50 protein-coding genes and 3 tRNA genes (1 of these 53 running past the window's edge) are annotated in these 57,671 nt (G+C 45.7%); 6 read left to right on the top strand and 47 right to left on the bottom strand.

Going from position 1 to position 57,671, the window contains the following annotated elements; translation table 11 throughout:
* From ABIN22_RS03820 to ABIN22_RS03785, 8 genes are all read right to left on the bottom strand, one after another.
* On the bottom strand, positions 1-1,862 hold the 5' portion of the coding sequence (locus ABIN22_RS03820) for an NlpC/P60 family protein (RefSeq protein WP_346906707.1). Its footprint begins 256 nt before the window's first position; the window shows 1,862 of its 2,118 coding nt (coding positions 1-1,862); its start codon is at positions 1,860-1,862; the stop codon falls past the left edge of the window.
* Between the two features lie 90 nt (positions 1,863-1,952).
* A complete protein-coding gene (locus ABIN22_RS03815; protein WP_346906705.1) occupies positions 1,953-2,363 on the bottom strand; it encodes a YbaN family protein in 411 nt (136 codons plus the stop codon).
* A 212-nt stretch (positions 2,364-2,575) separates the two neighbouring features.
* Positions 2,576-2,647, bottom strand: a tRNA-Asn gene (locus ABIN22_RS03810).
* A gap of 36 nt (positions 2,648-2,683) precedes the next feature.
* Positions 2,684-2,756 (bottom strand) — tRNA-Ala (locus ABIN22_RS03805).
* Positions 2,757-2,877: 121 nt separating this feature from the next.
* Positions 2,878-3,930 (bottom strand): sulfate/molybdate ABC transporter ATP-binding protein, encoded by a 1,053-nt coding sequence (locus ABIN22_RS03800; protein ID WP_346906703.1) that lies wholly within the window; start codon positions 3,928-3,930, stop codon positions 2,878-2,880.
* Between the two features lie 19 nt (positions 3,931-3,949).
* Positions 3,950-4,654: a molybdate ABC transporter permease subunit gene (modB, locus tag ABIN22_RS03795; RefSeq protein WP_109730659.1), complete on the bottom strand. Its 705-nt coding sequence runs from the start codon at positions 4,652-4,654 to the stop codon at positions 3,950-3,952.
* A 36-nt stretch (positions 4,655-4,690) separates the two neighbouring features.
* The gene (gene modA / locus ABIN22_RS03790; RefSeq protein WP_118619833.1) at positions 4,691-5,605 is read right to left on the bottom strand and encodes a molybdate ABC transporter substrate-binding protein; all 915 of its coding nucleotides are present in this window, start codon (positions 5,603-5,605) and stop codon (positions 4,691-4,693) included.
* A 144-nt stretch (positions 5,606-5,749) separates the two neighbouring features.
* Positions 5,750-6,694 carry an NTP transferase domain-containing protein gene (locus ABIN22_RS03785; protein WP_109730661.1) on the bottom strand — a complete coding sequence of 315 codons (945 nt, stop codon included), beginning with the start codon at positions 6,692-6,694 and terminating at the stop codon, positions 5,750-5,752.
* Between the two features lie 414 nt (positions 6,695-7,108).
* On the opposite strand from ABIN22_RS03785, the gene ABIN22_RS03780 reads away from it, so the two are divergent.
* Positions 7,109-7,981 carry an Rpn family recombination-promoting nuclease/putative transposase gene (locus tag ABIN22_RS03780; protein WP_346906700.1) on the top strand — a complete coding sequence of 291 codons (873 nt, stop codon included), beginning with the start codon at positions 7,109-7,111 and terminating at the stop codon, positions 7,979-7,981.
* A gap of 52 nt (positions 7,982-8,033) precedes the next feature.
* Here the strand turns inward: ABIN22_RS03780 and ABIN22_RS03775 are convergent, their stop codons facing one another.
* From ABIN22_RS03775 to ABIN22_RS03715, 13 genes are all read right to left on the bottom strand, one after another.
* On the bottom strand, positions 8,034-8,948 hold the full coding sequence (locus tag ABIN22_RS03775; protein ID WP_346906699.1) for a sugar phosphate isomerase/epimerase family protein: 915 nt from the start codon (positions 8,946-8,948) through the stop codon (positions 8,034-8,036).
* A gap of 16 nt (positions 8,949-8,964) precedes the next feature.
* On the bottom strand, positions 8,965-9,921 hold the full coding sequence (locus ABIN22_RS03770; protein WP_346906697.1) for a flavodoxin family protein: 957 nt from the start codon (positions 9,919-9,921) through the stop codon (positions 8,965-8,967).
* Between the two features lie 11 nt (positions 9,922-9,932).
* Complete coding sequence (locus ABIN22_RS03765) at positions 9,933-10,325, bottom strand: C-glycoside deglycosidase beta subunit domain-containing protein (RefSeq protein ID WP_109730672.1); 393 nt, start codon at positions 10,323-10,325, stop codon at positions 9,933-9,935.
* Between the two features lie 10 nt (positions 10,326-10,335).
* Complete coding sequence (locus ABIN22_RS03760) at positions 10,336-11,337, bottom strand: sugar phosphate isomerase/epimerase family protein (protein WP_346906695.1); 1,002 nt, start codon at positions 11,335-11,337, stop codon at positions 10,336-10,338.
* Positions 11,338-11,354: 17 nt separating this feature from the next.
* Positions 11,355-12,425 carry a Gfo/Idh/MocA family protein gene (locus ABIN22_RS03755; protein ID WP_346906693.1) on the bottom strand — a complete coding sequence of 357 codons (1,071 nt, stop codon included), beginning with the start codon at positions 12,423-12,425 and terminating at the stop codon, positions 11,355-11,357.
* Between the two features lie 27 nt (positions 12,426-12,452).
* Positions 12,453-13,568, bottom strand: a complete 1,116-nt coding sequence (locus tag ABIN22_RS03750) for a Gfo/Idh/MocA family protein (protein WP_346906691.1) — start codon at positions 13,566-13,568, stop codon at positions 12,453-12,455.
* A gap of 34 nt (positions 13,569-13,602) precedes the next feature.
* Positions 13,603-14,967: an MFS transporter gene (locus tag ABIN22_RS03745; protein WP_346906689.1), complete on the bottom strand. Its 1,365-nt coding sequence runs from the start codon at positions 14,965-14,967 to the stop codon at positions 13,603-13,605.
* Between the two features lie 211 nt (positions 14,968-15,178).
* Positions 15,179-17,584: a GH39 family glycosyl hydrolase gene (locus tag ABIN22_RS03740; protein WP_346906687.1), complete on the bottom strand. Its 2,406-nt coding sequence runs from the start codon at positions 17,582-17,584 to the stop codon at positions 15,179-15,181.
* A gap of 146 nt (positions 17,585-17,730) precedes the next feature.
* Positions 17,731-17,802 (bottom strand) — tRNA-Asn (locus ABIN22_RS03735).
* A gap of 65 nt (positions 17,803-17,867) precedes the next feature.
* On the bottom strand, positions 17,868-18,686 hold the full coding sequence (locus ABIN22_RS03730; RefSeq protein ID WP_346906685.1) for a CvpA family protein: 819 nt from the start codon (positions 18,684-18,686) through the stop codon (positions 17,868-17,870).
* Between the two features lie 8 nt (positions 18,687-18,694).
* A complete protein-coding gene (locus ABIN22_RS03725) occupies positions 18,695-19,888 on the bottom strand; it encodes a DUF5711 family protein (protein WP_346906683.1) in 1,194 nt (397 codons plus the stop codon).
* A 181-nt stretch (positions 19,889-20,069) separates the two neighbouring features.
* Positions 20,070-21,269, bottom strand: a complete 1,200-nt coding sequence (locus ABIN22_RS03720; RefSeq protein WP_346906681.1) for a LysM peptidoglycan-binding domain-containing protein — start codon at positions 21,267-21,269, stop codon at positions 20,070-20,072.
* A 102-nt stretch (positions 21,270-21,371) separates the two neighbouring features.
* Positions 21,372-21,905, bottom strand: a complete 534-nt coding sequence (locus tag ABIN22_RS03715) for a hypothetical protein (RefSeq protein ID WP_346906679.1) — start codon at positions 21,903-21,905, stop codon at positions 21,372-21,374.
* Between the two features lie 270 nt (positions 21,906-22,175).
* Between ABIN22_RS03715 and ABIN22_RS03710 the strand changes: the two genes are divergently transcribed.
* Complete coding sequence (locus ABIN22_RS03710) at positions 22,176-22,688, top strand: HD domain-containing protein (protein ID WP_109730687.1); 513 nt, start codon at positions 22,176-22,178, stop codon at positions 22,686-22,688.
* A gap of 107 nt (positions 22,689-22,795) precedes the next feature.
* On the opposite strand, the gene ABIN22_RS03705 is transcribed toward ABIN22_RS03710, so the two are convergent.
* The 8 genes from ABIN22_RS03705 to ABIN22_RS03670 form a co-directional block, all read right to left on the bottom strand.
* Entirely contained in the window at positions 22,796-23,734 is a 939-nt protein-coding gene (locus tag ABIN22_RS03705; RefSeq protein ID WP_109730688.1) for a transketolase family protein, read from the bottom strand.
* Positions 23,722-24,558 (bottom strand): transketolase, encoded by an 837-nt coding sequence (locus ABIN22_RS03700; protein ID WP_346906676.1) that lies wholly within the window; start codon positions 24,556-24,558, stop codon positions 23,722-23,724. Before ABIN22_RS03700 ends, ABIN22_RS03705 begins: the two co-directional genes overlap by 13 nt.
* Positions 24,559-24,632: 74 nt before the next feature.
* Entirely contained in the window at positions 24,633-25,286 is a 654-nt protein-coding gene (gene fsa, locus ABIN22_RS03695) for a fructose-6-phosphate aldolase (RefSeq protein ID WP_109730690.1), read from the bottom strand.
* 255 nt (positions 25,287-25,541) lie between these two features.
* Positions 25,542-26,642: a LacI family DNA-binding transcriptional regulator gene (locus ABIN22_RS03690; protein WP_109730691.1), complete on the bottom strand. Its 1,101-nt coding sequence runs from the start codon at positions 26,640-26,642 to the stop codon at positions 25,542-25,544.
* A 64-nt stretch (positions 26,643-26,706) separates the two neighbouring features.
* Positions 26,707-27,303 (bottom strand): recombination mediator RecR, encoded by a 597-nt coding sequence (gene recR, locus ABIN22_RS03685; RefSeq protein WP_109730692.1) that lies wholly within the window; start codon positions 27,301-27,303, stop codon positions 26,707-26,709.
* A gap of 110 nt (positions 27,304-27,413) precedes the next feature.
* Entirely contained in the window at positions 27,414-27,767 is a 354-nt protein-coding gene (locus tag ABIN22_RS03680; RefSeq protein WP_109730693.1) for a YbaB/EbfC family nucleoid-associated protein, read from the bottom strand.
* 3 nt (positions 27,768-27,770) lie between these two features.
* Positions 27,771-29,345, bottom strand: coding sequence for a DNA polymerase III subunit gamma/tau (gene dnaX, locus ABIN22_RS03675; protein ID WP_346906673.1), 1,575 nt, complete (start codon positions 29,343-29,345; stop codon positions 27,771-27,773).
* A gap of 29 nt (positions 29,346-29,374) precedes the next feature.
* Entirely contained in the window at positions 29,375-30,457 is a 1,083-nt protein-coding gene (locus ABIN22_RS03670) for a 6-phosphofructokinase (protein WP_109730695.1), read from the bottom strand.
* A gap of 343 nt (positions 30,458-30,800) precedes the next feature.
* Between ABIN22_RS03670 and ABIN22_RS03665 the strand changes: the two genes are divergently transcribed.
* Both ABIN22_RS03665 and glgD read left to right on the top strand, forming a co-directional pair.
* The gene (locus ABIN22_RS03665) at positions 30,801-31,940 is read left to right on the top strand and encodes a glucose-1-phosphate adenylyltransferase (protein WP_346906671.1); all 1,140 of its coding nucleotides are present in this window, start codon (positions 30,801-30,803) and stop codon (positions 31,938-31,940) included.
* A gap of 1 nt (position 31,941) precedes the next feature.
* A complete protein-coding gene (gene glgD / locus ABIN22_RS03660) occupies positions 31,942-33,057 on the top strand; it encodes a glucose-1-phosphate adenylyltransferase subunit GlgD (RefSeq protein WP_109730697.1) in 1,116 nt (371 codons plus the stop codon).
* A 394-nt stretch (positions 33,058-33,451) separates the two neighbouring features.
* Here glgD and ABIN22_RS03655 read toward each other — a convergent pair whose 3' ends face one another.
* From ABIN22_RS03655 to ABIN22_RS03620, 8 genes are all read right to left on the bottom strand, one after another.
* Complete coding sequence (locus ABIN22_RS03655) at positions 33,452-35,416, bottom strand: PTS sucrose transporter subunit IIABC (RefSeq protein WP_346906669.1); 1,965 nt, start codon at positions 35,414-35,416, stop codon at positions 33,452-33,454.
* 15 nt (positions 35,417-35,431) lie between these two features.
* Positions 35,432-37,162: a glycoside hydrolase family 13 protein gene (locus tag ABIN22_RS03650; RefSeq protein WP_346906667.1), complete on the bottom strand. Its 1,731-nt coding sequence runs from the start codon at positions 37,160-37,162 to the stop codon at positions 35,432-35,434.
* A gap of 30 nt (positions 37,163-37,192) precedes the next feature.
* Positions 37,193-38,065, bottom strand: a complete 873-nt coding sequence (locus tag ABIN22_RS03645; protein WP_346906665.1) for a Cof-type HAD-IIB family hydrolase — start codon at positions 38,063-38,065, stop codon at positions 37,193-37,195.
* A gap of 156 nt (positions 38,066-38,221) precedes the next feature.
* Complete coding sequence (locus ABIN22_RS03640) at positions 38,222-38,974, bottom strand: MurR/RpiR family transcriptional regulator (RefSeq protein WP_109730701.1); 753 nt, start codon at positions 38,972-38,974, stop codon at positions 38,222-38,224.
* Positions 38,964-39,719, bottom strand: coding sequence for a MurR/RpiR family transcriptional regulator (locus tag ABIN22_RS03635; protein ID WP_346906662.1), 756 nt, complete (start codon positions 39,717-39,719; stop codon positions 38,964-38,966). The genes ABIN22_RS03640 and ABIN22_RS03635 overlap by 11 nt, the downstream gene beginning before the upstream one ends.
* 3 nt (positions 39,720-39,722) lie before the next feature.
* Complete coding sequence (locus ABIN22_RS03630) at positions 39,723-40,484, bottom strand: ABC transporter ATP-binding protein (protein WP_109730703.1); 762 nt, start codon at positions 40,482-40,484, stop codon at positions 39,723-39,725.
* On the bottom strand, positions 40,472-43,186 hold the full coding sequence (locus ABIN22_RS03625; RefSeq protein ID WP_346906660.1) for an ABC transporter permease: 2,715 nt from the start codon (positions 43,184-43,186) through the stop codon (positions 40,472-40,474). The genes ABIN22_RS03630 and ABIN22_RS03625 overlap by 13 nt, the downstream gene beginning before the upstream one ends.
* 122 nt (positions 43,187-43,308) lie before the next feature.
* On the bottom strand, positions 43,309-44,709 hold the full coding sequence (locus ABIN22_RS03620; protein ID WP_346906658.1) for a subtype B tannase: 1,401 nt from the start codon (positions 44,707-44,709) through the stop codon (positions 43,309-43,311).
* Between the two features lie 335 nt (positions 44,710-45,044).
* Here ABIN22_RS03620 and ABIN22_RS03615 point away from each other — a divergent pair, with 335 nt between their 5' ends.
* Together ABIN22_RS03615 and ABIN22_RS03610 are read left to right on the top strand one after the other, a co-directional pair.
* Entirely contained in the window at positions 45,045-46,307 is a 1,263-nt protein-coding gene (locus tag ABIN22_RS03615) for a DUF1015 domain-containing protein (RefSeq protein WP_346906656.1), read from the top strand.
* A 17-nt stretch (positions 46,308-46,324) separates the two neighbouring features.
* A complete protein-coding gene (locus tag ABIN22_RS03610) occupies positions 46,325-47,188 on the top strand; it encodes a methionyl aminopeptidase (protein ID WP_346906654.1) in 864 nt (287 codons plus the stop codon).
* 33 nt (positions 47,189-47,221) lie between these two features.
* Here the strand turns inward: ABIN22_RS03610 and alsK are convergent, their stop codons facing one another.
* The 10 genes from alsK to ABIN22_RS03560 all read right to left on the bottom strand — a co-directional run bounded on the left by alsK (position 47,222) and on the right by ABIN22_RS03560 (position 57,451).
* The gene (gene alsK, locus ABIN22_RS03605; RefSeq protein ID WP_346906652.1) at positions 47,222-48,142 is read right to left on the bottom strand and encodes an allose kinase; all 921 of its coding nucleotides are present in this window, start codon (positions 48,140-48,142) and stop codon (positions 47,222-47,224) included.
* A 72-nt stretch (positions 48,143-48,214) separates the two neighbouring features.
* Positions 48,215-49,381, bottom strand: coding sequence for an ROK family protein (locus ABIN22_RS03600; RefSeq protein WP_118619769.1), 1,167 nt, complete (start codon positions 49,379-49,381; stop codon positions 48,215-48,217).
* A 46-nt stretch (positions 49,382-49,427) separates the two neighbouring features.
* Positions 49,428-50,723, bottom strand: a complete 1,296-nt coding sequence (locus ABIN22_RS03595) for an aminotransferase family protein (RefSeq protein ID WP_118619767.1) — start codon at positions 50,721-50,723, stop codon at positions 49,428-49,430.
* Between the two features lie 26 nt (positions 50,724-50,749).
* The gene (nagB, locus tag ABIN22_RS03590) at positions 50,750-51,475 is read right to left on the bottom strand and encodes a glucosamine-6-phosphate deaminase (protein ID WP_109730721.1); all 726 of its coding nucleotides are present in this window, start codon (positions 51,473-51,475) and stop codon (positions 50,750-50,752) included.
* Between the two features lie 14 nt (positions 51,476-51,489).
* On the bottom strand, positions 51,490-52,527 hold the full coding sequence (locus ABIN22_RS03585) for an iron-containing alcohol dehydrogenase (RefSeq protein ID WP_118619763.1): 1,038 nt from the start codon (positions 52,525-52,527) through the stop codon (positions 51,490-51,492).
* 89 nt (positions 52,528-52,616) lie between these two features.
* Positions 52,617-54,092, bottom strand: a complete 1,476-nt coding sequence (locus ABIN22_RS03580) for an MFS transporter (protein WP_118619761.1) — start codon at positions 54,090-54,092, stop codon at positions 52,617-52,619.
* Between the two features lie 53 nt (positions 54,093-54,145).
* Positions 54,146-55,183 carry an iron-containing alcohol dehydrogenase gene (locus ABIN22_RS03575; RefSeq protein WP_346906649.1) on the bottom strand — a complete coding sequence of 346 codons (1,038 nt, stop codon included), beginning with the start codon at positions 55,181-55,183 and terminating at the stop codon, positions 54,146-54,148.
* 235 nt (positions 55,184-55,418) lie between these two features.
* Positions 55,419-56,015: a TIGR04100 family radical SAM protein gene (locus ABIN22_RS03570; protein WP_346906647.1), complete on the bottom strand. Its 597-nt coding sequence runs from the start codon at positions 56,013-56,015 to the stop codon at positions 55,419-55,421.
* Between the two features lie 29 nt (positions 56,016-56,044).
* Positions 56,045-56,566 carry a TIGR04002 family protein gene (locus ABIN22_RS03565; RefSeq protein ID WP_346906645.1) on the bottom strand — a complete coding sequence of 174 codons (522 nt, stop codon included), beginning with the start codon at positions 56,564-56,566 and terminating at the stop codon, positions 56,045-56,047.
* 18 nt (positions 56,567-56,584) lie between these two features.
* Entirely contained in the window at positions 56,585-57,451 is an 867-nt protein-coding gene (locus tag ABIN22_RS03560; protein ID WP_346906643.1) for a pyridoxamine kinase, read from the bottom strand.
* Positions 57,452-57,671 lie beyond the last annotated feature (220 nt).

Here is a 57,671-nt window from a genome sequence, read left to right as displayed (position 1 = left end):
TAATAAGTCAGCTCAAAATTACCGAGGTCCTCACCGTACATATCATCCGTGGCATTTACCTCCCCGATGCTGCCTGCATATGCGTAACTACTGTCATCCAGTACACGTGTCGCCCAGACTGCCTCGTTTTTATCCACACTGCCTTGTACGATCCCATAATCAGTTCCCATCGCTTCGACTGTCCTGCTGTCTCCGGCATAAATTACTACGTGGTGGATATGTCCGTCCTTTGCATAGAAAATCAAATCACCGGGCTTTGCATCCCCGACCGGAATCTTCGTTCCGTACTGTGCCTGGTCCTCAGCCACTCTCGGAAGGTCATAACCATACTGCTTATAGATGCTCTGTACAAATCCGGAACAGTCCGCCCCTTCTGTCAGGCTGGTCCCGCCCCAGATATAGGGATTGCCAATAAACTGTGAGGCATACTCTACCAGAGACTCTCTCACTTCCGCTCCCGGTACGCCCGACTTCACGGAAGTCAGCGTATAATAACATGCCTGATTGTTCTCCGGTTCAATAATCTCACTCGCAGTCGGGAAACTATCCTCCCCACTTTTTTCGATCTGCCTGTCCACATCTTTTCCGGTCTTCAGATATCTCTTGTTTACGAATCCCCTGACATCGCCTGATTCTACATATACCCACTCCTCATTCTCATCGGCGAGGATATAGCACAGACTGTCCGCTTTTAGTGTTCCGACAATACGGGAATTCATTCCTTTGCCTTCTCTCACATTCAAAAGGCCGATTGTGGTCAGCGCATATTTCTTGTCCACCACTGTCCTATTCACAGTCGCATGTGTATGTAAAAATGCCTCATTCTCACCCTGAGGAACAAGTTCCTTTGCAAGAGTGACGACAGTCTCAATTCCGGTATACTCTTTTTTCTCTTTCTCAGCCTTTTCCTTTGCCTGATTCTGGAATTCCTTCAAAAGCTTCTGTGCATCATCACCACGCAGAACCTCATCCGCTTTCACAAATCCCCTGACAGTACCTGACTCCACATACAGCCAGCCGCCTTTTTCCTCCTGAAGGACATATAAAAGCCCGTCCTTGTTAAGAGAACCTACAGCACGTGCATCTGCTGTCATCTCTTCCCTGACATTCACGGATGTACGGGCAAATGCATATCGTCTTGCCACTGTCCAGAGCCGGAAATCCTTCTTTACATTTGGAATCCGTATGATCTGCTGTCCGGCTATCAGTGCTGCATTTGTAGACGGCTTATTCGCATCTTCCGCCTCCTGCTTCTTACTGTCATCTTCTTTTTTGTCCTCTGTTCCTTCAGCATCTGACGGTTTCTCTGACTGAGCCGGATCTTCCGGTGAAATAGAATCATCCGGTGTGCTTCCGCCTTCGTTTACAGAACCATCCTGATTCTGATTTTCATCGCCTGAGCTGCTGCCGTTCTGGCCGTCACCTTTCCCTTCTTCGACAGAACCGGAACCGTCGCCCTTACCGCCTTCGTCTTTATCTCCCGGAGTACTGCCCTCCGGCTTCTCTGGCTCTCCTTCGCTGCCCGTGCTGCCCTGTTCCTTCTCATCTTCACGTTCGCCGGTTACCGGATCGACTTTTATCTTTGTCTCTTTATCGAGCAGATATCCGGTCTCCTCATCCAGGTAAACAGAACCATCCTCCAGCATGGCAAGGACCTCTTCTGAAATATCGACCATCGTCTCTGTACCGTCAATTGTCAAAGCCTGCTTTGGAAGTTCTGCCTTACCACTTTCCTCTGCCTGCGCCTGACCCGCTGTCTGTCCGCCTGATATATCCGCTGCCAGTACAGGTGCTGCCTGTACCGTAATCATGCCAGCTGATAATACTGCTGCCAGAACTCTCTTGTATTCTTTTGCCTTCATCCTAATTAATTCCTCCCGCCGTTCTAAACCGGAATCTTTCCTGCGTAATCTTCCGTATGATCTCTATCCTTTTATTGTACTCCCGGCGGTTTATAATTGCAATCTTATTTCTCGATCTGATTCCGGTTTTATAGTCTTCACCCGCAGGAAAAAATACAGTACATGGCATATCCAGACAACCACCAGGCAGATTCTTCCGGCAGGGACATTACTCATCATAATAAATCCGACCGCCATGACAGCCGTCACCGTCCCTATGATAGAAAACTTTGTTTTCATTGTCATCGCTTTCTGCTTAACAAAGCTCTCCAGATGCTTCTGATACAGTTTTGTCTGCAGAAACCAACTGTGCAGACGTTTCGAACTTTTTGCAAAACAGAACACCGTCGCCATATAAAAAGGCACTGTAGGCAGAATCGGCAGGACTATGCCGACCGTCCCCAGAGCGAGTGTCAGAAATCCTAAAATGATCCAGAAAATTTTTAGTGGGTTCTTCTTCATAAATGATCCTCCTTCATATGCCATCTTAAAAATGACCTGTACCCCAATCCATTTTACAGATTGGTTAGTTTTGCCTAACATTGTATATTAATAATACTATATTTTGAAAAAAATAAAACAGATATAATTGAGAATTTTTCTCATAATATCTGTTTTTTCTATATAATACAAAAACATCCCATAAACTTAATGTCTATGAGATGCTTCTTAAGCTCCCCGAGTTGGGTTCGAACCAACGACCCTTCGGTTAACAGCCGAATGCTCTACCACTGAGCTATCGAGGATTATATGAATTTGATTTGTTCCAAACTGGAACGAAATGGAGAATACGAGATTCGAACTCGTGACCTCCTGCTTGCAAGGCAGGCGCTCTCCCAACTGAGCTAATCCCCCGAAAAGTGTATTGCTTTTAACAACTTTTATAAAATATCATATTATACGAATTATGTCAATATATTTTCAAATATTTCTTTTATTTTTTCCCCTGGGAATTGAAATGTCTGCTGAAAGGCCTTTACCCTTTCAGCAGCAGTATTTTATCCTCCGGTATCTCCAGATAATCCGGCAGGCCCTTTTCGTCAAGCCTGTCCCACCATTCTCTCTGCACAAACCAGCATATTTCCTCCATATCCCCGCTGCAGCCTTTTAGAAAATACTTCCTCTCAAACTGAAGCTCAGCCATACTGCCCAGTTTCACAGGAAGGCTGTTTACAGTCGGTTTCCCCCAAACAGGTATGAATTCATGGGCTCTAAATCCGATGCAGCATATATCTTCCGGGACCTTTCTTTTCAGTTTAAGGCGTATCCCCCAGTCCGGGACTTCGAGTGTCTTATCATCCAGACGGTTTACATTGGTGATATTCTTGCATCCGGTCAGCCGTGCGGCTTCCTTCCACTGCGGATCCGCAAAAATCTCCTTTGTTTTGCCGAAACAGATTACTTTCCCGGCATCCATGATGAGAAGTTCCTCACAGAACCGGTATATCTCATCTCTGCTGTGTGAAACAAGTATGACTGTACCTTTGTAATCCTCCAGCATTTCAATCATTTCCTGCTGGAGCCGGTCCTTCAGGAACACATCCAACGCCGAAAACGGTTCGTCCAGAAGGATCACCCCCGGTTCATATGCCATGATTCTGGCTAACGCGACACGCTGCTGCTGGCCCCCGGACAGTTCCCCCGGAAGTCGGTCCTCCAGACCTTCCAATTGGAACTTCTTAAGCATCTCACAGACCCTTTTACTTTTTTCCTGCTTCGTCCCCCTCAGCCCTGCTGCGATATTGGATTTTACAGTCATCGTAGGAAACAAGGCATAATTCTGGAACAGATATCCGACTTTCCTGTTCTGGGGCTTTAAATTTACTTTATGTGCCGAGTCAAACAGTACCTTATCATCAATCACTATCTTCCCCGTATCCGGCTTTACAATCCCCGCTATACTCTTTAGCGTCATGCTTTTCCCACAGCCTGAGGCACCCAGTATCCCGATCCGTCGGCTCTCACTCTTTAAGTTCATACTGAGTGTAAAATTCCCCAGTTTTTCCTGAAATGTTATGTCAACAGCCATTGCTTAACTTCTCCCGTCCCTACCAGCGCTTTATGTGCTTCATATTTTTACCGCTTAACAAGTTCATCAGAAATATGATCCCAAATGCAATCAGCATCACGATGACAACCCAGACGCCTGCAGTGAGGTAATTTCCGTCCTGTATGACCATCGCTATTCTCTGGGATATCGTCCCCGTCTTGCCCGGTATGTTTCCGGCAAGCATGGAGGTAGCCCCGTACTCGCCCATCGCCCTCGCAAATGTCAGGATCGTCCCCGACATGATGCCTGGTCCCGCGGACGGAACGGCCACCTTCCAGAAGATCGCGGTCTCACTCATCCCCAGCGTCCTCGCCGCATAGATCAGGTTTACGTCGATCTGCTCAAATGCAGCCCGTGCATTGCGGTACATCAGTGGGAAAGCAATCACTGTCGCGGCAATTATACAGCCGGTCCACGTCTGCACAATCTTGAGGTCAAAGGTCTCAAATAAAAAAATGCCAAGCGGTCTTCTCCGGCTGAACAGCAAAAGAAGGAAGAAACCTGCCACCGTCGGAGGCAGGACCATAGGCAGTGTCAGAATCCCGTCTGCTACCGCCTTCATCTTCGGCCCCGCCTTCAGTACTTTTCTGGCCGCATAGATTCCCAGGAAGAATGAAATAATCGTCGCAACTACTCCTGTCTTCAGAGATATGTACAACGGACTCCAGTCGAGTTCCTTTATGATTTCTATAATCTCATCCATTTCCGTTTCCTCCCGGGATTAAATATTTCTTTTCTTCTATCTCTCTACATCCGTATCAAAATAATAGGACTCAAACACTGTTTTTGCCTCGTCGGACAGTATAAATTTATAAAAATCTTCCGCCGCTTTTGCCTGCAGGTCGTCTGCCTCGTCATTCACTACCTGGCATACCGGGTAGATTACATTTCCTGTTAAATCATAGCTGACTGTCTCCAGAATGTCCAGTTCATCTTCGAAGCCATAGGTATCTGAATAGTAGGTTGTTCCAACCTCACAGGAGCCTTCCACAACCGCAGAAAGAACTTTGCTTACGTTATCCTGTTCGCTGATTTCAACACCGCCGAGAGCTTCAGATATCTGTTCTGTTGTAATTGTATCGGGTTCGTCTGTCTTTTCTAATATACCGAGGTTGATCAGTGCCTGTCTTGTATATTTACCTACAGGCACACTTCCTCCTGCAAGGGCAATACTCTGTGCATCCTTCAAATTCTCAAGTCCTGTCACCTTTGTTTTGCTGTCCTTCAGCGTCACAACAACGACCTGGTTGTTTAATACATTGGCCCTCGTCCCCTCTTTTACGAGTCCGTCGCCCTCCAGTGTGTCCATCTGCTTCTGTGCCGCAGAAAAGAAGATATCACATTCATAGCCTTCCTGAATCTGGGTCAGGAGTGTTCCTGAGCTGTCTGCATTAAAAGTAATCTTTACATTTGGCTGCTTCTCATGATACATATCTGCAAGTTCTGTCATTACCGTATTCAGGCTGGCTGCTATGAACACCTGTATTTCTGTCTCATCCAGCTGGTCTGCACCCGCATCTTTTTTCTCGTCCTGAACCTCATCTTCCTGTTTTACATCATCTTTCTTTGCGTCAGAGCCAGAACCTCCTGAACACCCGGCCAGGCTGAATACCAGCATCGCCGCCATCATTGCTGCTAAAATACGCTTTTTCATAATCCTTCTCTCCTTTTATATATTTTTTCAAACCGTTCTATTTTTAAAAACAGTACGGTTTGAAAGAAAAACGGATTATAAATCCGTGTTTCTTCTTCCACATGTCAGACAGGCTTTGAAAATTTTGCCTGCCCTCCTGACTATCTAATCCCGGAATCCTTTTCCGAAATACTTCTGATAGACCTCATCCGTATATGCCTGAACCTCCGAAACCATATCCCGGTAATTCTCCACCAGTTTCTTTCCTTCTTTTGTCAGCCTCGAGCCGCCGCCACCCTGCCCGCCTGTCCAGCGTTCTGTCAGCGGGAACCCCAGCTGGCGTTCTGCCTCTTTAATGATCCTGCTGCCCTTACTGTAGGAAAGCCCCATCTGAAGACAGGCCTCCTGAAGTGACCCCGTCTGTCCGAGCAGTTCCATCAGCTGGTAAATCCCCGGACCAAAGAATGCCTTGTTAGCCATCAGTTTAACCTGGGCCTTCGGCCTGACCGGATATCCTTCCCCCCTGCCGTAATTCCATTCCAGAAGTTCCTGATACTCATCCTTTGTATCTATATCCCGACAGACACCTTCATCCTCAACCTCCACATCCGTAACCGGTATCTGGGAGGCTCTGACCGCCCCCATGAGCCCGCCACCGCCATCATATTTCATCAAAGATTCTGCCACATCCCTGTGCATAATAATCGGGTGCCCGTGCTTTCCGTGATAAATAGTCCGCACAATCTTTCCATCGATCATCAGCACCTGCCGCATCGTCTCCGGCTTGATCGCAGGTATATCCGCGGGCATAATCAGAATCCGTTCACATTCTCCTGCAATCTTGCGTACTCCCAGAACCACCGAGTCAAACATTTCCGTCGTCTCATATCGTTCGTTTTTCACAAACTGAACGCCCGTATAAAAAAGATGCTCTTGCAGTTCCCGGGCCCGGTACCCTGTCACAACGACAACAGGATCGACTCCCAGCTTCTTAAGCATCGTCACAATATGAATGGCAATCGTAGAATCCCCGAAAGGAAGCATGGGCTTAAAATCTTTCATCCTCAATGACTGTCCGGCGGCAACAATAACCGCACCAGTCTTCTTCATGCACCCACCTCCATTGTATGTCAGTTTCGTTTTACAATAAAATCCTCCAAACATGATACTATTATATTAGATATTCTCAGAATAGGCAAGTAATGTCTGGTATTTATCTCCAATTTCAATTTTGTCAAATTGCCTAATTGCTCTTTCCCTTATCTAGTGATATACTCTCGTCAGAAACTTCGAAAGGTATTCACCTTTCATTTTTCAATCGGCAGTTCGCCGGTTTACCCAATTAATTACTTATTAGAACCGCAGAAAACAATGAATCCTCTACATTTTTAAGGTACTTCTGTCTTTAACATATCCATATATCATGATATGATAATAATAAATCAGAATAACTCCTTACATGTGTACCATTCGTTTTCTGCACAGGAAAGGAGATTTCATTTTATGACCAAAGACAACTTTATTATGTTACCCACTGTAGACTTTTGTTTCAAGGAACTGATGCAGAACCCCAAAGTCAGGAAAGGCTTTATTTCTGCATTGCTGAACCTGTCGCCGGAGGAAGTCGAAGATACGGTACTTCTGCCCACGCTACTTTCGAGGGACTCGGCTGATGACAAATTAGGAATCATGGATGTACGGGTACTGCTTAAAAACGGGACGCAGATGAACATGGAAATGCAGGTCAAATACTTTGAATACTGGGATGAACGCGCCTTGTTCTACTTAAGTAAGATGTTTGACAGCCAGATCCGTAAAGGTGAGTCCTATGAAAAGCTGCAGAAGTGTATCCATGTAAGTATTTTAGACTTCATCCATTTTCCGAATGACAACAAGTGTTACCGCAGGATTCATTTCCGGGATGATCAGACATCACAACTGTATTCCGATAAAATGGAACTTCAGATACTGGAGCTGAAAAAACTGCCTCCTGAGGTTAAGACCGGAGAAGATGTTCTTGCATGGATGAGGTTCTTCAGCAGCAAAAGCAAGGAGGAATTTCAGAATATGGCTAAAACAAACGAATATCTCGATGAAGCATACAATACATTGCTCAATCTGAGTGCTGACGAGAAGAAACGGCTGGAATATGAAGCAAGGGAAAAGGCATTGAAGGATTATAATACCCAGATCAGCAGTGCTGAAAAAAGAGGACTTAAGGCTGGAGAAGAGATGGGCCGCAAGGCTGGTGTAGAAATCGGGAAAAAATTGGGAGAACAGGAAGGTGAACGCCGTACCCGACAGGTCTTCAAACTATTCATGCAGGGTAAATCACCAGAAGAAATTGCCGGCCTTTGTAATATCAGTATAGATAAAGTGAAGCAAATATTGGAATAAAAAAATCCGATGCTGTAGTCTGATCATACAGCATCGGATTTTCCACTTCAGATTAAATCACATAGTTTCTCAAGTATTTTGCACTCAGTACAACTGCCTTCTTTGCCTCCTCGATACTTCCTTCAAACGCCTTATCTTCTACTTCGATACAAGTATATCCATTGTATCCGATGTCGGTAAGGGCGGATACATATCTGCCCCAGTCCACATCCCCGAGTCCCGGAAGTTTGGGTGACATGTATTCCAGCGGCGCCGCCATGATTCCTACATCGGCGAGCCTGTCTTCATATACCTTGATATCTTTGTAGTGTACGTGGAAGATCTTGTCTTTAAACTCATACAATGGCTTAATATAGTCAATTCTCTGCCATACAAAATGAGACGGGTCATAATTTATGCCCAGATTCGGACTGTCAAGAATCTCAAAAACCTTCCTCCAGTTTGCCGGTGAGGTCATCAGGTTTTGTCCCCCCGGCCATTCATCTTCGGTGAATAGCATCGGGCAGTTTTCAATAGCGATCTTAACGCCTTTCTCCTCTGCGTATTTCACAATCGGGGGCCATACCGCCTTCACAATTTCCAGATTTTCCGTGACTGTCTTTTGTGGGTCCCTCCCTATAAAAGTAGTAACCATATTCACATCCAGCATTGCAGATGCGTCTATCAGCTTATAGAGGTGTGCTATATAAGCCTCCCTCTTCTCCTGATCTGGCTCCAGTGTATTCGGATAGTATGCAAGAGAAGAGATTTCAACGCCCCTTTCTTTACAATACTCATTGATGTATTTCGCCTTTTCCTGATTCAGACCGGCCACATCGATATGGCTGACTCCTGCATAACGCCTTGATGCGCCCCCTTGCGGCCAGCATGCAACTTCCAGACATTCCAGATGGTTCTCTGCCGCAAAGTCAACAACCTCTTCAAAACGCATTCCCTCACATATTGCTGTGATAAATCCCAATTTCATGCTGTGACCTCCTATTTTACTTTAAATAATTCTGATATTGTTCTTTTAGTTCCTTCAGATTTGGTATTTGTCCGGGGCCGACTGCTTTTGTCTTAATCTCCGTAGAATGTTCCAGCTTACCGTCCCATCTTAATCTTGATCGTTTCTGTTCTTCCTCACTGAATGTAGCACAGATTTTTCCGTTTTCTATTGACAGGTCCCCATATATGCCGCAGACCGGGCACTCTATAGAGGTATGGTCTTTCGATACTGTCAGCATGCTGCAGTGGCAGACCGGGCAGATTCCTTTCTCTTCTCCGCGCCATTTGATACGTTCCTCCTCGGTCTCTGCATCCAGAGCGGCGGCAATATTGTATCCGATGCTTCTGGCACGTTCCATCTCTGAATCATTTCCAAGTACGTGTTCATAAGCCATAGCCCCAAAATACTGATGCATGTCTATCACATCGATCCCCATAGACATAGTAAATTCATACATAGTAGGCAGCATAAAAGAAAGCCAGTTTTCTGTCATGGCGCCTCCCACGGAAAGCAAGGCCCCGACACGCTTTTTAAAGCTTCTTTCATCCGGGAGCTGATCCACGGGCTTTCCGGCTTTTATGCCCTCATCAAATGTTGCTTTTCTGAAGGTGATGTCATGGGATGGTCCGATCCTGTCGCAGACTGTTTTAAATCTTCCCGTAGGTGATAATACATAAGTCGGGCTTCCTACAATCACTGCATCGCTTTCCATAAGTGCCTCATCAATGATATACATATCGTCTTTCAGAGGACAGCCGCCTTTCCCGCGTCCCGTTGTCATTCCCACAACACAGGAGATACATCCAGTACACGCTTTGATATCAAGGTCGTCCGCGCGGATAAACAGCACCTCATGTCCCGCCTTTTCACACTCCATCAGTGCTGCTTTTATCATAACGTCTGTGTTGCCCATCTTTCTTCCGAAGGAAATTCCTAATACCTTTTTCTTCATCTTTTGTCCACCTACGCAATCTCTACTTCACGTTCCATCGTGCCAACAATCGGCACCGGAATATATGCGGTTCTCGTAGATACTGTCAGTTCCACCTTGTGGGTTCCCTTCGACAGGCCGTTTTCCTTCAGAACCCGTATATAAAGCGGTTCGCCGTACTCCCATTTGTATGATGTTACTGTCTGCATTTCATCTAAAGTAAACCAGTCTTCCTGATCAACGCTGCAGCGGATTTGTTCCCGCAGAATCTCTGTCCCGTCCAGCTTCACTTTTACATCGTTCACCATAGATAAAGGAATGGCACGGTAATATGTAATATGGGTCTGCAGTTCGAACCCGGTAATCTGATTGTCAGCCGTGATATTTTTGCATGTTCCTTTTATAAATACATTATTATCAAACATCGTTTATCCCCTATCCTTCCATTTCCTGAATATATCTGCGAAGCATTTCCTGATGTGCGGCAACCTGTTCTTTTTCAACCATAGGATGCCCCGGGAGAATCCAGCGGTTTCCTTCATATTCAGTTGACACATACCCGTCATAATCATGGTCATGAAGATACTGAAGCAGCCCTTTATAATCAACAGAGTATTCCTCACCATCAGCCATCTCCCACAGCTTAAAGTGGAAATGCCTGATATATTTCATGTATTTGTCCAGTGTTTCATACGGCGTATTCTCGTAACCGTCAGCCAGCATAATATACGGCATATCCTTTTCTGTGGCAATTGCCGCGAGCTCCGGCTTCATATTATGCTGTTCATCAAATGCATGGGTACCGTCCAGTCCCTTGTCAAACAGGCCATTAAAATATTCTACAACCTTTGGATTCGTTCCCAGTACCTTTACATTATAGTCGTTATAAACTCTTGGAATCCTGTGGCAGAAGATGCCGGCATCTACAACGAGCCCGCAGTACGGGGAATCCACTCGGATCATTTCCTCAATAAAGCCTCTTGTCTCCGGAATTCCGAAGCTCATGCCTGCATGTATCTCAAGGGCAAATGCAACATCATATTTCTCTGCATACGGAAGCAGCGGCTCGATTACAAATGCAGGCACCATAGATACTAAACGGATCAAATGAAATCCCATGCGGTGTGCAAGTTTTATTTCATCAATAAGAATGTCTATACACTCCCTTTTTGTTAAGGTCCGGTTGTTGTACAAATTTGTATTTAAAAACACATCTGAACAGACTGGTTTTATTTTATAGGTTTCCATCAGGTAATCCCAGTGCTTCAGAGATTCCTCAGACGGATGTGGTGTGTTGTGGATCATCTGGTCCGGAAGTAGTTCCAGACCCTCAACTTTATGCTCTGCCAGATACTTCATGATGTCTTCCAGAGTCATCCTCTTATTCATATATTCATCCTGAAGGCTGTACAGGCTTACGCATGTTTTAATTGCCATATTATCTCCTCTTTTCTCTATTCAAAATCTACGGACTTCCCGGTTTTTGCGGATTCTCTGACTGCATCCATAACTGCCAGAACTCTCCGTGTCTCGGGGATTTTCACAAGGAAATCCTCTTCCCCATAATATGCTTTTTTGTAATTTTCAAAATAATCTCTGTGGCAGGTATTCACCTTCGGCACGTCTTCTGTTACGATTTTTCCCGGTGCAGGCGGTCCGAAGGAACGTGTAGGACCTGCAGCCGTCATTGTCCTGGAGCCGCTTACGTTCGTAAGAAGCTCTGTTGTCCTGACAATCCTCCCTTCCGGTTCAAATCCGTCCACATAGGCAGTTCCCTTGTTTCCGCCCATAATCCAGTGCCGTTCGAACCACTTATCCTGCGGTTTGTCAGCTAATAGATAGGTTCCCAGTTCAACTTCCGCCATCACTTGATTATCAAACCTGAGCAGGATTTTAAAATAATCATCCACTTCAAAATTAATGACATTTCTCACATCCGCATAGATGGATGTGATTTTTGCTTCCGGCATCATGAAGAGTATCTGGTCGATCAAATGTACTCCCCAGTCATAAAGCATGCCTCCGCCTTCGCTTATGTAAACATGCCAGTCATGCATATTTCCATTGAATCCATAGAGACTGTTTTTCATCATATAAACGTCCCCGAGAGCCTTTTGGTCAAAGATTTCTTTCATGATTCTGAAGTCCTGATCCAGACGCCTCTGATGGTGGACCGTAAATTTCACTCCGCACTCATTTGTCACACGGACCATGTCATCCAGCTCCTCCAGAGACATCGCCACCGGCTTCTCACATATGATATCTTTTCCTGCCCTTGCAGCCTGTATAACCAGATCATGATGTTGGTTGTTATTTGCCGCAATCAGTACAACGTCCACTTCCGGGTCTGCCAAAAGCGCCTCGTTGCTTTCGTATCTTTTTAACCCTTCCTTAACATCATCCAATTGTTTCGGATCCCTGTCAGAAAACCCGATCAAACGAATGCCTTCCATCTGGCTGAGCATTGTCTCATGCTCATGTCCCATAAAACCGTGACCAATCACTGCGATTCTGATATCTTCCATTTCTTCCTCCCGTTGAAACCTCAATCTTTAATCCAATTTGATTTCCCGACCTGACTCTGCCGCTTTATAGATCGTGTCCAGAATCTGGGTAACAACAAATGCCTGCTGCGGTTTTACAAGCGGTTCCTTATCTTCGATAATTGCCTCCAGCCACTGTTTACATTCCAGCACTTCCGGGGAACCGCCGCCATTTCCTTCAAAAAATGCAATGGCACCTGCATCTGAAATATGTTCTTCTGTTAAAATTCCACCAGTTGTCTCATTGAATACAAGATCATATCCTTCCTGGCTCATTCCTCCGATCATCTCTGCTCCCGCCTTCGTTCCGCAAAGAGTGGCAGCTGCTTCTCTTGAATCCTTTACATTCAATGCCCATGCAGACTCAAGGAAGATCGCTGCACCGTTTTTCATCTTGATATAACCGAACGCTGAATCTTCTACCTCATAAGTCTTTGGGTCCCACGGTCCGAACATATTGCCTTCTGTTGCTTCCGGAAGATGGCCCAGTTTTTCAAAAACAGATCCTGTAATGGATGCGGGCTCATAATTATCCATGCACCATAATGTGATATCCAGTGCATGCGTTCCAATATCGATCAGCGGACCGCCGCCCTGCTTTGACTTGTCCGGGAACACACCCCATGTAGGTACGGCTCTCCTTCTGACTGCATGTGCTTTTGCAAAATAGATTTCTCCAAGTTTCCCTTCTTCACAGGCCCTCTTAAGTGCCCGTGCGTCTGTACGGAAACGGTTTTGATATCCAATTGTAAATTTCTTTCCGGATTTCTCCCATGCATCCATCATTTTCTGTGCATCTTCTGTTGTCGCAGCCATCGGCTTCTCGCAAAGTACATGTTTCCCAGCGTTAAAAGCTGCTACTGTAACCGGGCAGTGTGAGTTATTTGGTGTGCATACATGCACCACGTCAATCTCTTCATCTTTCAGCATTTCGTTATAGTCTGTATAGACTTTTGCATCAGGCGTGCCGAATTTCTCAGCACCTGCCTTTGCACGTTCTTCAATAATGTCACAAAAAGCTACGATTTCGCACTTATCACTCTGTGATGTAAGCGCCGGGAAATGTTTTTGATTTGCGATTCCTCCGCACCCTGCGACTGCCACCTGTAATTTTCCGTTCTTCATCTTCATATCCTCCTGATTATTTATTTGTTTTAATTTATTGATTTTGATTTTTTTCTTTTAATTTCTGACGGATATCATCTGCATCTTTGTCACTCATGTTCCATAAAAAACATGCGGCTGCAGCCACTATGAAAAGAATTGCCGGGATCAGGTTTACCACTGTATTAATTCCCTTCAATGCTGATACAGTCTGCTCTGCGTTTGCCACATAACCGAAAGCCGCAAGAAGAAGCACTCCGATCGAACCGCCAAGTGCATTCCCGATCTTTGTCGCCAGCCCATATGTTGCATATGCTGTCCCGTCTGTCCGCACCCCGGTCTTTAACTCCATATAATCTACAGAGTCTGACACCATCGATAACGTCATTGGGAAACCGACATTAAACAGGCCAAATATCCAGCACCCTGCCAGAACCATTGTCATATTATCAAACGGTGCAAAATAAATGACTAAAAGTCCGACAGCCTGAATCAGCATAGATCCCATCAGGACGTTTCTTTTTCCAAATTTTTTCGCCGCCATCGGAACAAAGAAGGAACCGATTACAGCGCCAATAGAAGGAATCGTCATGATAAGGGCAATCATTGTGAAGGAGCCAAGGCAGTAGATCACATAAAACGCACACACTGCAATACGTCCCATGAATGCCGTCATCTGAAGTGTCATGATCAACATGACAATCATCAGGTATTTATTTTTGACCAGATTATTGATCGTTGTTTTAAAGGAAAATTTTTGTATTTCCCCAATCGGCTGCACATTTTCTTTTGCAGTGAAGAACACGATTAAAAATAGTGGGATGGCTATGATTCCATAGATAACGGCTACCATCATATATCCATGTCCGTTTGCAACTTCTGCCCCTAAACCTGAGAATTTCAGTGCAAGACCTGCGGAACAGGCATTTACGATAATCATTCCAAGATTCATACCGATGTTTCTGGATGTATTAATTGTATTTCTCTGTGCCGCATCTTCTGTCATAACACCTGCCAGTGCCGCATAAGGAATATTGGTCAGTGTATACAGCATTCCCGCTATGATATATGTTGCCGCTGCCCATATAATCCCTGCCACACTGGAACCGCCGAACGGATTTGTAAATGTCAGGACACCGAACAATGCCAGAAACGGACATCCAAATGCTATGTACGGGCGGAACCTCCCGAATCTGGAGCGTGTCCGTTCTGCAATTGCCCCCATCATTGGATCATTAACAGCATCCCATATACGGGCGCCCATCATAATTACTGACACAATGGCCGGAGCAAGGCCGACAACATCTGTGTAAAACAATGTTAAATAAGAACCAACAAAAGTCCATACGAACTGTGATGCCAGATCTCCAAAACCGTAGCATATGACTGCTGCTTTTGAAGCCCTCTTTTGATTTTCCATAATATTTTCTCCATTCACTATTAGTAGTCACATTAGAATTGTAAGACGTCTTCCCGAATTCATTTTGTAAAATAAGTATATCCTGAGAAAACATAATTCGCTTTTATGCTGTTCCAATATACTTGTCTATATTTGCAGCCTGCAATAAAAAAAGAAACCAGTGCAACAATCGTAGTATGATTATTGCACCGATTTCTCTTTTCTTGTTTTTCTAGTAATCCTTATAAATATGGAACAAGGCAATTTCATGGGGCTGCAGTTCAGAAACAAATTCAAGCTCTCCTTGTCCGGAATATACCCTTTCCATGCTAAGATGGGGTGTACATATATTTCTCAGGTACTTCAAGTCACTCCCTGAAAGCTCTGCCTCGCAATTAAAACGGAGCCATTCTGTAAGAATGCACCCATACTGATTATTCAGCAGATGTTTTTTTACAATATATTTCTGGTCTGATGCCACGTTTTTAAGTCTGAAGGAGACCTCTAATATCTTATTATCTTCAAAAATGGCGTCTAAATTCCTAATATCCAGATCATCCTCATCTTTCATATAATAATTGGCGCTGTACCACTTAAAGTTAAAGCACACAATATAATAGTCGCCATGTTCATTTGCCGTCACAATATAATTGGGCCCCGATGAGACAAATAAAGGTCCCAGCTGGTTGAGGAAGTCGATTGCATAATAGGCTGGTTTTCTTACCCCGTCTTTTGTAAGAAGCCCCACCCCTCCCTGTATTATATTTACAGAATCATAATAAGTACTGATCCAGTCTGACCCCATCCAGAAACAGGCCGTATCCACCCTCCCCCACATGGCGGCTGTCATTTTCATAATAAATGCAGCCCTGAAACAGCTGTCGTTCAAATAATTCCGATTGGAAAGGGCATTACTCCACTCTGTAATACACAGCTTCCTGTCTGCAACCTTGCATTCCTGCATGATATTTTTCACAATGTCGATCTGTTCAGAAAGGAAATCAAAATCAGTAATCCTCTGGGCGTAATTGACGTCCTGTTCATCGCTGAGTGACTGGTACGGGAACAAAATCATTGTTACAAAATCTGGAACACAATTCTCCTGACGGCATTGATTCAGGTAGGTCCTGAATATCTCTTCCTTCTTATCTATAATGATACTTGGTCCGCCGATCCGGGCCCCCGGCGCAGCTTCCTTAACTTGAAAATACCAGCTTTTATAATACTCGAAAAATTCTGCCGCGTCATAACCACTTTTCTGATGCTCCACATCAAACGTATATTCATAAAGCCAGCTGCTGATTTCGTCAAGGCCAAACCTTTTTGCAATATGCCACATAAAGCTTCTGACGATGTTTTCCCATTCCGCCTTTGTCTGATACTCCATCGCCTCTTCTTCATAGAACAGCATCTCTTTCCCGTTTTTCACCGCACATTCCGGCCTGCTGCCGAAATCAAGGTATGGTTTCATACCGTGGGACACCAGAAATTCCAGAATTGTGTCAATACTGTCAAAATTGTAATTACCTCTTCTCGAATCCTGCCGTATCTTTAATCTGGTGGAAAACAGATTCCATATGCGTACATATTTAAAATGAAGATTCTCTACCAAATACAGTGTATGGTACTGCAGGTTAGCCAGTGTCAGGTTATAAGCAGAACCGATATTAATAACCGTATTCCAGAATGGCCGGCTGGCCTTTGCATTCTGAATATCATTTTCTATCGTAATACCGTTGGTGCCTTGATTTGACTGTTCCGTATTCACCAGTTTTTCCAGCTTGCGTTTTACTTTTTCTTCCAATAATGCGCTATCCTTTGTTTCTGAGACAGCATGGGGCTTATTTTTCTTTCTGTACTGTGAGGGCGGCATCCCGAAATTTTCCTGAAAAACCTTGCTGAATACAGATGGATTCGAAAACCCGTTGTCGACTGCAATCTTTGTCAGCGGTTCATCCGAATACAGCAGATCATTGAGTGCATAATGCAGCCGGACACTAGAAACATATTCTGCAAAATACACCCCTGTCTCTTTCTTAAAAAACCGGGATAAGGAAGATGGGGATAAATATAACTTTTCTGCAAGGGTATTCAGGCTCAGCTGGTGCTGGTAGTTCATATTAATATAGTTAATCACTATTTGCAGACGCTCACTCGGGTCCTTAATAGATTCCTGCCTCCCAACCTGATACTGAACGAGGAATTTTTCTATCAGGCAGTCTAAAAGTTCATATTTCAGGCTATATATCATACAGTCCGTGCGGTGCTGGTTTTCAAGTGCATGATATACAATCTTATTCAGTATTTCCCGCAGTTTCGGATACGGCCTCGCTGTATCGGCGGAAGTATTGCAGATAAAAGTGAAACATTCATTCTGCATAACATCCGCCAGGACAAGATAGGATATTTTTATTGTAAACGCAATGGTATTATCACCGCAGTCAAACTGGTGCACAGTCCCCGCATTCACAAGTACGATCCCGTCCTTTCCAAAGGTATACGCTTTATCCGCAACAGATACCCTTGCTTCCCCTTCCAGAACATATAAAATTATAAGCTCCGGAACGGATGCCTTTTTTCCTCTTCTGTTCTGGATCAGCTCCACTTCTATCCCGTCAAATTTCCACTTTTTTATCATCTGCCATCGCCCTTTGCATAAATCTTCTTTCATTTTATCATATACATTCGGTTCTTTCTACTTAAAAGAAGATGGCAGGGCTTAACAATTGTATTCATTTATAGACAAAAAAACCTGCAAACTATAAGTCTGCAAGTTTTTAGACACTCCCCGAGTTGGGTTTGAACCAACGACCCTTCGGTTAACAGCCGAATGCTCTACCACTGAGCTATCGAGGATTATGAAGCTCCCTCAAGGAGCCTTTTTCTATTATATGCTGTTTTTATTATTTTATTCCATCTATTTAAAACTTCAGCAGTTTCTGAAGCAATATATTTTTATCATACAAAAATGTCAGGATCTGACTGCTCTCGATCATATCAAAGCACTGCTTTCCAACAGCGCTGGTATAGACGAGTGTCAGGATCAGGAAACCAATCCATACAATTAAGAGCGCTATAAAAACGCCCAGCAGTGCCCCCGCAAAACGGTTCAGGAGTCCTACAACCGGGAGTTCCCCGATGATATCCACCGCGGCCATCAACGCTTTTACGATGATGACGGCAAGCAGAAATGTAACCAGAAATGATATGATTTTGATTACCATTCTGGAGATATAGGATGCTACATATTCCGGGAAACTGGCCACGCTCAGTTCATTATAAATGGCTGAATTATTATTTTCCAGAATTGTATTCTTCATAAAAGTGGGGAGCGTGGATTCTTCAATCATCTTAATCTGGATGTCCTTCGGAATCTCCCCTATGACTTTCAGGACATCCTGCGCCGTGATCCCCAGACGGTCCCAGTCCAGGTCATTCAAACCGGCCAGCTGATCATCGCTTAAGCCTGCCAGCGGTGTCCCGCTTAAATCAACCTTTGCCAGCTCCTGAGTGGAAATCTCCGGCATAAAGGCTTCTATACATTTAGTCTCTATCATATCGTCGATCGGCATATACTTTGTCAGTGCCTGTGCCACATAGGGGTTCAGCACAATCATAAGCACAATCGTAAGCACAGTAGAAAGGAGAGAGAGCCCTATCCGGAAAAAGCCCCTCACGAATCCAACTACTATGCAGATCAGAAATATCACTCCGACAATTATTAATAACCAGTTATTCATATTTTCTCCTATTTCGTCAAATAAACTATTCTCAGTTCATTGGCGCTTATCACCAGGTATCTGTTCACCCCTCTGGAAGGAATGACTTCCAGCGCTTCCGCCTTCAGGTCCCCTTTGAATCTCAGGACACCATTTTTCGTAATGATGCAGCATTTGGAACCGGCAAACATGATAATCTCATCTTTTACCATTTTTATATTGCTGTATTCTCCGGTAAACGCCTTGTTCATGATCTGTTTGCCAGACTTGTTGTAAAGCCGGGCCTCGTATCCTGATTTTCCTTTATTGAGGAGGACGAAGCCGATATATTTATCCGTGTGGAACACACTTTTAATTTCCTGATTCAGTTTTACTTCCTTTTTCTTCTGAGGCGCATCTTTGCCTTCATATACGATGAAGGAGCTGTCGCTGACTGCTACGGATGTGGCGTCATCCATAAAGTACACCTCCGGGATAATCTTCCCGTCATATTCTTCCATACTTACCTGATTGTCCGTCTTAGCTTTTCCTGCCTCCCCGAAATTATAGAATGCAACTCTGGACTTGAGTGCACCGTCTTTCGTGAACAAGTAGGATACTGCCAGCGTCGTGCCATCCCGTGACATGTCCAGCGCTAAGGGATAACCTGTGCTGTTAACAGTAACCTGATGTTCCACCAGAATATTTCCCGTGGCATCGTAAGATACAATCATCGGTGAGCTTTCATTTTTCAAAATAACACTTACAATTCCCTGATCCGATACTGACATCTTTTCTATCGGAAGAGTCGTCTCTATCTCACCTTTTAGACCTTCCTCTGTGAATACGAGGATTGAATTCCCGCCGCTGTCCGCGACGGCGAATGTGTTTTCATTTACATCAATGGCAGGATTCTGCATCTGACACGGCTGAATCCACTGTTCTTCGTTCTTTTTGTTAAGGAATACCACTCCGTCCCGACTATAACGGACGATTCCGTCTGAAAACTGGGCATATCTGTTCGTATCGGATGTCTCATCCTCATAATTCGCCGCCTCACGGACTTTCGTGTAAGACTGGTTTTTTACGAGCAGATATGTACCGCCTATTATCATAATTGCCAGAATAATCGTGATGCCCCACTTTTTAGCCCTAGCCCGCTTTCGCTTTCTGGCTGCTTTTTTTAGCTTCTCCAAATTCGCAGGCTCGGCGAGCTTTATATTTGGATTTTTCTTTTGCTTCATCTTGTTCCCCTTATTGCCGTCAATTCGTCTTATCCAAGGATTATACCATAAATACTAAACTCGTTAAGTATTTAGGTATGCATTTACACTAAGCTCGGCAAAACCTCGCTAAGTGTAAATAGTATATCATAAATACTAAACTCGCGAAAGACTCATGAGGAATTTAAGGATATGTTAAGGATTATGGCAGGACCAGCTTCTGTCCCACATAGATCAGGTTGCCGTTGGTCAGCCCGTTCATTTTGCATATTGCATCCACATGGCTGATATCGCCATACATCTTCTTGCTTATAATAGCCAGTGTGTCACCCTGCTCGACGATATAGACACCGTCGCTTCCATTTGCCCCCGCCTCTTTCGAATCCTCTTTGCCGGAATCTGCGTCCTGGGAGTCTGCATTTCCGGCATCGGCATTCTTATTATCGGCGGCATCCGGCTTGTCCACATCCTGCGTGCCGGCATCACCGGCTGAGCCATCTGGGACGTTCTTGTCCTCCTCTTCGGCGGCCTGTCCACTGTCACCCTCTCCTATCTGCTTACCGGCGGCTTCCCCCGTAACGGCAGTTACAGATCCATTTGTCTCCTTCGCCTCTACCGACTGTGTATCGGCCGATGAGTTGTTCGTTATCTTGTTCAGGGCCGTCTGTACGGATTTCATTTTATCAAAGTTGTTCAGGGTCGTAACCCCCATAATGATCACAATCAGTACAAGGCACGCACTGACTGCATACATCAGACGGTTTGTCCTTTTATGCTGCTGTTGTTCCTCGCGGGTTCTAACCAGACTGCGAAAGTCCTTTGCAGCACGATCTTCCACAGTTTCCGAGGGACTCACCCCATTCTTCTTTCTAGTCGAGATCATATAGTTCTGCATGCAAGGGTTCTTCTCATAATATGTATAGTGCCCGCCTATCTCCATCAGGTCATTAAACTTCTGGACGTAGTATACCTCGTCCTTCTCCACGGGATCCTTCATGATCAAGACCGTATTTTTTTTCGGGAACGATTTTTTATGCAGCTTCACCATATTGTGCTCCGGCGATAAAGGTACCCCCGAATGGGCAACAAACCATCCCAGCATCTCCCCGTCCTCGAAGTACTGCTTGCAGTCCTCGTACGCTTTCTTCCATGTATCATCATCAATCTCGTAATCATTGCCCGACACTTTCAACTCGTGCATCTGGATCGCTCCATATATGTATACATACTCCTCCTCATCCGATTTCTGCATATCTCCTATAAGAAATGCTCCTATTGGGTTCTCCCCCGCTTTTTCGCACAACTGGGCGAAAAATGTATCTACATAATCTTCTACATAAATCTTCGGGCTGTCACTAACATTCCCGATCTGACGCACATTTTTAGGAATTTGTCTCTCCATAACACTCACCTCTGAATAAAATTTTTCTAAAGCATAGCATAACGAAAAGGCTGAATTTATCGGTTGATGTCAGGTGCGTTCGACAAAAATACCGCATAGGGGTCAGACCCTTTTGCAGTCCGTTTTCAGAATATTCTCAATTTTTCTCTCAGAAATCCCCGTTTCCCGTTTGCAGGTCCTTAAAAAGTCCTCTTTTAACTGCCCAATTGTTAATATTGTCTGAACCTCTTCAATCCGGTGATCAAACATGTATTTTTCTACAAGAATCTTAACACGTTCATAGTTGTGAATGCATTCATCTTCAACGGTGTCGAGAAATGACTTCTGCTCGAACAGTCGGTGAAAATGCCAGAACTCTTCTGAAGTCTGAAAGCGTGTCCCTATTCTCTCATATGAAGTCTCTCCTATTAATTCTGAAGTCCCTGCAAAATATTCCTGTGCACTGCTGAATTCGTAGTCAAAAGACTCTCTTACAAGACCGATTTTGACCGGATTGTTATGGATATATCTCAGGCAGCACCAGTAATATTCCTCTGTATCCACGCAGTCACTATAGTAACGGCCCTGAAACACGTGTCCAGTCCTGTCGTATTTGGCATTATACAGTTCTGCATATGTCGAATTTAAATGCTGCATAAATTTAGGCAGTATGATTTTGCTTGTTTTAATTTGTTTTTGTGAATCATGGTCCCGAAACGGAACGGATATCCTGGCAGGCATTTTGCTTCACCAGGTTCATATACTGCAAAAATTGAACTGCGAAAGTTCACGAATCTAAAGAAATGCAGTAATAGATATTAAGAGAATATCATATTTTTCTTAATTTTGCTATAGAAAAATTGAAACCAGTTACCCCTGGTGTTATGATAATGTTACTGTTAATATAAAAAATCAGAGGTGACATTTATGTTGTTTAAAAATAAATTACTCACAAACCTGCGGCGGGAAGCATCCGAAAAAAGGGAGGACCTCCGCAGGGACTGGGGAGAAGATTTTTACGAATGTATCAGGGATATTGCAGAACACCCTGTTGTGCTCCGCATGAAACTATATCCGCATCACGGGCGCACGAATTGCTACCAGCATTGTCTGCATGTTGCTTACTATAACTATGTATGGTGCCGCTTTTTTCATCTGGATGCAGATTCCGCCGCCCGCGGCGGTATGCTCCATGATTTGTTCCTATATGACTGGCACACACATACCGCCAGAACCGGGGACCATTTCCACGGAATGACGCATCCGGCCTGCGCTTATAAGAATGCCAGAAAGTTCTTCAAACTGAACCGGGTTGAAGAAGATATCATAAGGAAGCACATGTGGCCGGTCACACTTTTCCACTTCCCTCGCACAAAAGAGGGCTGGATTGCCACATTAACCGATAAGTACTGTGGAACTTTGGAAACAAGCCAGCGATAGTACATTAACCAAAAAGACAGTATCCCAGCTTAATAGTTGAGATACTGTCTTTCTAAATTGTCAGTATATTCTGAATACGGACCGCAAAAGGGTCTGACCCCTTTGAACTACAAGAAACTTTTTACTTTCTCATAGATTGAATCTGCATCTAATCCATACTTTTTAACCAATTCTACTGCAGGTCCTGATTCTCCGTAAGTGTCATTGATTCCGATCTTCATTACCTGTGTCGGAGCCTTTGCAGAGAGCACATCGCATACTGCGCTTCCGAGCCCGCCGATGATGGAGTGTTCTTCAACTGTAACGACTTTCCCTGTCTCTTTTGCTGCTGCAACTACTAATTCTTCATCGAGAGGCTTAATTGTATGAATATTGATAACTTTCGCGTCTACTCCGTCAGCTGCAAGTTTTTCTGCCGCTTCCAGACAATTCGCTACCGGAAGTCCCGTAGCGATAATAGTAATGTCTTTTCCTTCGCGGAGTACAACACCTTTGCCAAGCTCGAATTTGTATTCCGGCTTATCATTGATAACCGGCACTGCAAGTCTTCCAAAACGCATGTATACAGGTCCTGCGTGCTCGTAAGCTGCCTGTACGGCTGCCTTTGCCTCAATATCATCGGAAGGATTGATTACAACCATACCAGGGATGGTTCTCATCAGGGCAATGTCTTCATTACACTGGTGTGTTGCACCGTCCTCACCTACAGAGATTCCTGCATGTGTGGCACCGATTTTCACGTTCAGCTTCGGGTATCCGATGGAGTTACGTACCTGCTCGAAAGCACGGCCTGCCGCAAACATTGCAAATGAACTTGCAAACGGTACTTTTCCGGCTGCCGCGAGTCCTGCTGCCACGCCCATCATATTGCACTCAGCGATGCCGCAGTCGATATGTCTTTCCGGAAATGCTTTCTTGAATACACCTGTCTTTGTAGCTGCTGCAAGATCGGCATCCAGTACTACAACTTCGTCATGTGCTTTTCCTAATTCGGCTAAAGCATTACCATAGCTTTCTCTTGTTGCAATTTTCTTTACATCTGACATAATGCTTCACCTACTTTCTCTAAATCTTTCATAGCAACTTCATACTGCTCATCATTCGGAGCCGCACCATGCCATGAAGCCTGATTCTCCATATAAGAAACGCCTTTGCCTTTAACAGTTTTTGCAATAATTGCCGTAGGCTGGCCCTTCACAGTCCTAGCTTCTTTAAAAGCAGCATCAATCTGGTCAAAATCATTTCCATCGATATTAATTACATGGAAATTGAATGCCTCAAACTTCTTATCGATCGGATATGGTGAATTAACCTCTGTTATTGCACCGTCAATCTGAAGGTTATTATTATCTACGATCACAACCAGATTGTCCAGTTTCCTGTGTGCGGCAAGCATGGAAGCCTCCCATACCTGTCCCTCCTGGATCTCCCCGTCTCCGAGCAGAGTATAGACTCTGTAGTCATCCCCAGACAGTTCTGCTGCAAGTGCCATTCCGACAGCCGCAGAAATTCCCTGTCCCAGAGAACCTGATGACATATCTACACCCGGAATATGCTTCATGTCCGGATGCCCCTGAAGGTAAGAACCTGTATGGCGCAACGTCTTCAGGTCTTCTACCGGAAAATATCCTCTATTCGCCAATGTGGAATAAAGTCCCGGCGCTGTATGGCCTTTAGACAGTACGAATCTGTCGCGGTCAGCCTTCTTAGGGTCCTTAGGATCGATGTTCATTTCTTCAAAATAAAGGTATGTGAAAATATCTGCTGCAGACAGTGATCCGCCCGGATGTCCGGATTTCGCACTGTGGACTGCTGTCACGATGCCCTTGCGGACTTCGTTGGCAGTTTTCATTAATTCTAACTTGTTCATTGGAATTCCTCCTAAATTTTATGTTTAAAACAGACTTTTTCAGAGGGGTCTGACCCCTTTGAAAATCTTCGAAATTATTCGCCGAATACCGCCTTATAATCTGCCTGGAATTTTGCGATTCCTGCATCTGTCAGCGGATGGTGTGTCATCTGCTCGATTACGTTGTAAGGTACTGTTGCGATATCAGCCCCTGCAAGTGCACAGTCTGTTACGTGGATCGGGTTACGAACGCTTGCTGCGATGATTTCTGTCTCAAGCCCTGCTACTGCGAAAATCTCTGCGATCTCTGCAATCAGGTCTGTTCCGCGAACGGAGATGTCGTCCAGACGTCCCAGGAATGGTGATACATATGTTGCGCCTGCTCTTGCTGCAAGAAGTGCCTGGTTTGCAGAGAAGATCAGTGTTACATTTGTCTTGATTCCCTCAGCTGTAAGGGCTTTGCATGCTTTTAACCCTTCTACTGTCATAGGAATCTTAACTACCATGTTAGGGTGGATTTTCGCAATTTCTCTTCCCTCTGCGATCATTCCTTCTGCATCCGTTGTTGTAGCCTTTACTTCACCGCTGATCGGTCCGTCTACGATAGAAGCAATCTCTGCGATGACTTCTTCAAAAACACGTCCTTCTTTTGCAATCAGTGACGGATTTGTTGTAACTCCGCAGATCACTCCCATGTCATTTGCTTTCTTAATATCCTCTACTTTGGCTGTGTCGATAAAAAATTTCATTGTTCGTTCCTCCTTGAACTAGAATCCCTTTGTTTTCTATCCTTGATTATAGTCGTTGTAGTGAAGACGGTCAATAGGACGAAAAATTATTAATAATTTTATCCTATTAATATCTTCAAATTATTAGTCAAGAAACATGAAAAACTTTTCTCAACAATTGCAGTAATACGATATAACTCCTCCATTTTTCGGCTTATCCATTGTTCCAAAATTCATCCTAGCGCAGGATTATTAATAATAATTTTATACAATAAATTAATTTTTCTTTTTTCTGGTCCTTGGATAGGATGTGGTCCCTCTCGAGACAAGTCTCGGTTCATACTCAACATGGTAGATGCTGACAGGCTCCATTTCTGAATACTGCCTGTCCCTCGTCTTAATCTTTTTCATGATAATATCACAGGCATCGCGGCCCTTATATATCACGAAATGTTCGATCGTTGTCAGGGATATTTTCTGCATTTTTGCGAAAAGGGTATTATCACATCCCATCACGGACATGTCACCCGGAACTCTGTATTTCTCATCATAGAGGGCATCCAGAATTCCAAATGCAATCATATCATTCAGCCCTACAATTGCTGTCAGCTCCTTATCCTCCGCCAAAAGCTCCTTCGTCAGATCGTAGCCAATCCGGTATTCAGAATCAATCCCCGGAATATCCCGGTCGATCTCTTCGTTTGCCGCCTTAATCACCACATTGTCACCGAGTCCGGCTTCCTTAAATTCTTTCAAAAAACCTTCCACCCTCTTGGAACGCTGTTTCTGACGCACAGTCAGAGGTGGAGCGATATAGGCCACATGCCTGTGCCCCAGATCCAGCAGGTGGCGCGCCATAATACGTCCAAGCTTCGAGTTGTCCAGCTCCACGGCATCTACATCAAGCTTCTCATTCTGGTTATTAATTACCGTGAACGGAATCTTTCGCGACAGCTCCTCCACAACGGGCATAAAACAACGGCTGGGATTGCACGTGTAAATGACCCCCTGGGGATTCAGGGAAGGCATCATTTTCAGATACCGTTCCTCCAGTTCTAGATTTCTCTGTGTATTGCAGACAAACAGACCGAACCCCTGCTCTGTAGCCCGGGATTCAATACCCTGGAGAAGCATTACATAATACGGGTTCGTCAGGTTCGGGCAAAATACAACGAGAAGCTTTTCCCGCTTATTTTCCTTTTGCTTTTTCCGCTTCGGCAGTTCATAGCCCAGTTCCTTTGCCGCAGCCTCCACCTTCCGGATTACGTCCTTCGAAAAGGAAACATTATACTTCTTATTCAGCACCATAGAAACTGTCGCCTGAGAAACCCCGGCCTTTCGCGCCACATCCGAAGATGTTACTTTTTTCTTATACATCATCCCACATCCTTAAGTTCTGGTACATGCACAGTTTACCGTTCGGGCATTATGAAGCCCCTGCCTACAACTGGGTTCTGCCTTCCAAGGCCCTCAAAAGAGTTACTTCATCAATATATTCCAGATCTCCCCCGACCGGCACCCCACTGGCAATCCGGCTTACCTTGATACCTGTAGGCTTGATCAGCTTGCTGATATACATCGCCGTCGTCTCCCCTTCCAGACTGGAATTTGTGGCAATGATCACCTCGTCCACATCACCCTGGAGGCGCTCCATCAGCTCTTTCAGCCGGATGTCTCCGGGTCCGATTCCCAGCATCGGGGAAATCGCGCCGTGCAGCACATGATAGACGCCGTTATATTTCCCGGTCTTCTCATAGGCCGCCAGATCTCTCGGCGTCTCAACCACCATAATCGTCTTCTGGTCTCTGTCCGGGTTATTACAGATCGGACAAAGTTCCCTGTCCGTCAGCGTACAGCACTGGGAACAGTATCTTACATTATTACGTGCATCCAGAAGACACTTCGCAAGATTCTCCACCTGCTCCTTTGGCATATTAATAATATGAAAGGCAAGCCTCTGCGCAGACTTCGCCCCGATCCCGGGAAGCCTCGAAAACTCCTCGATCAGCCTGCTGATTTGATTACTATAATAATCCATCTGGTATTCACTCCTGTTTTCTCTTTATGTTCCAAAAAGCAAATTCACTCAAAAGGGTCAGACCCTTCTGCAAAGGGGTCTGACCCTTTTGAGCTCCGTTGTCAGAATATTTAGAACATTCCAGGCATTCCGCCGCCCATTCCGCCTGTCAGCTTATTCATTGCCGCCCCGGATACTTCGTCAACCTGGCGCAGTGCTTCGTTCGTGGCCGCCACGATCAGGTCCTCCAGCATCTCGATATCTTCGGGATCAACAACTTCTTCCTGAAGTTTCACCTTTAAGACCTCACGCTTACCGGAAATCGTCACCTCGACTGCACCGCCGCCTGCTGTTGCCGTAAATTCTTTTGTCTCAAGCTCTTTTGCCTGTTCTTCCATCTGGCGCTGCATCTTCTGCGCCTGTTTCATCAGATTTGCCATATTGCCAGGCATTCCGCCGCCTGGAAATCCGCCTCTTTTTGCCATGATTTAATCCTCCACTATAATTTCCATATTAATTTTCTTCTCAATGTCCACAAATGTATCTTCAAAGTGGCGTCCCTCTTCCACATGCCGGACTTCCACTTCAACCTTTTTCCCGATCCGGTTCTCAATCAGACTTTCCAGTTCCTGCCGGTGGTCTTCCCTGCCGACAACCTCCGCCTCCATTGCTCCGGGCATGACGATCATCAGCCGGTTATCCCCGCCGAGGCTTAACCTTGCCTTCTTTAGGAATGTCCGGATCATCCCGGATGCCTCATCTGCAATGGGTCTGAAGTTCTTCACAACCTCTTTCACATCATCCGGTATGGCATTCGGAAGCTCAGGTTTCGGGGCCGTTTTTCCCGAAGCCGCAGCATTGTCGCCGTTTACATAAACCACCTTTTCCTGCACGGCCGACGCAGGAATTCCCTGCTCCAGCTTCTCTTCAACTGCACGTATGCGGTCCAGAAGACTGTCCTGATCCACCTCCATCGCCGGAGTACACAGCTTAATCAGTGCCACCTCCAGAAGAACTCTCTTCTGCGAAGCGTACTTGAGCTGCCCTGATAGCTCAGAAAAAATACGGATATGCCGAAGCAGCATGTCGGTCTCGATCATCCCGGCCTCTTCTTTCAGCTGCTGCATATTCTCCGTAGATACATCCAACACATCCTCTATATTATCAGAAGTTTTCATCAGAAGCAAGTTCCTCAGATACCATGTGAAATCAACCGAAAGCTGTGTCAGTTCCCTTCCCAGCATCACGAGTTCCTCCACAGTATCCAGTACCTTCGGCACATCACGCCTGATGATATTGCGCAGAAGCTGGCTGAAGACATCCGTATCAACGGCTCCCAGTACTTCCAGTACATGATCATAGGTCAGCTTCTGTCCCATGTAAAAAGCAATACACTGGTCCAAAAGACTCAGCGCATCCCTCATGGAACCGTCCGCCGCCTTGGCCACATAGCGTATAGCCTTATCCTCGACCTCCACCTGCTCCTCGATCATTAATTCCTTCAGTCTGTCAGAAATCGTCTCGATACTGATCCGTCTAAAATCATAATGCTGGCATCGCGACAATATCGTAATCGGTATCTTATGCACCTCCGTTGTAGCCAGTATAAAAATAACATACTCCGGCGGCTCCTCAAGTGTCTTCAAAAGCGCATTAAAAGCACCTATGGAAAGCATATGCACCTCGTCAATAATATAGACTTTATACTTCCCTTCCGTCGGCCGGTATGCTACTTCATCACGAATCTCACGGATATTGTCCACACCGTTGTTGGATGCGGCATCGATCTCGATCACGTTCATGGACGTTCCCGCAGCAATAGACCTGCACATCGCACACTCCCCGCAGGGGCTGCCGTCCACCGGATGTTCACAGTTCACCGCCCTGGCAAATATCTTCGCCACCGTAGTTTTCCCGGTCCCCCGGGTCCCACAGAACAGGTAAGCATGCCCGATACGGTCTGCCTTGATCTGATTCTGCAGTGTTGTAATAATATGGTCCTGCCCTTTTACGTCTGAAAACTCAGTCGGGCGGAACTTTCTGTATAATGCCGTATACGACATGAATCACACCTCTGTTCTCTTATTTCACTCTATTGTATTTTATCGCCAAAGCTGATGCCCGTCAGCCTTGCCTCTTTGATAAGGCTGCATTCGGGATCAACAAATTTCAGCTTTCCGGCTACATCCTGAAGCGGCACCTTCGTTGTCTCACCATTTCTCATAGCAACCATATATCCAAAATCCTCATTTAAAATCAGTTCTGCAGCCGCAGCACCAACCCTCGTGGAAAATACCCTGTCGTAAGGGCACGGGGAACCGCCTCTCTGCGTATGTCCCGGAACCGTAATGCGGACCTCTTTATCTGTCTTCTTCTGAATCTGCTCGGACAGTTCATAGGCAATCGAAGGATACTTCCTTTTCTCTAATTTTTCTTTATATTCCTTCTTCTTCAGTTTCGCGTCTTCCTTGGAAATAGCCCCCTCTGCAACCGCAAGTATGGTAAACGGCTTTCCGGCCTCGCTCCGCTTCTGGATCACATCGGCAATAACATCTATATCATAAGGAATCTCAGGAAGCAGTATAATATCGGCCCCTCCTGCGATCCCCGCATGGAGCGTGACATGGCCGACCTTGTGTCCCATAACTTCTATAATAAATACACGGCTGTGTGAAGTTGCTGTCGTGTGGATCCTGTCAATCGTATCTGTAGCAATATCCACAGCGCTCTGGAATCCGAAAGTCATATCTGTTCCCCAGAGGTCATTATCAATTGTCTTCGGGAGCGTAATCACATTCAATCCTTCCTCCCTCAGAAGGTTCGCTGTCTTATGCGTACCATTGCCGCCTAAAATCACCAGGCAATTCAGGCTCAGCTTATGGTATGTATGCTTCATCGCAGCAACCTTGTCCAGCCCGTTCTCATCCGGCACCCGCATCAGCTTGAACGGCTGTCTGGATGTCCCCAGGATTGTACCGCCCCTGGTCAGTATCCCTGAGAAATCTTTGGATGTCAGCATCTCAAAATTCGCATAAATCAATCCTTTATATCCATCTTTAAAACCATATATTTCTACATCCTTACGTTTAGAACAAACGCCTTTTACAACACCCCGCATAGCCGCATTCAGTGCCTGGCAGTCCCCGCCGCTTGTCAGCATCCCGATTCTCAACATAATACAAATCCTCCTTTTTTCAAAGTTCCCTGCATATACCCCTGTCTGTATGCCCGCAGGAAAAATCAACAGCGAAAAGCTTCACTGTAAAGTGAAGCCTCTTCTTACTTTTATAATTATACCCCATTTCAGACACTGTAACAAGAAAATCTTAATATCCGAAACTGACAGTTCAAAGTACTGTTTCCGCCCTCATTTTCCCGGAAATGCTTTCTTTTTATAAATATATTATCATTTTACTTTCCAAAAGTACATTTTCACCATCTTTTTGCACAATTGTATTGTAATTCAGCCCAAAAACTTGTACAATATCAACAAGGAATTATGAAAGAGAGGACTTATTATGAAACAGAACAACATGTTAGCAATGATCTTAGCTGGCGGCCGTGGTTCTCGCCTGCATGAACTGACGAATAAAGTAGCTAAGCCAGCCGTTTCATATGGCGGAAAATACCGAATCGTCGATTTCCCGTTAAGTAACTGTGCAAACAGCGGTATCGATGTCGTCGGAGTACTGACCCAGTACGAATCCATTTTACTCAATAGTTATGTCGCGGCAGGGCGCCGCTGGGGTCTGGATGCCCAGAACAGCGGGGTATATGTACTGCCGCCGCGCGAAAAGGCAGACGCCAATCTGGACGTTTACCGCGGAACAGCAGACGCAATTTCCCAGAATATAGACTTTATCGATTCATTTTCACCGGAATATGTCCTGATCCTCTCAGGTGACCACATTTATAAGATGAATTATGCAAAGATGCTGGCATATCACAAAGAATGTCAGGCAGATGCAACCATCGCCGTCATCGAAGTACCTATGAAGGAGGCGAGCCGTTTCGGTATCATGAATACCGATGAGGAAGGGCGCATCGTAGAATTCGAAGAGAAACCGCCACAGCCGAAGAGTAATCTTGCATCTATGGGAATCTACATATTCAACTGGAAGCTGCTCCGCAAGATGCTGCTGGCAGATATGAAGGATGCGGAGTCAAACCATGATTTTGGAAAGGACATCATCCCGACTCTCTTAAATGATGACAAGAGGCTGTACGCCTATAAATACAAGGGCTACTGGAAAGACGTCGGAACCATCGATTCTCTCTGGGAAGCCAATATGGACCTTCTCAACAAGAACAACGAACTTGACTTAAACGACCCGAGCTGGAAGATTTACACAGAAGACGGCTATACCCTGCCTCATTATGTAGGCGCTGAAGCAGATATTAAGAATGCATTCATCACACAAGGCTGCATTGTCAACGGAGAGGTTAAGAATTCTGTTTTATTCACTGGCGTAAAAGTCGGGGCAGGAGCCAAAATCATCAACAGTGTACTGATGCCGGGCGTTGTAGTTGAAGAGGGTGCACAGATAACACGCGCACTCGTTGCCGACGGAATCAAGATCGGCAAAAACGCTGTCGTGGGCAGTGCGGACAGTGAACATATCGAACTGGTTGCGAAACATGTAAAGGGGGCAGAATAGTATGAATAACGCATTTGGAATAGTCAATCCTTCCGGAAACCACATATGGGTAGAGGGTCTTCAGACGTACCGCAGTATCGGGGCATTTTCATTCCTCGGAAGATACCGTGTCATTGACTTCCCGATTTCTAATATGAGCAACAGCGGCATCGACCAGATACAGGTTTATTTAAGAAACAAGCCCCGCTCACTCGTAGACCACCTCGGAACAGGAAGACATTACAACATCAATTCAAAGCGTGGAAAGCTGCGCGTGCTCTTTTCTGAAAGCAGTTCAGAAAATGATATTTATAATACAGATATTGCCGCTTTTATGGAAAACATCGAGTGCATCGAGAGGGTGCAGTATCCATATGTAGTCATCGTACCGGGCTATATGGTATATACCCAGAACTTCGATCACCTTGTACAGACACACATTGATTCAGGCGCGGATATCACCTTGCTTTACCACTCAACAGATAATGCGAAGGAAAACTTCCTCAACTGTGACCTTCTGAACCTGAACCGCCAAAAGGGTGTCCTTTCCATCGAGAAGAACCGGGGGACCGCAAAAAACAGAAACATTTTCATGGACACTTATGTAATGAAGAAAGAGTTATTTATCGAGCTAATACATAAGGCAAAGAATCTTTCCTCTATGTACAGACTTGCCCAGATCGTGAATAACCAGTGCGGCGAACTCGATATACGTGCCGTACCCCACCGTGGATTTTTTGCTTCCATCACGGATTTCAAAAGCTACTATGAAGCAAACCTTTCACTAATTGACTTTAAATATGCATCAACACTATTTGATGATGAATGGCCGATCTACACACGGACAAATGACTCCTGCCCAACACAGTATTATGATACAGCAGACGTAAGGTCTTCCGTTGTATCCAATGGATGCTTAATCGAAGGCACCATTGAAAATTCTGTCATTGGACGCGGATGTAACGTTCACAAGGGCGCCGTTGTCAAAAACAGTATCCTCATGCCGGGTGCAATTATCGGGAAAGATGTACATGTTGAGAATCAGGTTGTGGATAAAGGAGCTCATGTTCTGCATGCAAAAGAAGTCATAGCTTCTCCAGAGAAACCAGGTTATATCAGGCGGGGGGATACCCTCTAAGGGAGTCTTTGGAGAATGATTCGTGGAATTGGCTGCGCGGACGCAGTGAGAACGGGGCGGAAAGCGCTCCCGCGGGTGGCCGGCAGGTCATTTATAAAGACAGGTCGTTTGCTAACTAACAGTAAAGAGTAAAAGGCGGAATCGCAGGGTATCATCAGCATTCGACGCCTAAGCTGATGCTTAGACGCCTCAGGCTGATTTGGAAATTGATTCGGAATCAATTTCCAACCCTGTGATTCGGCCTTTTTCTCTAACTGTTAGTAAGCGCACTTGATGCCTTTATATATGACCTGCCGGCCACCCGCGGGAGCGTTTTCCGCCCCATTCTCACTGCTGGGTGCTTCCGGATTTTTACGGGAATCGTCCTCTGGGTAGTGGATTCTACAATTATTTCTTAACAGGCAACTTGAAGTGAAGTTACTCCGCTGATCATTTCCTTTGGAAGTTCTTGTTCTTTTATTGGGGTTCCGTCTGTGAAGATGATCATTGTTGTTGTGGATTTTCCGAGCTGGCGGATTTTTTGTATGTCTGCTTTTACGAGGATGTCGCCTTGTTTTACGTTGTCGCCCTGGTGGGCGTGGATCTCGAAGCCCTGGCCTTCTAAGGCTACGGTGTCGATTCCTATGTGGATCAGGACTTCGCGGCCGTCCGGGCTCTGGATTCCGAATGCATGGCCGGTCGGGTAGGCGACGGCTATTGTTCCGGAGAAGGGAGCCTTTATGGTGCCATCAGTAATGTCTATGGCAAAGCCGTCCCCGAGCAGTTTCTGTGCAAATGTTTCGTCTGCTACGTCTTTAAGGAGTACTGTTTTTCCTGTTGCTGGCGCTGTAAATACCTCTGCATCACCGGATGACGCTTTTAATGCCGCACCGGAATCTGTGCTCGAAACTGTTTCTGATATTGCCGTCGCATCACCAGCGTAATGCATATCTGCCGCCGGGTCATCTTCATCCGGCACCAGTGCTTCTTTTGGTATTGCAAACAGGCAGGTCAGGATAAAGCATAGCGCGACGCAGAATACGGAAATCAGGAAGTAGAACAATATCTGGTGCCCGTTGTAAATATACATCAGGTAGGATGGCAGTACGGCCAGTCCGTAGGAATTCGACTGTATGCTGAAGATAGATAAAAGGGCCGCCCCTGTACCTGATGTCAGCAGCATAACAATGAGTGGTTTTAAGTTAAAACGCAGCTGGATACCAAACAGTACAGGCTCACTGATACCGAAAAGCTGTGACAGCATTGCGCCTATACTTGTCTGTTTGATTCTCCTTGATTTTGACTTTACTGCAAATGCAAGACAGGTCCCGACGTTTGCAAATCCGTACATGGCACATAATGTGATCAGCGGGTTGAACCCTGTGTTGGCAAGCAGAGAAGTCTCTATCATGACATATGTGTGGTGAAGACCTGTAATAACTGCCAGAGGGTAAGTAAATCCTATGATAAACCCGCCAATTCCCATCGGGAGGTGGATGAGGTTCTCGATGATCCCAACCATCCCAAGTTCGATCTGGTGCATCACCGGACCCACGCCCAGCAGCATGACAAGCATGGTGATCAGCATGACAAAAAACGGAGTGAAGATCAGGTCCAGTACATTCGGCATGATCTTACGCAGTTTCTTCTCCAGTTTTGAACCAAACCAACCCGTAAAAATCGCGGTCATGACACTTCCCTGACAGCCTACGAGGGGAATGAATCCGAATGCTTTAATCGCCTCTACTCCGCTGTTCGGGTCTGCCACACTGTATGCGTTGGGCAGGGCAGGTGAAAGGAGCATCAGCCCGATTACAAGGCCAATTACCGGTGTCCCGCCAAAGACCCTGAATGCGGACCACGTGATAATTGCGGGCAGAAATGCGAACGCCGTATCGGTCAGTACGGTGACAAGCGTCTGGATATACGCCGGAATATCCGCGGTCGACGCACCAAACAGCGACAGCACATTATCATTAAAGATACAGCCTTTCAGGCCGAGGAACAAACCGGTTGCGGCAATCACAGGGATGATCGGCACAAAAATATCCGCAAGCGTACGCATCAGTTTCTTGATTCCTTTTTCATTCTGCTTCACAGCTTCATCCTGTTCCTTTTTGGACAGCGTCTTAAGTCCCAGCGTTTCGATCTGCGCATAGACTTTATTTACAATACCTGTACCCAGAATAATCTGATACTGTCCTGAGGTGAAGAAAACACCCTTAACCTCGTCGATTTTTTCTATTTTTTTATCATCAATCGCATCTCTGTCTTTTACCATCAGACGAAGTCTGGTCGCACAATGTGTGGCTGAAACGATATTCTCTTTTCCGACCACTTCCACAATGGCTTTTGCTATATTGAAATATTTATCTGCCATGATATCCTCCCTCTTCTACTCCATCTTCATATCTGTGCAGCTGCTCCTATACATTAATGTCTGGAACGGCGCCAGCACAATACGTTCCTTTTCCTGAATTCCTTTATCATTTGCATCACACCCGGCATTTGTTCTTACATCGAGTGTCTCTTCTGTATTCAGCACGATTTCCCTGATCTGTGAAGGCAGGATTTCTTCCTGTGCCTCCCTCGAAAAATTAAAGTAACATACAATGGACATTTCTTCCGTGCTTCTTTTGTAAGCAATGATATCACCGCAGGCCGTTTCAAGCGGCTGGATATCTCCGTAAATCAGACATTCGCTGAAAGCGCTGTCCTGACGCAGTGCAATGATATGGCGGTAAAAATGGAAAATACTCTCAGGATCGTTCCTTTGTTTCTCTGCGTTGGTCCGGTCCTGGTCTCCGGTTACCTTAAGCCACGGCTTAACGCTGCTGAATCCGGCGTTCTCCCCTGCTGTCCACGGGAACGGGGTCCTTGCATTATCCCGGCTCCTTAAGTTGATATAATGGAGCGCTTCCTCCTTTGTGCAGCCCTCTTCCATCGCACGGTAGTACTGGTCGATACTGGAAATATCATTGAATTCATCAATACTGTCACGTACAAAGTTCTGCATTCCAAGCTCCTGCCCCTGATAAATGAACGGCGTACCCCTCAGGAAGAAATACATTGCACCCAGCGTTTTTACAGCCTTCGCATTTCCTGCCGCCTCCAGCAGGTATTTTGTCGTGGCACGGGGCTGGTCGTGGTTTTCAATAAAGTTGGCGCTCCAGCCAGCCTTCTGTATTGCCATCTGGCTTCTCATCAGCCGTTCATTGAGGTCTGCAATCGTCCACGGGACTCTCCGGAACCATTCGCTGCCGCCGGCCACATCGAGGTCCGCATGTTTGAAATCAAATATCATGGAAAAATACCCGTTTTCCCCGATAAAATCTTCCAATTCATCGTATCCGACTCCCGGCGCCTCTGCAACAGTAACGCAGTCATGTTTCTGAAATGTTTTCTCTTTCAGTTCCCGTAGGAATTCACCGATTCCCGGCTGGTTCCTGCTGCCCTTTGTACATTTTGCCAGGCCGTCCGCCCCGTCCGTTTCCAGATTTCGAAACGTCAGGTCCTTCTTGATAAAAGTAATGGCATCAATCCGAAATCCTGCAATGCCAAGCTCAAGCCACTGGTTGACCATCCCATAAAGAGTCTCCCTCACCTCCGGGTTTTCCCAGTTCAGATCCGGCTGTTTTGTGCCAAACGCGTGAAAATAATACTCATCCCTTCCGGATACCTTCTCCCAGACACTTCCCCCGAACACAGAGCGCCAGTTATTCGGCCTTTCTTTCCCCTCTTTAAATATATAAAAGTCATGCCACTTGCTGTCCGGGTCTTTCAGTGCCCTCTGAAACCACTCATGTTCATCTGAAGTATGATTAATCACAAGATCCAGAATAATCTTAATTCCAATTTCCTTTGCGGCGCGGACCAGTTCCCTTAGGTCCTCCATCGTCCCGAATTCCGGCGCAAGGTCAAAGTAATCTGATATATCATACCCATTATCGTCCATCGGCGACCGGAATACCGGACATATCCAGAGCATTGTAACGCCCAGTTCTTTCAAATAATCCAGCCTTGACATAATTCCCGGGATATCCCCAGTACCGTCATCATTGCTGTCACAAAAACTCTTCGGGTAAATCTGATAAACAACCTCACTCTGCCACCATTTCTTTTCCATGTTCCTTCCTCCGTTTCTCTTCCTGATCAGTCAAATACCCCGTAACGAGCTGCGGGGAATCAAACCTCTTTTTAACAGTTCCACATATATCCCGTCTTCCATCGGCTTCCCGCAGATACTGTCCGCAGATGCAAGCAGTTCATCGGCCCCATTTGCCATTGCAATCCCTGTGCCGCAGATTTTCAGCATCTCTATATCATTTCTGCCATCACCGAATGCGAGCGTATCCTGTATCCCAATCCCCAGATATTCACAAAGTCTCACGACTGCTGCACCTTTCCCTGCTCCGTGTGGGATGATTTCATAATAACCATATTCGTTCCAGCTGCCCTGCTGTGCCAGTTCCGTCCGGCCCGCTCCAAACATTTCCCCGATGCGCCGGTAAACCGGTGGGCTGCACCACAAACAAATCTTATGGATATCTACCTGTCCCGGAAGAAACTCTTCTATATTGTCCTGATACATGATCTTCTCATTTTTAAAGAACTTCTCCCTCTGCCGGGGCGTAAGCTTTTTACTTTTTTCCAGATTCATCTGGTTCAGAATATCAGCAGCAGCCTGATTCATAAATATCTCATCCCGTCCCTCCAGAACTCCGCCCACACCGTCCGTGCACGGGTCTGTCAGATACTGAAACACTCCGGCAGCTGCATCTGCATCCAGCGCCGTCTCAAACACAGAAACATCTTTGTGGGATATATAGCTCCCTCCGCCTGTGATGAGATTCTCAATCCCGAGTTCCAGAACATCATCCTGAACCGTCCCCAGGCTGCGCCCCGTACAGATCGCCGCCTCATGTCCTTTTCTTTTCAGCTGCCTGAGAACAAATGGTATGGATTCCGGGATTCCAAGCACCTCGTCCCGGAGCGTTCCATCTATATCAAACACAATTAATTTCCGCATCCACCGCTCTCCTTCCTTGTCTGTAACCATATATTAGCACCTGAAAAAAGGACTTACAATGTCTGTAAGCCCTTTAGGAAACATGTGTGCATCCTGCACTTTGTTTTAATGTATGAAATTATGTTCATCTTCGTAACTGTTCAGGGGCCTGAACAGTTACTCATCCTTCAGAAACTGCTGATATCGGATAAATAAAAGTTCAATCAACAGGAAATATGGGGTCGTGATTTCATATGAAATCCCATATCTTTCCGGCAGCGACAGCGCCTGAATATATAAGTTTTCCCCGCATACGGAAGAAAGCGGGTTCATCTGCATCTTTGTAACGGAAACCGTCTTTATGCCCTTCAGGCGCAGCCGTTTCGCGAGTTCCACCATATGTTCCGCTTCACCCGTCAGTGAGATCAGTATGACCAGGTCTTCCTCTCTGACAAGATTTTCAAAGGCTTCCGCCATATCATGTCCGTGCATATAATAAATCTTTTTGTGCAGCGGCAGAAAAATACGCTGGAACTCTTTTGCCACCCGTGCCTGGGAATATCCGCTTGCATAGATCAGAATACGTCCGGAGCAGTAAATTTTTTCAAAAAAGCTACTGTAATCTGTATTGCGGATATACTCGATCATCTTATGGTAATTCTGGAGCGCTTCCTCCTTAAATGAAAACTCCAGTCCCTCTTCCTGCATCCTCTCAAGCCGGATCACTGAGCGAAGTTCACCGTACCCCGGAAGCTTCAGTTTCTGGGCAAACCTTGTGAGTGCGCTCTTGGATACATGGTATGTTTCCGCAAACTCATCTATTGACAGCCGGATACAGTCTTTCGGATGTTTCGCCACACACCCGGCGATGTACTTATCGTTTTCGCTGAAGGTATCGTAGTACCTGTTCAGCAGGTCTTCAATCTTCATGTTCGGCCTCTCTTATATATTCCAGATAATTGAGGAACAGCATGTCCAGCAGCATGTAAAACCCCGACACCAGTTCGTATGAAACCTGACTCTGGATGGTCTGGGTCGCCACATAGAGATTATCCCTGCACATTCTGGAAATCGTATTGTTCTGCAGACGCGTGATGGAAATTGTGTATATCCCTGTCGGAATCACTGCATTGAGAATCTCGATCCCCGCCCTTGTCTCACCAGAAAGGGAGATCACGACAAAAACATCCGTCTTCTGAAATGCTTTTTTCATAAACTCGGTTTCCCCGTAATCAAACAATTCGATTACGCACTTCCCGGCAGACAGGAATATCCGTTTGAATTCCTCCGCCAGCGTCTTCTGTTCATTGCCGGTCCCATAGACGTAAATCGTATCACTCTCATAGAACCTTTTACAGATATGGACATAAGAAAACTTATTCAATTCATCAACAAGACTGTGGTAAATGTCACAGACAGCGTCAAAGTCCACGTCCGCTGCCTTTTTGTCCGAACGTTCTTCCTTCAGCGTAAGCTTCAGGTCCGAAAAAGATGTCAGCCCGATTTTCCGCAGGATACGCAGCAGTGTAGCTCTGGAAATATGGCATTCTGCCGCCACCTGTTCACTGGAAAGCTGTGCGAACCTCACCGGTTCGCACAAAATTGTTTCTAAGACAGCTTTATCGTTTTCACTTAGTTTATCGTAGTATTGATTCATCAGCTGAGCGAGTCTCATCTGCTACAAATCTCCCATCTTATCCAGAATCAGATGATAGAATTCTTCATCCGTCCCCTTCTTTTCCAGAGTCTCCAGTATCATACCGTCCTTAAGCAGGATGATTTTCCTGCAGCAGCCCGCCATCTTCGGATCATGCGTTACCATGACTATCGTCTTCCCATACTCCTGATTGATCCGTGTCAGGGCGTCAATCACAATCTTGCCTGACTTGGAATCCAGATTTCCGGTCGGCTCATCAGCCAGGATCAGCTCCGGGTCATTAATCAGGGCACGGCAGATCGCCACCCTCTGTTTCTCTCCTCCCGACAGTTCATATGGCTCTTTATCCAGCAGATGTGCAATCTGGAACTGTTCGGCCAGTTCCTTTGATTTCTCATCCATTACTTCAGACTTTTCCTTGTTCAGAATCATGGGAAGCATAATGTTTTCCCTCACGGAGAGACTGTCCATCAGATAAAAATCCTGAAAGACGAACCCGATCTGTTTTCTCCTGATATCCGCCAGTTCATCTGCATGCAGGCCGTTTGTATCTTTGTCCGTGAACTTCAAGGTCCCCGCCGTCTGCTTGTCAATCAGCCCCAGCACCTTCAAAAGTGTCGTCTTGCCGCATCCGGACTTTCCCATAATCCCAAGGAAGTCACCCTCCTCCACATCAAAATTAAGCCCCTTTAATACTTTAATCTCATCCTTTGCACCACTCGGGTTCAGTTTCTGATAATTCCTGATCAGATCATTCACTTCCAGTACTTTTAGTTTTCCCATTCCGCCTGCCTCCATATCATTCTCTTAATCCAAAAATACCACAGTACCCATATGCCCACATAAACCAGATAAATAATCCCTCCTGCTATAAGGAAACCCAGAACTTCCTTTGAATCGTATAATCTGGCCCTTACCGTAAGGCCTCCGAAAATAATTCCGCCTAAGGTTCCTACCGCAAGCGGCAGCACTGCAAATATCTTCATCTGCCCTGCCAGAGCCTTTTTCCGGTCATTCTGCCGCATACCCAGTTTTCTCAGGAAGTTATTCTGCCAGTTCAGCTCCCTTGCCTCAGATTCAAACTTCACATAATACTGGAAGAGCCCCATAATCGTCATCAGGATGAGGATAAACAGGTACACCAGTTTTCGAAAAAAGATTTCCGCACCGGTATCAACAATCATCTGCTGCTTCCCATAGAACGGCAGGATCGCACTGTCCCAGTCTCTGTCAAACGCATGTTTATCAGTCAGATAGTCCATATCTTTTAGCATCCCCTCATACTCCTTCTCAGGAACATTCCAGCATATAAGCTGTGTCGGTCCCTCTGTCATATTAGATGGACGGGAGTACGACGGGTACGCTCTCCATTCGTCGATGTCAGCCGCTTCTCTTAAACTCCACTGTTCTTTATTGTAAGTGGAAATCCTCTGGTACTCTTCTTCAAAATACTGGTCATTGAATACGACCAGGTTATCCTCCATTCCCTGATGGAACGTCCCCGTGAGACAGTCTCTCTCCTCACTCTTTATGATACGTTCCGGAAATATTTTCTCATATATCCCTGTATTATAAGACATCAGCGGCTGTCCGATCCTCAGCATTTTATGGATTCTGTTCGTATCCCAGTCAATCGTATGCGCCTTTGCCGACAAATCCTGCTGATACACAACATGGATTTCATCATCTGATAAATCCAGCTTTTCAGGCGTCTTCCCTAAGGCCTCCTTCAGGGCCCGGTATGTAGACTCTGAAATTGCTATATGCTGCCCCTGTGGCCACTGAACTGGGCGCAAGTACGGCCCCCACTGTTTATTAATCGCGTCAGAGCCGTAGATCGATGTAATCCTGAGCATCGGATAAACAGACGCCTCTGCACCATGCTTCTTAGCAATCGCATCTAAATCCTCCATATCCGCATCATAGGCCGTGCAGACAATGCTGTACGGGAACATCTCCGGTATATTCTGTTTCAGGAGTCCGCCTGCCAGCTGTACCCCAAACATAGATAGTATAAACAGATGCAGCACAGACAGATAAAAAAGATTCCATGTGCTTTTCTGAAACCGGTAATACAACGGACGATTTGCAATCAGATTCCTGTTGTACCTGTCCCTGTGCCTTTCCAGCCTGTTCAGGCAGATTGCGGTTCCCCCCTTAATAAGCAGGTAAACTCCGAGTACCGTAAAGATATGTATATACATAGTCTCTGCCCAGCTTCTGGAAAAATAGATGCGGATGCTGACTGCCAGAAGGAGAAGTCCCAAAATCACAAGTATGAGATTGTATTTCTTCCCCCGTTTTTCTTTCTCAACCTGTGTATTCATATTCATAGAACGTGCAAGGTTCAGCACATTTTCCTGATTAAATCCAAGGGACAGGAGCACGATCACGAGATACCCGAGTATCCCAAGTCCAATCGTCCTTACGCTGATTGCAGATGCCAGATTGACTACGGCCCCATTATTTGTGAGTGAACTCTGCCAGATATCCCTGATGATATAAGATGCCGCCCCTCCGAAAAGAATACCTGCCACACCTGATATGAAAGCATTTGCACTGAACACGATTCCAAACATCAGATAAATCGTTCTGCTTCTCATTCCAAGGATCACCAGAAGGCTGTTTGACTTATTCTGGTCTTTGATATAATACCCGATGATCATTGTCATCATCAGAATGCTGCACAGAGCCATGAGAAATCCAGTCTGTTTAAATATCCGCGCAAGCCCGAATCCGAACAGGAAGTCTTCCTCCCCGTGCACCTGTGAGATCAGGCCATACATCGTAAGTATAATATACATAAATGCCGCGGTCAGAAAGCACCCCGATGCAAGAATCATCTGCCCTTTCTTGTTGTAGGAAGCATTCTTTCGGATCATCCGGAAAAACTCCTCAGGGTATCTGCCCGGAAAATAGCGTACCCGCTTCTTTTCTTCCTTCTCGGCCCTTTCCCGCGCTTTCATCTCTTCATATTTGCGGTTCATCTCATCCCGCTCTTCAATCCAGCGGGCGCCCATGTAGTCAATGATAACGAAAGCAATGTTCACGAGTCCAATATACATCTGCCCTCCCGCAATGACACTGACGACAAAGAATCCAAATCCGACGCCGGGAAGAAACTCAAATGTTTTCAGGCTTTTCCCCTTTATTAACCAAATAGTGCGAATCAGATACAGCAGGATTGCGATCACAGCAAATATGCCAAAACAAAGCACTACTAATGATGCAGTCTCCCCTTCCCAAATGGATGTATCCCTCATAAGATAAACGAAATCCCACAGGCTGTAAAAACCATCCAAAACCAAAATCTTACAAAACAGCATTGAAAAAACTATTAGAAATCCACAGACTATTCTGAATCTCCTGACTTTACGTTCCACATTCATAGAATCCCTCCTCGTCTCTAAAAACATGATCACGTCACCTACCGCAGCCGGCGATACGACAGTGGGCGTATACTGGTCACCTTGCTGTTTCACCACTTTTAAGCTACACTCATTTTATCGCTATTACTATTTTTATACAATCCTTATTGCGCGAATAGTGCATTTTCCTGCTTGAATTGAAATATAAAAAAGCTGCAGCCATTTTCAGCTGCAGTTTTTTAGATTCCGTCAATCCACTCCAAAAGTTCTCCAATATCATAATCTCCCGCATGAGGAATCCCCCAAGGGTATGCAAGTTCTGCATCCACTCCATTCTCACGCAGCTTTGCCGCCAGCATTGCAGAGACCGCAAGCGATGTGTCCCGGTCGACCACCCCATGACGGATCCTTATATGTTCTGCTTTTACCGCTTTCTCATCTTCAATATACGCCATCGGATTCATCATCTTAATCTGCTCTTTCTCCGCAAGTTCTCCCCCAACAGTGCTGTGGTTCTGACTGAATTCTGTAAAATGCCGAAATCTGTTAGTAACACTCCCAAAGAGTTCATTCTCCGGTGTCCCCAAGCACACATTGTCAAAAGCAGGCGTTGCCTTCATACGTGTGCGGAATATCACATACTTATCAAAATCTATCTTCAGCCTGCCGCCCTGCACCGTAATCCAGTCATACCCGGACATATCCGTCCCTTTCAAAATCTCACCTTGCACAGCAGCTTCTACAAATGATTTTACATACTCCTTAAAACTTCCATTTCCCTGTTCATCTAGTTCAAGAGGGTTTCCCCCATCATCTTTCAGCCTCAGGCTGTTCAAATATTCTGGAAACATCTCTTTCAGCTTTCTTGACATTGCTTTTTGTTCCTCTGTCATCTGCCCGTCCACGGGAATCATTTCAGGCTTTCCGCCTTCCTTTACAGGAGGCTCAAACCTCATGCTATGATAGTCATTCAGTCCGCAGAACTCCCATTCATATGCCATATCAGCATGTTCCAGATTCGTAATTGGACAATAGCAGGAAGACGCAAATATATGATCCTTTTCCTCAGCTGCACCAACTGCCTGCAGATACGGCTCATAATCCGGATGGTTTCCCGTTGTCCCAAGAAGAGCGGACAACGCTCCTCCTGCACTTGTCCCGTTGGAAATGATTTTCTCAGTATCCCCCGGTATCCGCTTGCTATTAAATCTAAGATACCTCACTGCCGCCTTCAAGTCACAGATTGCCGCCGGTGCTATTCCGATATTATTCCCTTCCTTATCCTTCTGCTCTCTTCCCCTCACTCCGGGCGATACAACGACCAGACCGTGAAGCAGGGCGAAAAATGCCGCATTCGTTTCTCCATGTACATTTTTCCCCGGACGCTCCACCGGACCCGGCATGTATCCCCCAACGGTATTGGGAAGAAAGATTGGTGCATTTTCCAGATGATAGTTACCAATCATTTTACCTTTATAATAGTCTTCCGGGACATAGATACTTAGAACCTGTACCTTTTCATCCACCGGCTCCGCCACATACGGAATATTTTCAAATGCACGGTACACAAGTGTATATCCATCCATTTCCAATGTCTCTACTGAATATTTTTCTGTATCAAATATCAAACTCTTGTTCATAGTATTCTACTCCTTTATTTCAATGTTAGTGGCTGTGTCGCTCTTCTAACTCTGACCTTATCGTATGATAAAACTATTTTAACTCTTTTTTACTGGTCAATCAATTCAGCTTATAATAGAATTTATTCCATAATGGAATGAATCAGTATGCATGGCTATTGGGGAATATCCCTGATGGCTAATTTTCAGCCCCTTACTATAAAAAACAAAGGAAGCTTTTCATTATTATCCCGTAGTAAATTTGTTTTCTTTGTGCTAAAATAAAGAAGGCTTTGTGCATTTGGGCGTTTCCATGCCTGCACTTAAGTTTACCTATAATCAAAGGAGATGAAACTATGACAGTCATCCGACCCTTTCAGGGCGTGCGGCCCGCAAAAGAACTGGCTTCTTCTATTGCCGCACTGCCTTATGATGTATATAACCGCGAAGAAGCCAAAGAAGTCGTGGAGCAGAATCCTCTGTCCTTTTTAAAGATTGACCGGGCAGAGACACAATTCCCGGACGATGCAGATATGTATTCCCAGAGCGTCTATGATCGCGCGAGAGATACGCTCGATAGCATGGCTGCTGATGGTTCTTTTATTCAGGATGAGGCAAAATGCTATTATATCTACGCACTTACAATGGACGGACACACACAGACCGGACTTGTAGGCTGTGCCTCCATCGATGATTATCTGGAAAACCGGATTAAAAAGCATGAGAATACAAGGGAAGATAAAGAGCTGGACAGAACCCGCCATGTCGATACACTGAGCGCCCAGACCGGGCCCATTTTCCTGGCCTACCACGCAGTTCCGGAACTAAACCAGATTCTGGATGCTGTTAAAATGACTCTGCCGCTCTACGATTTTACGAGTGAGGATTCTGTACGCCATCAGGTATGGAAGATCGGAAGTCATGATAATATAGAAAGAATTGCTCATATTTTCGAAGAGGTTGATAATATTTATATAGCAGACGGCCATCACCGTGCCGCTTCAGCGGTAAAAGCAGGGCTGAAGCGCAGGGGAGAATTCCCGGCATATACAGGAGACGAAGAGTTTAACTATTTTCTGTCAGTCCTTTTTCCGGCCGAGGAGCTTCATATTTATGACTACAACCGGGTTGTTTCGGATTTAAACGGGTATACGTTCGATGCCTTTCTGGATATGGTAAGAAGCGGATTTGAGGTTTCAGAACCTCAGACAGAAGCTGTACGGCCATCGCAGAAAGGGGAGATCGGCCTCTACGGAAATGGTTTCTGGTATTCACTGCATGCGAAACCATTCCTTTTCTCGGAAGATCCCGTGAACGGTCTGGATGTTTCCATACTGCAGAATGTGGTTCTCGGACCACTGCTTGGCATCCGGGACCCGAAAACAGACAGCCGGATCCGGTTTGTCGGAGGAATCCGGGGACTGGAAGCACTTGCAGAGGCAGTCGATGATGCAGGGGACGGGGCAGCATTTGCCATGTACCCTACTTCGATGGACGAACTGCTGCGCGTAGCGGACGCCGGAAAACTGATGCCGCCCAAATCTACATGGTTTGAACCTAAACTTAGAAGTGGACTGCTGATCCACCGTTTCGAAAGAAGCGAACACTTGGCAACATAAGAAAGGAGATTTTATTAATGGAAAGAAATGACGCATGCTGGTGCGGCAGCGGAAAGAAATATAAAAAATGCCACATGGCTATTGATGAACAGATCACACTACACGCGGAGAAGGGCGAGATCGTCCCGAGCCACAAGCTGCTTAAAACCCCGTTCCAAATCGAGAAGATTAAAGAAAGTGCAGCGCTCAACACTGCGGTTCTGGACGCTGTGGCTGAACAGATTCATATTGGGATGAGCACGGAAGAGATAGACCGGATCGTCTATGATGTCACGACGAAAAACGGCGGGATTCCTGCACCGCTTCATTATCAGGGCTTCCCGAAGAGTGTGTGTACATCACTTAATAACGAAATCTGCCACGGTATTCCGGATGAGAACATCATTCTGGAAGAAGGGGATATCATCAATGTCGATGTCTCTACCATACTGAACGGATATTTTTCTGATGCATCTAGAATGTTTAAGATGGGAAAGATATCAGAACGCGCAGAACGCATTATCAAAGTAACAGAAGAGTGTGTGGAACTTGGACTCGCCGCAGCCAGACCGTGGGGTCACTTAGGTGATATCGCCGATGCCATCAACACCCATGCACAGGCGAACGGATATTCCGTCGTCGAAGAAATCGGCGGCCACGGAATCGGACTGCAGTTCCATGAAGACCCGTTCGTAAGCTATGTAACCCCTAAGGGAAGCGAAATGCTCCTCGTACCGGGCATGATGTTTACGATTGAACCTATGATCAACGAAGGAAGCCCAGATTTCTTCGTGGACGAGGACAATGACTGGACCGTATATACAATTGACGACGGACTATCCGCACAGATTGAATATATGGTGCTTGTAAAAGAAGACGGAATAGAAGTACTGACAAAATAAAGAAGATGCGGCTGCCCCCAGCCGCATCTTCTCTTATATCCCCAGTCTCTGCCGTGCAAACACAGCCGCGCCGATCACGCCTTTGCCGACGAATTCTTTTGAATAGAGATAGTCAAACCCATAAGCCATGACGTCCCTCCCTGTATTCTCATTCACGGCTTTCTCGAATTCTTCCCGCGGGAAATCTGCCATTTCCGGCACCCCGCCGCCCACGATGATCGTGTCAGGGTTAAAGATCGTGGCCATGACTGCATAAATATAAGCACAGGCCTGAATGAAATCCTTTATTGGTTTTTCATCCTTATGCTTTGTGAACATATCCTGAATCTCGGTGTCCGGATAATACTGTCTGCGCAGCTCCTGCAGCCGCCATCCGGATGCATAGCACTCGCAGCAGCCGGTCTTCCCGCAGCTGCACCTGACATCCCCGCCAAAGTATGGAATGTGCCCGATATCCAGTTCTGCCCCGTTCTTTCCTTCCAGAGGCTTTCCGTCAATCACTACGGATGAACCGACGCCTGTGCCGATATAAATACCGACTACCACCTTCTGTTTTTCAAGGTGGTTTGCCGCGATATCGTACAGCAGGATATTATTCACATCATTGTTGATAAACACTGGTACTTTAAAATATGCCCTGATTCCCTCTGCCATATTGGTATGGGAAAAGACTGCTTCTCCCTCCTGATTCCGGATATTTGTGGTACAGATGACCGTTTCCTTGTCATTCTCCACCGAGGAGGGGACTCCGATCGAAATCGCTTCCACCTTCCGGATATGATTCTTCTCTATATAATCTGCGATTATTTCACAGATCTTTTCGATTGGTTTGTCTGCATATGCAACAGCCGAACTTTTTATCACAGAGGGAGACAGCATTTCATTATCCGGTGTAACTGCACCGATACGAAGATTGGTGCCACCCAGATCAATTCCGATAATTACGTTCTCCATATTACTCCATTCCTACTTCCTGATGCAGACAGTACAAACTTTTTTGCGGACGAATCTGTTTGTGGAACCCGCTTATATGGAATCTGCAATCTCGTCAATCCATGCATTTCTCGTCATATAGAAGCATCCGCGCATCATATGGTATTCATCATATTTCGCATTCCTTGCCTGTACATGGATCGGGATTGCATCATTCTTCATCTCTTCCATAAATGCCTTGAAATGTTCTGTAATGATCCTGCAGTAGTCGCTTTTACAGCTGTCTACTACAATTCTGGTAGGGTTATACACCCACAGGAGATTATACAAAACCTTTGATACTGTGTTCAGCACCGGAGTCAGTATCTGTACTGCCTGCGCGTCGTTCTCCTGATACAGCTTAAGCATTTCGGAAAAATGCAGATTCATTCCCGCTTCTTTCATCTTTCTTTTCACGGCAGAGATGGATACAACCTCTTCCAGAGTGGTAAAACGATTCTCATTCCCATCCATTGTGATGAGCATCTTTCCGACCTCTCCTGCCATATTCTCTTCCCCCGCGACCGCTTCGTCCTTGTGGATGAAATATCCTCCGACCCCATAGCCGCAGTAGAAGTAGAACTGGCTCTCCATTTCCGGGTTCAGGCTGTCATACTCTGACCTCGCCGCTGCAAATACATCATGAAGTATCAATATATTATTTATTCCAAATTCTTTTTCAAATAATTCCCTGATATGTAATTCTTTAAAATCAGGTATCAGATCATAGTTTACAAGATCCACTTCTTCATCATAGGCACTCGGCACAAAAACGGCCATACCCGTTGTGGCAGTGGATATTGTTTCAAGTTCCTCCCTGATGGCCTGAAAAACGTCCGACAGAGATTCCCTGTAAGTTCTTTCACTCTCCAGAGGAATGCTTCGTTCCCTTAGGAGTCTCTCATATATGTCATAGATCAGGAAACTGATCTCATCCTCAGAGGTAAGATTCACACACACAATATTACCGTAATTCTCTGCAATCTCAAGTACCTTGGGATTCCTCCCCACATCTGAGTTTGCAGACTCCTTTTCTACCAGAATACCGGCAGCTATCAGATCGTCGACCACATGCTTGACCGTCATAAGGCTGATGTGGTTCTCCTTCGCAAGAATGCTCCTTGTTGTGGATTTACTCCGTATGATACTCTGCAGGATATTTCCCATATTTACATTTCTGATATTTTTTACTGTCAGGACCGGTTTCTTTTCTACTGCCATATTGTCTGAATCTCCCTCTGCATTTACGCGATTTTTCACCTGTAGTTTATTTTAAACAGGTCTTAAGAGACTTGTCAATGATTTCAACCGCCTCATCTACATTTTCGCGGGAAGTAATCAGGGCCGGATGCATAACGACTACTACATTTTCCAGATTCTTACGGCTTTCCAGTTCGGTAATCAGGCCGTTTCCGAGCATGGTTTCGTAGAATTCCTGACCGAGTACATACTTGTCTGCATTCGGGCTTCCTTCTATCTCAATGCCCTGAAGCAGGCCGCGTCCGCGCACATCTTTGATTACATCGTATTTTTCTTTCAGGACCAGAAGCTTCTCATGCAGGTAATCCCCTGTCTCACGGCTGTTGTCTACCAGATGTTCCCTCTCGATAATTTCCAGATTTTTAAGCGCACTGCGGCATGTCAGCGGATAGCAGGAGTGTGTATGTCCGTGCAGGCTGATTTTGCTCATTGCTTCCCCGATCTCCCTGCGGCATAGAACCGCGGATCCCGGTACATAGCCACTCGTCAGGCCTTTCCCGGTGACAAGGATATCCGGCGTTACGCCCTCATACTGACAGGCAAACATCGATCCTGTCTGGCCGATACCTGTTACAACCTCGTCGAAGATCAGAAGTGCGCCATACTTATCGCACAATTCCCTTACACCCTTCCAGAATCCCTTCGGAGGCACAATCACGCCGCCGGCCGCAAAGATTGGCTCTGAAATGACCGCCGCGATGCGGTCCCCGCCTTCATGCAGCATCGTCTGCTCCAGATATTTCAGGCACTGCAGTCCGCAGGTGCCCGGCTCTTTACCGAAATCACAATGGTAGCAGTAAGGTGGTGCAGAATGTACGAACCCTCTCGGAAGCAGTTCGGAAATCCCTGAATTTTCCTGAATCATCTCTGATTTACCCGTTGCTGCTGCAGCTCCTGCTGTGGAACCGTGGAAACCTCTTCTAAAGGAAATGACTCTTCCTCCGCCTCTGTAATATTTTGCCGTCTTCAGCGCAAACTCATTGGCGTCTGATCCGGTACATCCGAACATCACCTTGTCGAGTCCTTCCGGTGATATTTCAATCATTTTTTCCGCCAGAGCCGCTCTTTCCTCTGTCGCAAAACAGGACGTTACAGACACCAGCTTTTCCAGCTGCTCCTTCAGGGCCTCAATCATTTCCTCATTTCCATGTCCAAGGGTACAGGCAGAAAACTGTCCGGAGAAATCCAGATATTTTTTTCCTGACTCATCGTACATATACATTCCTTTACCCCTGGTAAATACAATATCGTCCGTTGTATAGCACTGTATTAAATATTTTTTATCTTTTTCGATTGTCTTCATACTGACATCTCCTTTTTGTCTAAATGTCATATCTTTGACAGGGCTGCTTCGTCTGCAATGACCGTCACATCCCTGTGAAGCTGCAATATGGAGGCCGGCACACGTGGAGTAATCGGTCCGCCAAGCATACGGCTGAGGGCATCTGCCTTCTCTTCGCCGCTTGCCAGCAGCAGGATCTTCTCCGCACTCATGATCGTGCCGATACCCATTGTATATGCCTGTCTCGGTACATCTTCAGCATTCTCGAAGAATCTCTTATTCGCCTCAATGGTACTCAAAGCAAGTGAAACGCAGTGGCATTCTTTTATGAAGCTGTCCGACGGTTCGTTAAAACCGATGTGCCCGTTCCTCCCGAGTCCCAGAAGCTGGAGTCCGACGCCCCCGGTGCTTTGGATCAGTGCTTCATATTCCCTGCATACGGCGTCTGCATCTTCCCGCTCGCCGTCCGGGATAAACGTATTCTCTTCCTTTATATTTACATGGCCAAACAGATTCTCTTTCATAAAATAATAGTAGCTCTGGCTGTCCTCTCTGGAAATTCCTCTGTATTCATCCAGATTCATTGTCCTGATTTCTGAAAAGTCCAGAATTCCTTCCTGATACCACTTGCAAAGATATCTGTAAGCCCCTGCCGGGGTGGAGCCTGTTGCCAGGCCCAGAGCTTTCTCCGGGCCGGACACAATCTGCGCTGCAAGGATGGTTGCAGCCTTTTTACTCATTTCGTCATAATCTTTTACTCTGTATACTCTCATAGTTTATGTACACCTTATTTATCCCACTCACCATACTTGGCAATTACTTTGTCTTTGATCATCTGGCAGAACTCATCTGTCACCTTGAAATCATTTACTACTGTATACCAGTAGCCGTTGCTTTCCAAGAATTCTTTTTCATACTTGATTGCAGCAAATACGTCGTCCCATGTGATTCCCATGCCTTCCGGACGGATCTCAACGCCTGCCCTGTGGATGATATCAAGGATTCCGTCAGGATCATTTCCTCCCATAGCTGAACCTACGAAGATTCCTAAGCATACTGGCTGTCCGTGGATAAATTTCTTCTTTGTCATGTACTCTAATGTATAGAATAAGAAGTGGTCGCTTCCCTCGATCGGTCTCGGGTTCCAGCCATTGTTGTGGAACGCTCCGCCGCCCCATCTTAAACCTTCTGTCAGGATGCGGATTCCTTTTTCATTTAGCGCATAGATATCATCAAGCCCGTCTACGACTGACTGGAATACTTCTCTGACTTCTGCAACCATCTCTTCGTCATATGGCCATTTTTCTTCGCATTTGCCCTGATCTGCAGCATATTTCCAGTCAAACATGGAGTTATTGTAGCAGAGTACGTCGCAGACACCGCTTCTGTTGAGAGCTTTCGGTCCGTTCTGGATAACATCATAATCCACATATACTGCAACCGGCTCAACATACCCCACATACTTTACAACACTGTTGAAGCGAACGCCGGCACGGTGTCCGAACACTGCATTTGTCGCGATAGAAGTCGGAACCTGGTACAGAGGCATGTGGCTCTTCCATGCCACCATCTTTGCATAGTCAACTGCCTGTCCGCCGCCGAGGCCGATGACGGATTCAAACTTCGGAAGCTTCTCAACATTTGCCATGATCTCATCATATTCCAGTGTTTTTACAAAATGCACGATACAGTCATCGTCAAATTCATCCTTAAAGGTATCCCATAAGTCCTCCATCGTCACTACCAGATAAGGTCTCTGCACGATGTTTTTTAACTCTCCCACAAGGTTACGTCCGTAGATTGTTGTAAATAATTTTTTTGCCATGATTTTTCTCCTTTTATTCTTAAATATAATTTATAAACACTATTTAATATTATGGTATAACGAAATTTTTCATTTGTCAATCATTAATTCTAACTATTTTCCACTTCCATATTCATGCGCCTTTCGCGCACTTCACGCATACACTCATCCAGCCTCTTGTCACTGAGTCCATAGAACATCTGAACGATAAAATGGATCATTGTCACAATAGCCGGCAGGATAAACGCAAGTACTAACAGCCATGTCAGTGTTGACTCCGACTGTGCCTGATTTGCCACGTAACCGGAACCGTCCAGCAGGATTCCCATGATCTGTGCCCCGAGTGCCGCACCGATCGTGATACAGAACCCGTTGATTGCAGAGATGATTCCCGCCTGCCCTTTGCCGTTCTTCCACTCACCGTAATCTACCGTTGCCGGAATCATAACATTTGAGAAAGAATAGTATGCCCCGCTGAAAATACCGTTGAGGACAAATAACACGAATAATATCCCGAACTGCATAGAGTCTGCCGCAGCTCCCGGCCCGTAAGCCCTGCACAGGACAAAAAGGAGGATACTGACTGCCGCGCTTCCCACCATGCAGAACTGGTAGGCCCTTCCCGTATCTCTGAACAGTCTGATCAGAGGCTTCATAAAGAATACGCCGAACATCAGTGCCACCGTAAACGCAAACATAGCAACGGAATAAAAGTCTTTCAGACCCAGATAATATGTAAATACATAGATAACCATACCATTCTTGATCGCCTGCATAATCTGCTTTAACACCTCGCCGACCTGAAGGATGATCGCCGGGCGGTTCTTTCCAAAACTCTTAAGCTGGAGAAGGAGGTTCTCGTGGTCTACCTGACGGAGATGTTCCCTGCAGGAGCCGTCCCGGTTCAGCTCATATTTCCTTGTCATAAATACATTCAGTATCTGGAACAGCATTACGGTAAGCCCGATCGTCACTGCCGCCCAGAAATATCCCTGTGCTTCATTTCCACTATTGCCGCCAAACAGTTTTACCAGAGGGAGGAACAGAGATGCTGCGACAACCTGTGCCAGATTTGTGCACACACTTTTTACAACTGCTATCGTCTCTCTTTCTCTTGGATTCCTCGTCATATTACAAAACTGTGCAATCTGGGGCATAAAGGAAAACGTCGCGCCGATAGAGCCAAAGCATCCATAGCAGATTGCCGCCCACCCGATCTTCAGCCCCGTACTCTCTGTCGGCAGTGCAGTAAATACACCCACAAACAGGAGAAACAATGGCACTATGCCAAATATCGCCCAGGAGCGGTAACGCCCCCACCGGTAACAGACATTGTCCAGCATATAGCCGACCCACAGATCGGTGAAGCAGTCGGCGAACCGGGCAACCAGCATAATCGTTCCCGCCACCGTGGCGCTTAATCCAACCACATCGGTGTAAAAATAAACCAGATAGTATCCGAATATAACCCATGAAACCTGAAAACTATATGCGCCGTACATACTGTGTATAATCTTATCGTACCACGGCACCTTCGCTGTCGTTGAAGTAAAATCAATATCGTATGGATCTCTTCTATTTCTCAAAACATCATCCTCCCTGTCCTGCTTATACTACTTGGGTCCGGCCCTGTCGGGCGTTAGTTCTCCCACGCTCCGTATTTGGCAGTCACTTTATCTTTGATCATCTGGCAGAATTCGTCTGTTACCTTAAAGTCATTCACAACTGTATACCAGTAACCGTTGTTTTCGAGGAATTCTTTTTCATACTTGATTGCAGCAAATACATCGTCCCATGTAAGCCCCATTCCTTCAGGCCTGATCTCGACGCCCGCCCTGTGGATGATATCAAGGATTCCGTCAGGATCGTTGCCACCCATTGCAGATCCGACGAAGATTCCCAGGCATACCGGCTGTCCGTGGATGAATTTCTTCTTTGTCATGTACTCTAATGTATAGAATAAAAAGTGGTCGCTTCCTTCGATCGGCCTTGGGTTCCAGCCGTTGTTGTGGAACGCCCCGCCGCCCCATCTTAAACCTTCTGTCAGGATGCGGATTCCTTTTTCATTTAGCGCATAGATATCATCAAGCCCGTCTACGACTGACTGGAATACTTCTCTGACTTCTGCAGCCATTTCTTCGTCATATGGCCACTTTTCTTCGCATTTTCCCTGGTCTGCGGCATATTTCCAGTCGAACAGTGAGTTGTTATAGCACAGTACATCGCAGACACCGCTTCTATTGAGCGCTTTCGGTCCGTTCTGGATAACATCATAGTCCACATAAACTGCAACCGGCTCTACATAACCTACATACTTTACAACGCTGTTGAAACGAACTCCCGCGCGGTGTCCGAATACTGCATTAGTTGCAATCGAGGTTGGAACCTGATACAGAGGCATATGACTCTTCCATGCTACCATTTTAGCATAATCTACAGCCTGTCCGCCACCAAGGCCTATAACAGATTCAAACTTTGGAAGTTTTTCAACATTTTCCATAATCTCGTCATATTCGAGAGTTTTTACAAAGTGCACGATGCAGTCATCGTCGAATTCGTCTTTAAAGGTATCCCATAAATCTTCCATCGTAACTACCAGATATGGCCTCTGTACAATGTTCTTCAATTCTCCTACCAGATTGCGACCGTAAATTGTTGTAAATAATTTCTTTGCCATAATACATTTCTCCTTCTTTTTTCTTATCTGATTAATGTTTTCCTATTCATAAACTTTATTTCTAAATAGTGTTTATAAATATTATTTAACATTATAATACGCGTATATCCACGATATGTCAATTCTTACAAATTCACAAATAATAAGAAAGATTTTTATGCACTTTTAACAAAAGCAAAAAATGTCCTGCCATCAAAGCAGGACATTTTCAGATGTCATCCCTATATTCTTACCATCAGGCAAACTTCCTGATCTTCAAATCTACTCCCAGTGATTCTGCCAATTCCCGGCTTGCCTGAATATCCTCTTCCGGCAATACATCTACAATGGTCATCCTTACATGTGGGATCACCCCTTTGCATTCCACGGCAAAATCCAGCATTGCTTCGAATGCATTCTCAAATTTCGGCCGTGTCACATCCATATACGCCTCCTTTGTCGGTGCATTCAGACTGATGGATACCGAATCCACCACCTCTGCAAGAACAGGAACAATGTCCCTCTCATGATAGAGATTTCCAAGTCCATTCGTGTTGACCCTTATCGCAACCCCGTATTTTTCCTTCGCATACTTCGCAGAAGCAATCATATTGTCCAGTGCACAGGTCGGCTCTCCATAGCCGCAGTATACGAGTTCCGTATACCCTGTGAAATCAAATGCATCCATCGCCGCAATAATCTCCTCCAGTGTCGGATCAGCCTTATGCCACAATGTCTCTGCATCACCGACACCGTCCTCATGGCTGCGGATGCAGAACCGGCACCTGCAGTCACAGAGATTCGTGATATTTGCGTAAACCTGATTTTTATAAGTATACAGTATATCTGCCATATTAATTTCCTCTCTTTTTTCCCTGCCTGTTATTCACACATATGCAGTATTTTCTGGGTTTTATTCTTCACATGCGCCTTATCCATTGCTGCTGCCAGCACAAGGAAAATGACTGCGCTCCCGCCGGACTGCACCGCACTTCCGGCAAACGATGCCAGCGGCGCTATAAAGGAGCCAAACAGAATTCCTTCTGCAAGATAATACCCGGAGGCGGAGATAACTGCCGCAAGGAAAGGTGCCGCAATGTTTCTAGGCGCAAGGATTCTGCCTTCTTTACTCGTAAAAGGCAGTGTAATCAGCATCTTAATGATAATCGTCGCCGGAGCCCACATCGGCGCCGTCAGGATATCCGCCATTCCGCCACCGATTGCAGCCGCCGTGAGCGCGTATGGCCTCGGGAGAAAGACTGCCGCCATATAAATCAGTGCATCCCCGAAATGAATATACCCTCCGTTTGCACCGTACGGGATATGGCAGATATAGGCTGTCATCACCGTAATCATAGCCGCAAACAGACCTGTCATAGTAATTTTTGATGTGTTGCTTTTCATACTCTTAGGCCTCCTTTTCTACTTGTCGGTATTCTTCATCAGCATACCGAGGAACTGTTCATAATTCACCCCGTCGTTGCGCGGGATATTTTCCTTTACAGAATCCACAATCGCCCGCTCAATAAAACCTCCGGCCAGCCGGATACTTTCTGTTATCTTATCACCACGCGCAATTCCCGCCGCTATGACAGATGCGAAAAGGTCACCCGTTCCGGAATAGCTCCCCCCTACATATGGAAATGCAGAGAGACTCACCTGTTTACCGGATACTGCAAGGTTTCCCATCTTTTCCACACCGTCTTCCCCATCCAGAAAATGGATTCCGGTAACTACAACGGTATCCGGTCCCTTTTTAATCACGTTCCTCGCCATCTGTTCCACGATAGTCAAGAGATTCCGCTCATCCGTCATATTCTGGATCATCCTGTAGTCCGTATCCGTCAGCAGGCAGAGCTCTGTCAGGTTAGGGGTAATCGCATCCGCTTTCCAGACAAGTTCCTTCATAAGGCTTAAAAGCCGGTCTGTAAACATGGCATATACATTGCCATTATCCCCCATGACTGGATCAACTAAAAGAAACGTATTCTTCCTTTGAAACGTCTTTAAAAATGTAAATATTTTCTCGATCTGCTGCTCACTTGCCACAAATCCGGTATAAATACCGTCAAACTGAGCATCCATCTTCTCCCATTCCTGCCGGAAGTTTTCCATTTTATCTGTGTAATCATCGCAGAAATAACTCGGGTACCCTGTCTGTGCACTTAAGACCGCAGTAGGCAGGGGACACGGCTGGACCCCCATTGCCGCGATCACCGAAATTGCAGCGGTGAGGGAGCATCTTCCAAATCCTGATAAATCATTGATGACAGCAATTTTTTTAGTCATAATACAGCCTCATTTCTTTTCTATGGTAATGATGGAATTCTTCTACTTGCATGACATCATATCACAGAAGTGGTTTACTCAAAACGTCCAGTTATATCATATTTAAGCAGGCCAGTTTTTCAATGAAACAAAAAGAGGGGTGCTGCAAAATAGTGATTACTCATCATTGATATGCTCCCTTCTAGGTAGACAAGTGAAATAATAAAAACTTGTTTGCTTA

This window comes from Faecalicatena orotica (assembly GCF_905197545.1).
Classification (GTDB): Bacteria; Bacillota; Clostridia; order Lachnospirales; family Lachnospiraceae; genus Faecalicatena_A; species Faecalicatena_A orotica.
This window is presented reverse-complemented; position numbering and strand designations above follow the sequence as displayed.

What these genes read in the sequence shown, in the direction of transcription:
- ABIN22_RS03815 (WP_346906705.1), bottom strand. Translation starts at nt 2,363, where the DNA reads ATGAAGAAGAACCCACTAAAAATTTTCTGGATCATTTTAGGATTTCTG.
- ABIN22_RS03800 (WP_346906703.1), bottom strand. Translation starts at nt 3,930, where the DNA reads ATGGCTGTTGACATAACATTTCAGGAAAAACTGGGGAATTTTACACTC.
- modB (WP_109730659.1), bottom strand. Translation starts at nt 4,654, where the DNA reads ATGGATGAGATTATAGAAATCATAAAGGAACTCGACTGGAGTCCGTTG.
- modA (WP_118619833.1), bottom strand. Translation starts at nt 5,605, where the DNA reads ATGAAAAAGCGTATTTTAGCAGCAATGATGGCGGCGATGCTGGTATTC.
- ABIN22_RS03785 (WP_109730661.1), bottom strand. Translation starts at nt 6,694, where the DNA reads ATGAAGAAGACTGGTGCGGTTATTGTTGCCGCCGGACAGTCATTGAGG.
- ABIN22_RS03780 (WP_346906700.1), top strand. Translation starts at nt 7,109, where the DNA reads ATGTTACCCACTGTAGACTTTTGTTTCAAGGAACTGATGCAGAACCCC.
- ABIN22_RS03775 (WP_346906699.1), bottom strand. Translation starts at nt 8,948, where the DNA reads ATGAAATTGGGATTTATCACAGCAATATGTGAGGGAATGCGTTTTGAA.
- ABIN22_RS03770 (WP_346906697.1), bottom strand. Translation starts at nt 9,921, where the DNA reads ATGAAGAAAAAGGTATTAGGAATTTCCTTCGGAAGAAAGATGGGCAAC.
- ABIN22_RS03765 (WP_109730672.1), bottom strand. Translation starts at nt 10,325, where the DNA reads ATGTTTGATAATAATGTATTTATAAAAGGAACATGCAAAAATATCACG.
- ABIN22_RS03760 (WP_346906695.1), bottom strand. Translation starts at nt 11,337, where the DNA reads ATGGCAATTAAAACATGCGTAAGCCTGTACAGCCTTCAGGATGAATAT.
- ABIN22_RS03755 (WP_346906693.1), bottom strand. Translation starts at nt 12,425, where the DNA reads ATGGAAGATATCAGAATCGCAGTGATTGGTCACGGTTTTATGGGACAT.
- ABIN22_RS03750 (WP_346906691.1), bottom strand. Translation starts at nt 13,568, where the DNA reads ATGAAGAACGGAAAATTACAGGTGGCAGTCGCAGGGTGCGGAGGAATC.
- ABIN22_RS03745 (WP_346906689.1), bottom strand. Translation starts at nt 14,967, where the DNA reads ATGGAAAATCAAAAGAGGGCTTCAAAAGCAGCAGTCATATGCTACGGT.
- ABIN22_RS03740 (WP_346906687.1), bottom strand. Translation starts at nt 17,584, where the DNA reads ATGATAAAAAAGTGGAAATTTGACGGGATAGAAGTGGAGCTGATCCAG.
- ABIN22_RS03730 (WP_346906685.1), bottom strand. Translation starts at nt 18,686, where the DNA reads ATGAATAACTGGTTATTAATAATTGTCGGAGTGATATTTCTGATCTGC.
- ABIN22_RS03725 (WP_346906683.1), bottom strand. Translation starts at nt 19,888, where the DNA reads ATGAAGCAAAAGAAAAATCCAAATATAAAGCTCGCCGAGCCTGCGAAT.
- ABIN22_RS03720 (WP_346906681.1), bottom strand. Translation starts at nt 21,269, where the DNA reads ATGGAGAGACAAATTCCTAAAAATGTGCGTCAGATCGGGAATGTTAGT.
- ABIN22_RS03715 (WP_346906679.1), bottom strand. Translation starts at nt 21,905, where the DNA reads ATGCAGCATTTAAATTCGACATATGCAGAACTGTATAATGCCAAATAC.
- ABIN22_RS03710 (WP_109730687.1), top strand. Translation starts at nt 22,176, where the DNA reads ATGTTGTTTAAAAATAAATTACTCACAAACCTGCGGCGGGAAGCATCC.
- ABIN22_RS03705 (WP_109730688.1), bottom strand. Translation starts at nt 23,734, where the DNA reads ATGTCAGATGTAAAGAAAATTGCAACAAGAGAAAGCTATGGTAATGCT.
- ABIN22_RS03700 (WP_346906676.1), bottom strand. Translation starts at nt 24,558, where the DNA reads ATGAACAAGTTAGAATTAATGAAAACTGCCAACGAAGTCCGCAAGGGC.
- fsa (WP_109730690.1), bottom strand. Translation starts at nt 25,286, where the DNA reads ATGAAATTTTTTATCGACACAGCCAAAGTAGAGGATATTAAGAAAGCA.
- ABIN22_RS03690 (WP_109730691.1), bottom strand. Translation starts at nt 26,642, where the DNA reads ATGTATAAGAAAAAAGTAACATCTTCGGATGTGGCGCGAAAGGCCGGG.
- recR (WP_109730692.1), bottom strand. Translation starts at nt 27,303, where the DNA reads ATGGATTATTATAGTAATCAAATCAGCAGGCTGATCGAGGAGTTTTCG.
- ABIN22_RS03680 (WP_109730693.1), bottom strand. Translation starts at nt 27,767, where the DNA reads ATGGCAAAAAGAGGCGGATTTCCAGGCGGCGGAATGCCTGGCAATATG.
- dnaX (WP_346906673.1), bottom strand. Translation starts at nt 29,345, where the DNA reads ATGTCGTATACGGCATTATACAGAAAGTTCCGCCCGACTGAGTTTTCA.
- ABIN22_RS03670 (WP_109730695.1), bottom strand. Translation starts at nt 30,457, where the DNA reads ATGTTGAGAATCGGGATGCTGACAAGCGGCGGGGACTGCCAGGCACTG.
- ABIN22_RS03665 (WP_346906671.1), top strand. Translation starts at nt 30,801, where the DNA reads ATGAAACAGAACAACATGTTAGCAATGATCTTAGCTGGCGGCCGTGGT.
- glgD (WP_109730697.1), top strand. Translation starts at nt 31,942, where the DNA reads ATGAATAACGCATTTGGAATAGTCAATCCTTCCGGAAACCACATATGG.
- ABIN22_RS03655 (WP_346906669.1), bottom strand. Translation starts at nt 35,416, where the DNA reads ATGGCAGATAAATATTTCAATATAGCAAAAGCCATTGTGGAAGTGGTC.
- ABIN22_RS03650 (WP_346906667.1), bottom strand. Translation starts at nt 37,162, where the DNA reads ATGGAAAAGAAATGGTGGCAGAGTGAGGTTGTTTATCAGATTTACCCG.
- ABIN22_RS03645 (WP_346906665.1), bottom strand. Translation starts at nt 38,065, where the DNA reads ATGCGGAAATTAATTGTGTTTGATATAGATGGAACGCTCCGGGACGAG.
- ABIN22_RS03640 (WP_109730701.1), bottom strand. Translation starts at nt 38,974, where the DNA reads ATGAAGATTGAAGACCTGCTGAACAGGTACTACGATACCTTCAGCGAA.
- ABIN22_RS03635 (WP_346906662.1), bottom strand. Translation starts at nt 39,719, where the DNA reads ATGAGACTCGCTCAGCTGATGAATCAATACTACGATAAACTAAGTGAA.
- ABIN22_RS03630 (WP_109730703.1), bottom strand. Translation starts at nt 40,484, where the DNA reads ATGGGAAAACTAAAAGTACTGGAAGTGAATGATCTGATCAGGAATTAT.
- ABIN22_RS03620 (WP_346906658.1), bottom strand. Translation starts at nt 44,709, where the DNA reads ATGAACAAGAGTTTGATATTTGATACAGAAAAATATTCAGTAGAGACA.
- ABIN22_RS03615 (WP_346906656.1), top strand. Translation starts at nt 45,045, where the DNA reads ATGACAGTCATCCGACCCTTTCAGGGCGTGCGGCCCGCAAAAGAACTG.
- ABIN22_RS03610 (WP_346906654.1), top strand. Translation starts at nt 46,325, where the DNA reads ATGGAAAGAAATGACGCATGCTGGTGCGGCAGCGGAAAGAAATATAAA.
- alsK (WP_346906652.1), bottom strand. Translation starts at nt 48,142, where the DNA reads ATGGAGAACGTAATTATCGGAATTGATCTGGGTGGCACCAATCTTCGT.
- ABIN22_RS03600 (WP_118619769.1), bottom strand. Translation starts at nt 49,381, where the DNA reads ATGGCAGTAGAAAAGAAACCGGTCCTGACAGTAAAAAATATCAGAAAT.
- ABIN22_RS03595 (WP_118619767.1), bottom strand. Translation starts at nt 50,723, where the DNA reads ATGAAGACAATCGAAAAAGATAAAAAATATTTAATACAGTGCTATACA.
- nagB (WP_109730721.1), bottom strand. Translation starts at nt 51,475, where the DNA reads ATGAGAGTATACAGAGTAAAAGATTATGACGAAATGAGTAAAAAGGCT.
- ABIN22_RS03585 (WP_118619763.1), bottom strand. Translation starts at nt 52,527, where the DNA reads ATGGCAAAAAAATTATTTACAACAATCTACGGACGTAACCTTGTGGGA.
- ABIN22_RS03575 (WP_346906649.1), bottom strand. Translation starts at nt 55,183, where the DNA reads ATGGCAAAGAAATTATTTACAACAATTTACGGTCGCAATCTGGTAGGA.
- ABIN22_RS03570 (WP_346906647.1), bottom strand. Translation starts at nt 56,015, where the DNA reads ATGGCAGATATACTGTATACTTATAAAAATCAGGTTTACGCAAATATC.
- ABIN22_RS03565 (WP_346906645.1), bottom strand. Translation starts at nt 56,566, where the DNA reads ATGAAAAGCAACACATCAAAAATTACTATGACAGGTCTGTTTGCGGCT.
- ABIN22_RS03560 (WP_346906643.1), bottom strand. Translation starts at nt 57,451, where the DNA reads ATGACTAAAAAAATTGCTGTCATCAATGATTTATCAGGATTTGGAAGA.